The 41170-nt window shown below is 70.0% G+C and carries 31 protein-coding genes, 2 tRNA genes and 2 pseudogenes; 17 read left to right on the top strand and 18 right to left on the bottom strand.

Annotated elements, in window-relative coordinates:
* Positions 1-38: 38 nt before the first annotated feature.
* Positions 39-151 (bottom strand) — tRNA-Thr (locus tag GT045_RS12790).
* A gap of 1205 nt (positions 152-1356) precedes the next feature.
* On the opposite strand from GT045_RS12790, the gene GT045_RS12785 reads away from it, so the two are divergent.
* From GT045_RS12785 to GT045_RS12770, 4 genes are all read left to right on the top strand, one after another.
* Complete coding sequence (locus tag GT045_RS12785) at positions 1357-2208, top strand: hypothetical protein (protein WP_161334235.1); 852 nt, start codon at positions 1357-1359, stop codon at positions 2206-2208.
* Positions 2205-3281: a hypothetical protein gene (locus tag GT045_RS12780; protein ID WP_161334234.1), complete on the top strand. Its 1077-nt coding sequence runs from the start codon at positions 2205-2207 to the stop codon at positions 3279-3281. The genes GT045_RS12785 and GT045_RS12780 overlap by 4 nt, the downstream gene beginning before the upstream one ends.
* Before the next feature lie 191 nt (positions 3282-3472).
* Entirely contained in the window at positions 3473-4687 is a 1215-nt protein-coding gene (locus GT045_RS12775; protein ID WP_237538540.1) for an HNH endonuclease signature motif containing protein, read from the top strand.
* 577 nt (positions 4688-5264) lie between these two features.
* Positions 5265-6386 carry a hypothetical protein gene (locus tag GT045_RS12770; RefSeq protein WP_161334233.1) on the top strand — a complete coding sequence of 374 codons (1122 nt, stop codon included), beginning with the start codon at positions 5265-5267 and terminating at the stop codon, positions 6384-6386.
* A gap of 59 nt (positions 6387-6445) precedes the next feature.
* Here GT045_RS12770 and GT045_RS12765 read toward each other — a convergent pair whose 3' ends face one another.
* Entirely contained in the window at positions 6446-7123 is a 678-nt protein-coding gene (locus tag GT045_RS12765) for an AAA family ATPase (RefSeq protein ID WP_161334232.1), read from the bottom strand.
* Entirely contained in the window at positions 7120-7878 is a 759-nt protein-coding gene (locus GT045_RS12760; RefSeq protein WP_161334231.1) for a GntR family transcriptional regulator, read from the bottom strand. The genes GT045_RS12765 and GT045_RS12760 overlap by 4 nt, the downstream gene beginning before the upstream one ends.
* Before the next feature lie 679 nt (positions 7879-8557).
* Here GT045_RS12760 and GT045_RS12755 point away from each other — a divergent pair.
* From GT045_RS12755 to GT045_RS12700, 12 genes and pseudogenes are all read left to right on the top strand, one after another.
* A complete protein-coding gene (locus GT045_RS12755) occupies positions 8558-8827 on the top strand; it encodes a DUF6284 family protein (RefSeq protein ID WP_161334230.1) in 270 nt (89 codons plus the stop codon).
* Positions 8824-9042 (top strand): hypothetical protein, encoded by a 219-nt coding sequence (locus GT045_RS12750; protein WP_161334229.1) that lies wholly within the window; start codon positions 8824-8826, stop codon positions 9040-9042. Before GT045_RS12755 ends, GT045_RS12750 begins: the two co-directional genes overlap by 4 nt.
* Positions 9039-9647: pseudogene (locus tag GT045_RS39660) on the top strand (protein spdB); the annotation flags it as partial. The gene GT045_RS12750 and the pseudogene GT045_RS39660, both read left to right, overlap by 4 nt.
* A 515-nt stretch (positions 9648-10162) precedes the next feature.
* The gene (locus GT045_RS12740) at positions 10163-10510 is read left to right on the top strand and encodes an RRQRL motif-containing zinc-binding protein (RefSeq protein WP_161334227.1); all 348 of its coding nucleotides are present in this window, start codon (positions 10163-10165) and stop codon (positions 10508-10510) included.
* Between the two features lies 1 nt (position 10511).
* Complete coding sequence (locus GT045_RS12735) at positions 10512-10829, top strand: hypothetical protein (protein ID WP_161334226.1); 318 nt, start codon at positions 10512-10514, stop codon at positions 10827-10829.
* Positions 10830-10920: 91 nt separating this feature from the next.
* Positions 10921-13032 (top strand): FtsK/SpoIIIE domain-containing protein, encoded by a 2112-nt coding sequence (locus tag GT045_RS12730; protein ID WP_161334225.1) that lies wholly within the window; start codon positions 10921-10923, stop codon positions 13030-13032.
* 206 nt (positions 13033-13238) lie between these two features.
* Entirely contained in the window at positions 13239-13703 is a 465-nt protein-coding gene (locus GT045_RS12725) for a hypothetical protein (protein WP_161334224.1), read from the top strand.
* A gap of 89 nt (positions 13704-13792) precedes the next feature.
* Positions 13793-14695, top strand: a complete 903-nt coding sequence (locus GT045_RS12720; RefSeq protein ID WP_161334223.1) for a bifunctional DNA primase/polymerase — start codon at positions 13793-13795, stop codon at positions 14693-14695.
* 173 nt (positions 14696-14868) lie between these two features.
* A complete protein-coding gene (locus tag GT045_RS39655) occupies positions 14869-15123 on the top strand; it encodes a hypothetical protein (RefSeq protein WP_237538539.1) in 255 nt (84 codons plus the stop codon).
* Positions 15120-16271 (top strand): DUF3631 domain-containing protein, encoded by a 1152-nt coding sequence (locus GT045_RS12710; RefSeq protein ID WP_161334222.1) that lies wholly within the window; start codon positions 15120-15122, stop codon positions 16269-16271. The genes GT045_RS39655 and GT045_RS12710 overlap by 4 nt, the downstream gene beginning before the upstream one ends.
* A gap of 189 nt (positions 16272-16460) precedes the next feature.
* Entirely contained in the window at positions 16461-16664 is a 204-nt protein-coding gene (locus GT045_RS12705) for a helix-turn-helix domain-containing protein (RefSeq protein ID WP_161334221.1), read from the top strand.
* 63 nt (positions 16665-16727) lie between these two features.
* Positions 16728-18125 (top strand): tyrosine-type recombinase/integrase, encoded by a 1398-nt coding sequence (locus GT045_RS12700; protein WP_161334220.1) that lies wholly within the window; start codon positions 16728-16730, stop codon positions 18123-18125.
* Between the two features lie 44 nt (positions 18126-18169).
* On the opposite strand, the gene GT045_RS12695 is transcribed toward GT045_RS12700, so the two are convergent.
* The 11 genes from GT045_RS12695 to bldG form a co-directional block, all read right to left on the bottom strand.
* Positions 18170-18246, bottom strand: a tRNA-Thr gene (locus GT045_RS12695).
* 108 nt (positions 18247-18354) lie between these two features.
* A complete protein-coding gene (locus GT045_RS12690; protein WP_161289054.1) occupies positions 18355-19974 on the bottom strand; it encodes an alpha/beta hydrolase in 1620 nt (539 codons plus the stop codon).
* A gap of 368 nt (positions 19975-20342) precedes the next feature.
* Positions 20343-21548, bottom strand: a complete 1206-nt coding sequence (locus tag GT045_RS12685; protein ID WP_161289056.1) for a DNA polymerase III subunit delta' — start codon at positions 21546-21548, stop codon at positions 20343-20345.
* 425 nt (positions 21549-21973) lie between these two features.
* Positions 21974-25483 (bottom strand): dTMP kinase, encoded by a 3510-nt coding sequence (tmk, locus tag GT045_RS12680; protein ID WP_161334219.1) that lies wholly within the window; start codon positions 25481-25483, stop codon positions 21974-21976.
* A gap of 127 nt (positions 25484-25610) precedes the next feature.
* Complete coding sequence (gene topA, locus GT045_RS12675) at positions 25611-28463, bottom strand: type I DNA topoisomerase (protein ID WP_161334218.1); 2853 nt, start codon at positions 28461-28463, stop codon at positions 25611-25613.
* Positions 28464-28720: 257 nt separating this feature from the next.
* A complete protein-coding gene (locus GT045_RS12670; protein WP_161289109.1) occupies positions 28721-28918 on the bottom strand; it encodes a hypothetical protein in 198 nt (65 codons plus the stop codon).
* A 281-nt stretch (positions 28919-29199) separates the two neighbouring features.
* Positions 29200-30720, bottom strand: a complete 1521-nt coding sequence (locus GT045_RS12665; RefSeq protein WP_161289107.1) for a class I SAM-dependent methyltransferase — start codon at positions 30718-30720, stop codon at positions 29200-29202.
* A gap of 362 nt (positions 30721-31082) precedes the next feature.
* Positions 31083-31694, bottom strand: coding sequence for a small secreted protein (locus tag GT045_RS12660; RefSeq protein ID WP_161334217.1), 612 nt, complete (start codon positions 31692-31694; stop codon positions 31083-31085).
* Positions 31695-31907: 213 nt separating this feature from the next.
* Positions 31908-34313: a sodium-translocating pyrophosphatase gene (locus GT045_RS12655; RefSeq protein WP_161289103.1), complete on the bottom strand. Its 2406-nt coding sequence runs from the start codon at positions 34311-34313 to the stop codon at positions 31908-31910.
* 656 nt (positions 34314-34969) lie between these two features.
* The gene (locus tag GT045_RS12650; RefSeq protein ID WP_161289101.1) at positions 34970-35401 is read right to left on the bottom strand and encodes an ATP-binding protein; all 432 of its coding nucleotides are present in this window, start codon (positions 35399-35401) and stop codon (positions 34970-34972) included.
* A 268-nt stretch (positions 35402-35669) separates the two neighbouring features.
* A complete protein-coding gene (gene bldG, locus GT045_RS12645) occupies positions 35670-36011 on the bottom strand; it encodes an anti-sigma factor antagonist BldG (RefSeq protein ID WP_009189842.1) in 342 nt (113 codons plus the stop codon).
* A gap of 81 nt (positions 36012-36092) precedes the next feature.
* Here bldG and GT045_RS12640 point away from each other — a divergent pair, with 81 nt between their 5' ends.
* The gene (locus GT045_RS12640; protein WP_237538538.1) at positions 36093-38618 is read left to right on the top strand and encodes a DEAD/DEAH box helicase; all 2526 of its coding nucleotides are present in this window, start codon (positions 36093-36095) and stop codon (positions 38616-38618) included.
* A 145-nt stretch (positions 38619-38763) separates the two neighbouring features.
* Here the strand turns inward: GT045_RS12640 and GT045_RS12635 are convergent.
* From GT045_RS12635 to GT045_RS12620, 4 genes and pseudogenes are all read right to left on the bottom strand, one after another.
* Positions 38764-39135 (bottom strand): annotated as a pseudogene (locus GT045_RS12635) (Rv3654c family TadE-like protein); the annotation flags it as partial.
* A 281-nt stretch (positions 39136-39416) separates the two neighbouring features.
* Positions 39417-39767: a TadE family type IV pilus minor pilin gene (locus GT045_RS12630; protein WP_161289099.1), complete on the bottom strand. Its 351-nt coding sequence runs from the start codon at positions 39765-39767 to the stop codon at positions 39417-39419.
* A 34-nt stretch (positions 39768-39801) separates the two neighbouring features.
* Positions 39802-40002 (bottom strand): DUF4244 domain-containing protein, encoded by a 201-nt coding sequence (locus GT045_RS12625; protein ID WP_161289097.1) that lies wholly within the window; start codon positions 40000-40002, stop codon positions 39802-39804.
* Positions 40003-40089: 87 nt separating this feature from the next.
* Positions 40090-40869, bottom strand: a complete 780-nt coding sequence (locus GT045_RS12620) for a type II secretion system F family protein (protein WP_202527901.1) — start codon at positions 40867-40869, stop codon at positions 40090-40092.
* Positions 40870-41170 lie beyond the last annotated feature (301 nt).

Genomic DNA, 41170 nt, shown 5'->3' with positions numbered 1-41170 from the left:
GAAACCCATGCTAGGAACGTTCCTAGCATGGGTTTCCATGGAGCCGCTTTCGGGATTCGAACCCGAGACCTACGCATTACGAGTTGTCCGATCTTGGTCCGAGAGTGTCCGCGGTTGTTCGCCACTCTGCTGTCTCACCTGGTCAAGCGGCCTGCCGGACGCTAACGGACGGGGCCGGACCGCCTCGGAGTCAACAGCGAACGAGACCACCATTGAGACCACGTGGCAGATCAGTCGGCCGATCGCCCCTCGCGTCCTCCCGACGGCAGTAGGTAGCGGTAAGCAGAAGCAAGAAGCTCGCGCCGTCGTCGCCGGCACTGGCCGCGCTCGGACGGCCCACAGACGGCCCGACGCGAGGTCCGGTGGAGCCTCAAGCCTGAGAGGGGCTATTCCGGCAGGTGTGCTTGCCCGGAGCCCTTGACGCCCGCGCTCGCAGTTTCAAGTTTCGCCAGCTTTCGCCAGCTTTGCAGCCGGCTACCTGCACCTTTCTCATGTTAACGATGATTAACACGCCCGGAGATTTCCGGACAGATCGGTTGCCATGGCCACGTCCATAGGTACATTGGCGTTGGGTCACGTCACCGCAAGACAACCAGTGCTACGAGCCCCGGCTCGCAAACTCTGACTCCCGCATGAGCAGGGCCCGGCTCCGGCTGCATCCGGAGCCAGGCCCCCATGCGGGTAGTGGGCCCGGTCGATCATCAAGCGGCCGGGCCCACAATTGAGCCCATCCAACCGGACCACCGTTCACCTACACATCAGTGCACGAACGGCGTGACACAACCCGCGATCGTTCCAGCCACGGCCAGTAGTTCCAGCGTTAACTGGATCCACCACTGATGCCGCCGGAACCACGCAGGCTCCTCAGGCTGGCCCATGAACTCACCTCCCACCTCTCCTGGTACCTCCTGCTCGTGGGTGAGCAGAAGAGACTCACAGAGGCGAGGGCTGAGCCACGACGCGGACGCTACCGTGCACATCCGAGCACTGGGTGTGGCTGGCAGTATTCGCCAGCGTTCGCCAGGGCTTGAGCGACTGTGAGCATCTTCGAGTCACAGTCCCGGCCACCTCACCCCTCCGGCAGGTCCGTAATCCGTGCTGATAGGGGATGCCTGGAGGAGAGCAACGAGCTATACGACTGAGGCGCGGCCCGCCGTATGGGATAGCACTAGCCGTGTCAGGACTTGATCACCACAACTAGTCACGCGTGCCACACGGAGAGTAGGATCTTCCGAACTGTGCGATCCAGGAGGTCCGTTGACGGCACGCAGGCTGTTGCCCATCAATGCCTTGCTGGGTCTATGCACGCTCCACGACATCAACTCTGCGCCCCTCGCTGAAGGGGGATTCCGAGTGGTGGCACTCGAGGTCCCGCTCAGCACCGGAGCCAACAACAGTGTGGTACCCGACGTCGTGCTGTTCCACGACATGGCCGCGCACATCGTTCTATGCGAGGCCAAGTCTGGGGCGAACGTTGAGGTAGAGCAGGCACGACGCTACGGCGCGGTGACTCCAGAGAGAGTCGTCCAAGCCACCGCAGTCAACCTGCCCCATGCCGTGAAGCCGTCGATGGAAGTTCTGTACCTGGGGCTAGAGGAGCACGCTGAGCGTCTCGCCCTCAGCTTGGACAGCGCTGGAGTTGGGTATCCCCTGGTCGCGGTGTCCGACAAACTGATCCGGCTCGTTACCCCTGAACGCGCATCCGAGCACTTGAAGGCCGGCCTTCCGAGACGCGGCGTCGAGCTACTCGCCCCTCCCATCACGTACATCCCGTATGACCATGAGTCAGACGACAGCGAGTTCATCGCCCCTGTGCGTAGTCATCTAGTCAAGGCCGCGGCACTCGGCGAGAGCAGCGTGACAGTGCGCCGACTCGCCGAAGACTGTTGTCGGTACTACGCGTTCTATGGCAGAGCAGCCCGTGGGCAACTGCTACGTAAGGTGAGCGCCGCCGCACGGCAGATCGCCCGGGACTACCCAGACACTTTTCAGTGCAGTCTGAGCCCCGGCAGGGACGACACGATCGTACGCATCCTTCGAACACCCGAGGCGTTCGACGCCCGCGGAAGAACGCAGGCGTACCAAGCCTTGTCTCGACGGTCACGGTCACGACAACGTCTCCAACCCGACCCCAATCAGCTTGACCTTCTCCAAGAGCTGGGCGACGGTGACGATAGCGAAGACGACGAAGCAGAGGAGAGGCCATGACGACTCGGGCGACCATGGTCGAGCGCCTGCTTGAAGCGTCTGGGCCTACACGGACAGTGGTACTAGAGGCCCACTGCGAGGAGAACGACCCGGAAGCGAAGATTCGCGCTATTTTCGGGGCCAACAGTTACATCCCGACCGACGACGCCTTCCTTTTCCGTGTTTTCGTGAACGATGGCGAATTGTGGATCGACCAACTCGGAGGTCGATTTTGGTCCATCCACACAAGTATGCCAATGCGAAAAGTCAGTCCGTTTCTTCACGAAAAAGTGGAGCGCCGCAGGGATTTGGATTGGATGTGGCTCCCATCTGGGCACCTAGAAAACGTGTGGCCAGGAGCTATCTCCAATCGCGTCCGAACCAAATTCCATGGTCGCGATTTCCTCACAGACGATGACCCCGCTCAAGATTTGACCATCAATCTTTCTGGGCGCGGCGCCGAACGTCTACTTCGGCATATTTCCCATAATGAAAATTACAGATCCGCTGTATCTTTCGACAGCGTCCAAGTCACTATCAGCAACCCAGATCTTGGGCGGGTAAACGAGGGCGTAGACAGGATGGGGCGCTTTGCCGCATCTGGCGACCTGGAGTATCATTTTCAGTTCGTAGATACTGTAGTGCAGCGTTACCACGGATTTGTCAAGCTCTGCGAAAAGCGATCTCTTGACTGGGAATCAGTTGGGCAAGAGGGTGGCTCAAGATTTAACGGCTCGCCGATTGCCATCCGCTTTAGTCGCAGGATTCCCAACCTAGAAGACTTCGTAGCTAGTCTTTTTGCTTCAAGACAGCCATTCAGGCTATGGGGAATCCCCGAGGTTTCCGGCGATTTGGCGCGAGTGGAAGCCGTTGATTTGCATGTCGGACACACCCTTCGCCTAGAAATCGGCCCCCAATGGATGAGGGTCTACCTAGACAAGGGGACATGCGGGAATACAATTGCGCGGCTCGTCAGCAATTTGCAGCATCGGTTTGACAGTCGATTGCAATTTATCGACCCAGAGATCCAATCCGCTCTTGAAGTAAGAGATCCGGAAAACGTCGCATCGGAAAGTTTCACACCAGGGCGCTAATTTCACTGCCCGTTGTAAGCCGCAGATGGCCATGCGGCCATTTTGGCATTGCTAGGACCTACTGCTCTCTGCGTCGAGGACGTGGCATCCACCGAGCTACAGCCCCCTCCTAAAGACGACCTAATAGGGCATATCGACCAGGCCGCCGTTTTCGAGCCCACGTTGTCAGTGGCTCCTTCTAGGATTGCTCCATGACTAGGGCTGGGATTGATCGTGACGCTGTACTCCAGGCAATGAGGGAGTGCGACCAAGTAGGCCGCGAGGCTTTTCTCGCAGACAACCGCTTTGACCAGCCGCGTCAGTTCTACGTAGAACACCAGGGCCGGCTGTACGACGCTAAGGCCATAGCTAACGTGGCCTACCGCCACCAATACGGCAGCCTGCCTGAGCCTCGAATCAGTGGCGGGAAAGCGCATAGCAACAGGATTCTCAACAAGCTCGGCTTTGGCATTGTTGACGCCGCCCCTACGACCATCGAGGGAGAGCGCGCATGGCGTCACGCCGTCTGGGCGCATTTGCGAACAACCAACGAAGACATGAACAGAGTTGCCCCCAGGGCGCTTCGAGAGTTCGGCGCCTATGGAGGCGGCCAGGGCATCTGGGCGGATGTAGCGAGAACTGGCGCCATTCATAAGGGTGGCATTGCGGTCGGTGTCCTGCACACCGGGGCTCATTACCCAGACGACCTTGCCGAAGACGGTGCGCTCTACCGGTATCCCAAGACTGAGAGGGGTACAGGACGTGATACCGCGGAAATTGACGCGATGAAGGCGGCTGCACAACTGAGACTGCCAATTTTCGTGCTGGCGAAACCCACGCCCCGCTCAAAGTGGCGCATCGTTCGGTTCGCGTGGGTTGAGGGATGGGACGACCGAAGCAGCACTTTTCTGCTGTCGTACGAGAAGGAGCCACCCACGCTAATCCTCAGCGAGGATCATTCAGATAGCGAGCCCTTCGGTCTGACAGGAAACGGAAGCAGAAGGGAGCGACGAAACGTGCGTGTCAGGCCTGGGCAGCCTCGCTTCAAGCTGCGCGTCTTCCAGCGTTACACTCCCCGCTGCCCGCTCTCCGGAGTCAGCGTCCCAGAGATGCTGGAGGCGGCTCACTTGTGCCCCGTAGCAGAAGATGGCACGAACGATCCCCGCAACGGCATCCCTCTCAATGCCGCACTGCACCGTGCCTACGACGCGTATCTCTTCGCGTTCCACCCGGACACGCTCGACGTCGTCACCGTGCCCGGCGGTCCAACCCTTGACGACATGCGCATCACGAAGGGCCATCTGCGGGACCTGCCCAAGCGCCCGCACGCCGATGCCCTGCGCTGGCGATATGAAGAGTGGCTGAGGCGGTCCGGTTTGGCAGTTCTGCCGTCTCTACAGTCGGCAGAACCGATTCCAACCATCTGATCCGCAGGCGCGTGCGCCCCCGTAGCGGGGCCTTTGCGTCGGTGGGACGCTGGGAGGTTGGCGCATTGCCAGGAAGGATCAGTGCGTCGTTGTTCCCTGCTGTACGCCTCTGTTGATGTCACTCGCGGATGTCGGCCCCCTGTTGCGGCGCCCGAGGTGCCATCATCCCTTGAGAGCCGTGATCAGTGCGGCAGCCGCGGTAACAAGCGCAGCAACAGATCCGATGCCAGCAAGCCAAAGATCGATTCTTCGGCGCTGCACTTCGGCATTCTCCTCACACAGAGGCCCATCAGTCTTCGACACGGCGGTACTCCAATCTTTCCGTCAGGTAGCCCCAGGGCCTGACTGTCGCGAAACAGGCCGCCGGCCCTACCGAGTCAGCGGAGGGGCCGGGGGCATTGCGCTCTTGAGTCAAGCTGTCCGGCCAGCGGGGCACCAACTCCTCGGACTTTCCCGGCAATTGCCGGACAGCGTTCAGGCTGGTGCCTTAGGCTTCCTCCACAGCCTCCGGACGTTCCCGGACAGCTCCGGACGCTGCCGGACTGACTCGGACGCTCGGACCAGAGCGAGGGGGAGCATGACTAACGGTCTGGCCAAACAGCTTCGAGATCTGCGCCTTCGGGTCGGCAATCCCTCCGTGAGAGAACTTGAGCGTCTGATGCACGGAGCTGGACGCCATCGCCCCATGGCGCGGTCGACAATTCAAGACAAGCTCTCAGGAAAAAGTGCGGCGAGCCTCCATCAATTGCTTTCATTGGTGGCAGCAATAGCCGAGTTCGGAAGGAGGCATGGAACCCCCCTCTCCACTCAGGAAGTGGACGAAAATTCCTGGCGCGCTAAGTTCGTTGCCGCTAATGCGAAGCACTCACCTATTAGCGGAATCTCACCCGTCGCAGAAATCAAGCACGCAAGCATAAGGAAGCCGCTAAATTTGCTTCCATTCCAACGGGCTGGAATGTTCGATCTAGTTGACCTAATCGAGCAGTCCGAGGGCGCACCCGTCTCCACTTGGCTACCGCACGTAACTGGCGAAATGACCAAAGCTCGAATTCCATGTGATAGCCTCATGGAATGGGTTGCGGAGGGCACACCTCATGAGGTCATTCAATGCATCATCGCTTTGGATGAAGCCTTCCCCGTGGAAGATACTAATAACGAAGACCCGTGGTTTAACGGAAACACAGCAAAGAAGTCCGCCATCGTCGAGATGCTGCTTCGCTATGCCGCCAGGGTTCATGGAAGCTCTACACCTGTAATCACTGCAGGACTGCGCCGAGCAGATGCAGGTGAGTACGTCGAAACTTTCCTGACACTCATAGCTTGTTGGCATCTTCCGCCAAGCCTGCAAGGGGCAGTGCTAGATCTGAACCTTGCCCAGCTGGCCGAGGATGCCAAAAATCTCCTGCACCACGTCGGCGCCAGGCGTAGAAGTGACCGGATCATGGAAGTCGTGCGGCATTTTGACGAGTTCGGCACATCCGCGGAAAGAGACATCATCCTAGCGGGAATGGCATCCGACAAAGAGCGTTTCATGGTTGGCATGAAGCAGACAGTGCTGGAACCAGAATTGCAGGACGCCCTACTAGCTTCGGTACAGCCGCACATGCGGCAGATCCTGTCCGAAGCCCTCAATGTCGCGGGAATGGAGGAACAGGGGACACAACTTGCCGTTCCGGGAGATGATGAACTTCCCTTCTGATCACCATCGCAGTCAGCGGAATCATTCGGGACCCTGCAGTTCCATTTGATAAGGCGCCGTCAAGGGTTGGCGGCATCCATGGCCGCAATCACGGCCGCAGCGTCACCCCGGTAGAGGAGGTGTGGTTCGTCCGCCTCAGGAGGGAAGAACCGGTTTCGGTACCGCTGTAGGTCGCTCTCCGAGAAGTAGATGGAGTTCGGATCGTCCGCGTGAAACTCGTTGCGCTTACTGACCCTCTCCCACAGTTCGTCATGGCTGGCAGCGAGGTAGACCAGAACAGGGACGGCGCCAGCGTCGGTGGCGATACGGCGCCACTTGGCTCGGTCGGCCGGCGTCCAGAAGCCATGGTCGACCACGACGTTATGGCCGGCCTTGAGGTGCTCCGCGAGTTCAAGGGCCACGTCTTCGAGCACAGGCCGTTCAAGGGTGGGGAACGTGCCCCGCGGGAAGTCGACCCCATACACACCGTGCCGGCGGTACATCTCCTCATCTGGGCACAGGCGTATGAACCCACGATCCGTCAGGGCGCGGGAGAGGGTGGTCTTGCCGGAGCCCGGAAGCCCGGCCATGAGGACGCAGAACGGTGGACGTGATGGCATCGGTCTCGTCATGGTCTGGGAGATGAGGTCTATCTCCGCTTCGGCTTCAACGGTGCTTGCGCCAGCCCTGCGGGCCGTGAGGAGTGAACCTAGGCGCTCTTCGAGCACGCTCGCGAGCGTGTCGGCCAAGACCGTCATGGGGTCACCTCTGATTCTGTGCGCCACGTGCGACCGGGGCCCCCAAGGTCCACGCCGTATTCCACGACGTTTCCCTCACTGTCCACAAACTTAGCCGTCATCACGACCACCGGTTCGGCCGGTTGGCGTTCGGGATCCAGCTCCAAGAGGTGTGCGTACTCCGGCGTCAGTAGACGTGCCGTGGCAGTGTCGACGCGATGACTGATCGGGTTGCCGGTAGCCTGCGCGATGAGCTGGAGTGAGGTACCGCCCTTCAGCCGTGCGCTCTCAGCCAGTTGTGGGATCAGCTTCCCGTAACGAGCGGGAATCCATGACGTGCTGTGGGCCACGATGCCGTGCCGGTCGCGGTACACCCGGCTACGGCGGATCACCTCGGAGCCGGGCTGAATGTCCAGTGCCTGTGCCACGTCGGCGGGCGCCGCCACTACGGCCGCCTGGTGCGAGTCGGACCTTTCGCCGGCCCCCCAGCTAGATCCGGTGCGGCGCCCCCGGTCCTGGCGCTGAGATCCCGAAGACATGGGGGCGGGCTGGTCCAGAACCTCGGTGCCGATCCCGTGGATACCGCGCACAAGTCCCTCGTTGCGCAGCTTGCGCAGAGCCTTTTCCGCCGTGGCGGTGCTCACGGCCCACTCTTCCGACAGGTTCTTGATGCTCGGCAAGAGGGTGCCTGGCTCTAGCTGTCCAGACGTAATCAGCTCCGTGTAGTGGGCGGCAATCTTCGCGTACGGGGCCCGATTGTCGGCCTGGCCTGCCATGGCGCCTGCTCCCTTTAGTCACTTCCCTGAGGTTCCCTACCTTACCGCTTGACACCGCAGGGAACCCTAGGGAACCTTAGGGATGTGTCCGACGGATGGAAACAGCCGCCGGGTGCCGGACCCCGGCATGTCCGCAGCTCAAGAGGGGGCTTGCCGGCCCGGAAGCGCTTAGGCGTGCGGAGGAAAACCCGCGAGGGCGAGTACGAAGACAGCGATCGTTGGTTGAGAATTCAATAGGGATTCGATTTGGCGGGATTCTGCCCGCCCTCGCATCGGCCCGAGTGACGGCCGTCGGCGGCCACTTCGCGGCGGGCGAGCAGTCCCGTCCTGCGTGCCAGCCCTGGAGAACGTCCCTCGGGATCACCCCTTCCTTACGGAAGGCCAACCCGTGAGACGCCACCTGGTGCGCGCCGTCCTGCTGGCGTCAGAGCAGTGACCATGACGCACCCGATCCCCGGCTCGGGACCGGCGCTCCGTGGCAACGGCGCGTCGGCGAAGCCCGATCTCACTTCGTCCAGCCTCCGCAGCTCGTTCGCTGCGGCCGGTTGCCTCCGCTGCTCGTCTCGCACGAGCAGCGCTGAGGGGAGCCGGATCTACCGACTTCAACGGCGCGTGGCCCCGGTGCTGGAACACCGGGGCCACTGTTCGGGCCGTTCCTGTGTGAGAGGAACCAGACCCAATGAGCCACATCGTTACTGTTCAGGACGCTGTTACCGCGTTCGCCGACTTCATGGAGCCGACGACCGCGGAGCTGGACGCGATCGAGCAGGAGATGCCCGCGATCCTGGCGGCCGTCGACCTGCTCGACGCACAGATCATCACGCTGGGACGCACGCCGTCCGAGCTGGACGCGCAGCGCATCCGCCGGGCCCGCCGACGTTTGCTCGCCGCCCGCCGGGAGCTGGCCAACCGCACCGCCGCCGCGAGCCTGCCCGGCGGTGCGGCATGAGCGGCCGCCTGTACCTGGCGCTGATCCTGTGCGTGGTCGCCTTCGAGTGGTGGGCGAAGTTCATTGCCCACGACGGGTTGCTGACCGCGCTGGCCTGCGTCCTGGGGCTGGCCGTCATCGCGGTCCGGTACCTGACGCAGCCGCCGGCCGAGGCCGAGTGCCCGCCCGACTGCACGAAGTGCGCCGACTCGGAGTCGCGGGAGGGGGAGCGATGAGCAGCAAACGCAGCGCGTCGGCCGCCCCGGCCGTCGCCATGACGGCGGTGTCCATGGTCCTGACCCTGGCCGTGGTCGTGATGTGGCTGGGCGGCTCGATGCCGTGGGGCATCGCCCTGGTCGTCGGCCTCGGCCTGGACGGCGGCTGGCTCGCCACCCTCGCCTACGAACGACGCCTCGCCCGCCAGGGCGACCACAACAACGCCATGACTGCGGTCGGCTGGGGATTCGGCGTGGTCGCGACCGGTGTCCTGGTCGCTCACGCGCTCTCCGCCGACGGCAACACCGGCGCCTGGCTCGCGGTGTCCTGGCTGCCGCTCGGGGCAAAGGCCCTGTGGCTGGTCCACGGGCTGTGGGAGCAGACCGCGCTGACTCCGGGCGCGCTGGAGTCGATCCGCACGATCCAGCAGCAGGCCCGCGACGCGGCGGCGCTGGAACGGGCCCGGCTGCGGGCCGAAGCCGGCACCGAGCAGACCCGCCTCGCGGCGGTCACGGCGGCCGGGGCCCGGGTCGCCCGGGTCCGTGCCACGACCGCGACCAAGCTCGCCAAGGCGTGGTCGCAGCTCGAAGGCACCCAGCAGGGCGAGGGCGCCGCACGGGCCCTGGCAGGCACGGCCGACGGGTGGGCATTGCCCACCTGGACCACCCCGCCCGCCCTCACCGCCGCGATCACAGCAGGTGGAACGGATGCGGAGGAATCGACCGTAACCGCGGTGGAACGGTCTAGGGTTGGCCTGCCGGAATCGACCCCGGCCACGGTCACCCTGATCCGGCTCCCGCTGCCCGATCCGGTCCCGGCCGCCGTGGGCAAGTCGGGTCGCCTGCTCAAGCCGGTGGCCGCCCTTCCGTCCCCGGAGTCGATCCCGACCCGGCCGACTGCACGACAGTCGGTGGCGGCTGAGTCGACCCGCGCGGCGCGGGCCACGTACCGGGTCCCTGAGACGGCGAAGACCCCGCGGGTGCGCCGCACCCCGGAACAGCTCATGACCGAGGCCCGCGCCGTGACGGCCGACTGGACTAACGCGCAGATCACCGGTGAGGGCATCCGCCGGGAACTGCGCACCTCCCCGGCCAACGCGCGCAAGCTGCGTGACGCCCTGCTTGCCGAGCGGGCCGGCTGATGGGGGCGCTGCCGGTGTTCCGGTGGCGGCTGGCCCCGGACGGCTACGCCACCCGCCGACAGCTCCGCGCACGCGGCCTACGGCCGGGTGGCCAGGGCGTGGCCGCCGAGTTGCAACGGCCCCGCCGCCGCCGGCCACCGCTGGTCGCCTACCTGTACCGCGTCGACCTGGCCAAGCCGGTTAGGCCGATGACGCCCGGCCGGTGGGCGGCGCTGGCCAAGGCCAACCGCGCCCGCCGTCTCTGCCCTGCCTGCCGCCGTGATGCGGGCTACGTCATCCCCGCATCGCTCGGCATGTGCACCCCCTGCGCCTTCCCCGAACCCTCCCCAGCCCTGAGGAGTGCCTGACATGGGCAAGCCCGACACCCGCCGCCTGGACCGCGCGATCCGGGAGACGAACCGCAAGCTCGAAGCGGTCCGCAACCGCGAGATGTGGCCGCTGGACGGCCGCGAACGCCGCGCCGTCCTCGGGGCCCTCGCCGGCGGCTCGTACCGGATCGTCCGGGGCGACAGCCCCGCCCGCGCCGAACGCCAGTTGGACACCGCCTGGCAGTCCGCTGAGACACGGCTGGTCGCGGAGATCGCGGCGATGCACACCGAGCGGCAGCGGATCGTCAACGAGGCCGCCACCGCCCGCGCCGCGCAGAAGTCCTCCCGCTGGTGGTGACCAGCCCGGCCGGGCCCCCGCGGCCCGGCCCCCTCGCCGCACCCTCCCCCCTCGCTTCGCCCCGAACCGGGGCAGTCAGGAGCCTGCCGTTATGAGCGGCAACGTCGTCCACCTGCACAAGAACACCACGCCCACCGACCCGGCCGTGACCACGCTGACCGTGGTCCCCGACCTGCCGGCCGCGCCCCCCGTGCCGTTGTGGCTGCGGTCCGGCCGCGCCGTGCGGACGGCCGTCACCCACGAGGCGACGAAGACGACCGCCCGCACGGTCGCCCGGCACAGCCTGTACATCGTCGGGGGCGCGCGGATCATGGGCCGCCGGGCGTGGGACAGCCGGACCACCGCCCGCTACGAGCGGTACATGCGCACCGCCGAAGCCGCGGGGAACTTCGAGGCGGCGGCCGAGTGGGAGGAGCGAGGGCAGCGCTTCCGCGACGCCCGCCACCGCCGCCGCATGGACCTGCTGCACTCGCCGCTGGACGCGGCCAAGGGCGCGGCCGTCAGCGCCGGTATGGGCGTCGGCGGACTGGTCCTGCTCGGCATCGCGATGGCCATCGCCACGAAGGACGCCACCGAGGTCGTCACCCCCCTCATGGCGGTCATCAAGTTCATCAACCTGCTGATCACCATCGTGCAAGTGGTGTGGGGACCGGCCCTGACGATTGGCCCGTTCCTGGCCCTGCTCGCCCTGTGGTCGGTCGGGGCCCACCAGCAGGCCGCACCGCAGTGGGCGCTGCCGGCAGGCGTCCGCTCCGGTGAGGGCGAGCCGATTACCCCGTCGATTGTGGTTAAGGCCCTGCGTGACCTGGGGGTGCCCGCGCTGCGTAGGGCGATTCAGGAGATGGGCGACGCGGGGGCGTCGATGCTGTCCCCGATCGTCATCGCCGGATGCGGTGTCGAGGTCGACGTCACCCTGCCGTCGGGGGTGTCGACCAACGAGGTCCAGAACCGGCGCCGGAAGCTTGCCGAGAACCTGTCCCGGCACGAGCACGAGGTGTTCATCACCATCCCGCAGGCGGCCCGTACGGTGCGGCTGTGGGTGGCCGACTCCGGGGCGCTGGACGAACCGATCGGCCCGTCCCCGCTGGCCACCGACGACACGATGACCGCCGACTACGCCAAGGGGAAAGCGCCATGGGGGCAGGACCTGCGCGGCGACGCCGCCGCCCTGAGCCTCTATCAGCGGCACCTGCTCATCACCGGACTGTCGAACCAGGGCAAGACCGTGGCCCTGCGGTCCCTGGCGCTGTGGCTGTCGCTGGACAAGTCGGTGCAGTTCCTCATGGGGGACCTCAAGGGCGTGGGCGACTGGGCCATGTTCGACGGCCTCGCCCTCACCCTCATTCAGGGCCCCACCGATGAGCACGTGATCCAGGTGACCGAGATGGTCGAAGGCGCGGTCGAGGAGATGAACCGCCGTATCCAGGCCCCTCCCGGCACCACGTTCCCGCCGCTGATCGTGCTGGTCGATGAGGCACAGGTGGCGTTCATGTGCCCGGCCAAGGACGAGGACAAGCGCCCCTACGGCGGCGCCAAGGCCAACTCCCGGTACTTCATGGCCGTCCGCAAAATCCACAACCAGGGCCGCGCGGTCAACGTCCTGATGTGGCAGGGCACCCAGGACCCCACCAACGAAAACCTGCCCAAGCTCGTCCGCGAAGGCGCCCACACCCGCGCCAGCCTCGCCCTGGGCACCGAATCGCAGGCCCGCATGGCGCTGGGCGACAAAGCCGTCGATGGTGGCGCCGCCCCGAACCTGCTGCGCCCGGGGCTGGACCGCGGGACGCTGGTCGTCGCCTCCGACGGCATCACCATCCCGGCCGGCCAGTCCTCCATCACCGTGCGCACGCACTACATCGACGACGACACCGCCGAAGCCATCACCGACCGGGCAAAGGCCCTGCGCGACGGCGTCACCACCCTGCACGCCATCGAACGCGACGACGAGGAACGCGACCCGCTCGCCGACATCGCTCACGTCATCGGGGACGCCCCGCGGCTGCGCACCCAGGACGTGCTCAAGCGGCTCTCCGTGCTGAACCCCGAGGCGTACGGCACCTGGTCGCCCGTCGACCTCACCCGCGTCCTGGACGGCACCGGCGCCGAGCCGTACAAGTCCGACGGCCGCATGGTCGTCGGCCGCGACCACATCACCCGCGCCCTCGCCCACCGCGACGCCGATGGTTCCGCTTCCGACGCCTGACGGCAGGGAGCCGAGCCCGCCCGGGTCAGGGAGGCAGGGAGAACTCCCTCACTCCCTCCCTGACCTGCCTCCCTGGCCCTGACCAGCACAAATGATCGCCCAGGGAGGAAGGGAGGCACCCCAGCTCAGCAGCCTGAGACCCCCTCCACACGGCACCCCAAGGGGGTGCCTCCGCCTCCCTGACTGAGCCCCGGAAGGGATTCCACATGCACCCCGAACCCACCCGCAGCGCACCCGCCGGCCGGGTCGTCAACCTCCACCAGCCCGCGCCCCTCACCCCGGCCGCCATCATCCCGGCCCCGGTCGTCCCCGTGCAGCCGCAGGCCGTTCCGACCGTGGCGAGCATCGTCCTGCCGGACGGGCGGATCGTCACCGGCTACGCCGTCAGCACCCTGCAGCCCGAACCGGTCGCGGCCAAGCCGCCCGTCTCCCGCGCGGCGGTGAACGTCGCCCTGGGAGGCGTCGGATTCCTCGCCGTGTGCGGCGGACTGCTCCTGCTCACCACGTTCATCACCGCACTCACGGCGCTGATCACCCAGCTCATCATCCTGGCCGCCGTCATCTTCGGCGGATGGATCGCCATCCAGGTCTTCAGCACCAACGGCCGACGGCAGGGCACCACGGTCCACATCCGCCGCGCGGTCTTCAAACGCAACCACTTCCACAGCTAGCTACGCCAAGGGCGGCCCCCATCGTCTCGCCAAAGCCGCGGGGCCGCCCTTGTCACCCAGCACCATCTAGAGCACTGGAGACATCCAGCATGACCCATGACGCCCAAACCGCGCTGCTCCATGCAGCCTTAGCCGCCGCCGAGCGCGGCTGGCACGTCTTCCCGTGCAGGCCCGGCAGCAAGCCGCCCGCCCTGCACGGAGAGAAGACCTGCACCCGTACCGACCCGTGCACGACCGGGCACGTGAAGTGGGAGCAGCGCGCCACCACCGACCCCGCCCGCATCCGCGCCGCATGGTCGCGGGCGCCGTTCAACGTCGGCATCGCCACCGGCCCGTCCGGGCTGGTCGTCATCGACCTGGACGTGCCCAAGGACAAGAACAGTTCGGACGCGCCTAGCGGCGCGACCACCTTTGCAGCGCTCTGCGAGCGCGCCGGACACGCCGTCCCCGACACCTACCGGGTGCGGACCGCGAGCGGTGGAGCGCACCTGTACTTCACCTGCCCGCCCGGTCTGAGGTTGGGCAACACGGCGAGCACCGTGGCGGTTTCGGTCGACACTCGGGCGTGGGGCGGGTACGTCGTCGCGACCGGCAGCATCACCCCGGTCGGACGGTACGAGGCACTGTGCGCCTCTGTGGCCGCTCCTCTGCCGTCGTGGCTGCTGAGCATCCTGAATCCCGCTCCCGCGCGTCCTGTGGGGACTCTGAGGCTGCCAGCGGTGGACGGCAGCCGCGCCGCCCTCGCCGCGCTGGAAGCCGAATGCGCGACGGTGGCCGCCGCCCCGGAAGGCTTGCGCAACACCGTCCTGAACCGATGCGCCTTCAAGGTGGGGCGGTTCGTCGCATGGCGCGACCTCCCCCGGCACGTGGCCGAGGACGCCTTCCAAGGGGCGGGCGAGGCGGTGGGACTCACCGCGGCCGAGTGCCGCACCACCATCCGCAGCGCCCTGGACAGCTCCATCCGCAAAGCCCGCCCCAGGCAGGCGGCATGAGCGCCCCCGCCGCATCCCCCTTGGAAGGCCAACCGTCGACGCCCACCGGTCGACGCGTCGCCGAGCAACCCGTGCCCGGGCCGGTCGTGGGCGAGCCGACAGGCGCCGCCCGCAAGGGCGTCGTCACTGCACTTAGCTCTCAGCGGTTCAAATCCGACGAGGCCCGCCACGGCATGGCAGACCCGACACCGGGGCGGCCTGGTCTTCGGATCTACGCCCCGCCGGTTTACCGCCACCACTGGGACGGCGCCCGCTGGTCCACCCGCACCGGCGACACCCCCACCGCCGCCTACGCCTGCCCCTGCGGACAGACCAGCACCGCCAGTGGCCCCCGCGCCGTGGCCGCACTGGTCGCCGAGTACGACGCCCACAAGTCCGCTTGCACCGGAAAGCCCGCCGCACCCACGGAAGAGAGGGCCGCCGCATGACCCCTACGCCCATCGACGGGGCCGCGCTGCTGGACGAGGTGGAAGCCTTCCACCGTCGCTTCAACGTCTTCCCCCACGAGGCCGGCTACGTGGCCGTCGCACTGTGGGACGCGCACGCCCACCTGCTCGACTCCTTCGACTCCACCCCGCGCCTGGCGTTCCTGTCCCCCGAGCCGGGGTCGGGGAAGTCTCGGGCGCTGGAGGTAGTGGAAACGCTCGTGCCCAACTCCATGGCGGCCGTGGACGCGTCGGCCGCCGCCCTGTTCCGGTCCGTCTCCGGGATCAACGGCGGACGGCCCACGATCTTGTTCGATGAGATCGACACCGTCTTCGGGCCCAAGGCAGGGGAGAACGAACAGCTCCGAGGGTTCCTCAACGCCGGCCACGCACGAGGACGCCCCATGTTCCGATGCGTCGGTGACGGAGCCAACCAGCAAGTACAGGAGTTCCCCTCGTTCTGCGCGGTGGCCGTCGCCGGACTCGGGCACCTTCCCGACACGATCATGACCCGGTCGGTCGTCGTCCGCATGCGCCGCCGGGCCCGCAACGAGAAAGTCGAACCCTTCCGCACCCGCATCCACGTCCGACAGGGGCACGCACTCCGGGACCGGCTCGCCAAGTGGGCCGAGATCGTACAGGAACAGGTCACCGACGTGTTCCCGGAGATGCCGGACGGGGTGACCGACCGGCCGGCCGACGTGTGGGAACCGTTGATCGCCGTCGCCGACGCCGCCGGCGGACACTGGCCCGAGCGCGCCCGTCAAGCCTGCCTCACGTTCGTCAACGCCGCCCGCGCCAACGACAAAGGCAGCATCGGCGTCCGACTCCTGACCGACCTGCGCGACCACGTCCTGTCCGGCATCGACCGCCTGCCCACCGTCGCCGTCCTCGACCGGCTCAACGCCCTGGACGACGCCCCATGGGCCGACATGGGCGGCCGGCCGCTCGACTCGCGACGCCTGTCCAAGATGCTCAGCGAGTACGCCGCCACCGATGGCGACCCCATCACCTCCCGCAACATCAAGACCGGCGGCGGTGTCCTCAAGGGCTACTACGCCTCCGATCTCTGGGACGCGTGGCAGCGCTACTGCCCCCCTCCCCCGGAAAGTCCGCTACCTCCGCTACCGGGCACCGAAAACCTGACCTGACCAGCGTTAACGCGGTAGCGGCAAGCGGGCGTGCGTGCCGCTACCCATCCGCTACCTGACCTGCTCTATCCGCTACCGCTACCCCGTCCGCTACCTCAGACAGGGCCCCTGACCTGCGAGGTAGCGGAGGTAGCGGAAGTAGCGGACCTCAGAAAGGCCCCGAGACGCCTGCCGAGGAGGCACCCCCGGATGAGCACCGCGATCGCCGCCCCCGTCGACCGACTTCTGTACAAGCCCGAGGAGGCTGCCGAAGCGCTCGCCATCGGTCGCTCCACCGTCTACGAGCTGATGGCCGATGGCGCCTTGAAGTACATCAAGTTGGGTCGCACGCGCCGGATTCGGCGGGCGGACCTCGAAGCGTACGTGGCGAACCTTGCCCCGCTCCCCAACTGAACTGAGCACGAGCCGAGGTGCCCCGCGCACGATGCGCGGGGCACCTCCCTCACGGAGGAACACATGAGCCCCCGCAAGCCCAACATGGAGTCATCCATCTACTTCGGCGCCGACGGTTGGTGGCACGGCCGCGTCACCATGGGCGTGAAGAGCGACGGCAGCCCCGACCGGCGTCACCGCCGGGCCAGGACGGAACCCGAGATCAAGCGCAAGGTCAAGGAACTGGAGCGCCTCCGCGACCAGGGGGGAGCGCCCGCCGCAGGGCGGAAGCCGACCGTTGCCGCGTGGGTGGAGACCTACCTCACCGACATCGCGAGCCTGAAGCTGAAGCCGCGCTCCCTGGACGACTACTGGTCGAAGACCCGCAACGACATCATCCCGGGCGTCGGCAGGCACCGAATCGACAAGTTGCAGCCCGAGCACTTGGAGCGGATGTACCGGGGTCTGCTCGACGCCGGCCACGCGCCGTCGCACGTCGTGAAGGTGCACCGCATCCTGTCTCGCGCGCTGAAGATCGCCCACCGCCGCCGCATCGTCGGCGAGAACGTCGCCACGCTTGTGGACCCGCCGAGCATCGATGAGACGGAGGCCAACCCCTTCACCAAGGAGGAGGCCAAGGCGTTCCTTGAGGCCGCTTCGAAGCGCCCCACCTTCATGCGGTGGATCGTCGGTGTCGGCATGGGGTTCCGGCAGGGCGAAACGCTCGGCCTGCGGTGGACGTACGTCGACCTGGAGGCGGAACTGTTCCGCCCCGAGTGGCAGCTACAGCGCCTCACGTGGCGGCACGGGTGCGACAACCCGCACGCCTGCGGCGCGCGCCTGCACCGCTTCGAGGCGTGCCCCGCGGACTGCGCCACGCACAAGAACTACAAGCGGGGCTGCCCCAAGCCGTGCACCAAGACGTGCACGAAGCACGCGAGCGCCTGCCCGGACCGCCGGGAGGGCGGTCTCGTCTTCACCCGCCCCAAGACCAAGAAGAGTCGAAACGCCGTCCCGATCCCGCCCGTCTTCGTGCCGTTCCTGCACGACCACAAGGCCCAGCAGGAAGCCATGCGAGCCGCCGCCGGGGAACTGTGGCAGGAACACGAGGTCGTGTTCTCACGGCCGGACGGACGCCCGCTCGACCCCCGCGCCGACTACGAGGAATTCAAGGATCTACTCAAGGAGGCCGGGATCGATGACCGGCGACTGTACGACGGGAGCCGCCACACGGCCGGCACGATCCTGAACGAGCTGGGCGTTGACATGCCCACGATCATGGAGATCCTGCGGCACACGCAGATCAGTCAGACCCGGCGGTACGTCAAGGGCCGGTCCCATCTGTCGAAGGACGCCATGCGGCGCATGGGCGAGTTCTTCGTGCCCCCGTCGGCGCCTCCGATTCCGGGCCCTACTGAGACCAAGACTGAGACCACCGACACCCGCGCGGCCCGTTCCCAGCGTCGTCGTCGCATCCGCTGAACAACAAAACCCCAGGCCAGTTGGAGCCTGGCCTGGGGTTTCGGTGGAGCCGCTTTCGGGATTCGAACCCGAGACCTACGCATTACGAGTGCGTTGCTCTGGCCATCTGAGCTAAAGCGGCGCGCTGCCCGCACCATGGTGCGATCAGCAACGTCGGTAAGTCTACACAGTTTCCCGGAGTGCTTCGTACCCGCCCCGGGGAGGGTGGCTCCGGGGCGGGCGGCAGGGGCTATGAGCAGCGCTTTCCGGCGGGTGGCGGGGTTCCCCGCAGGAGGTAGGTGTCGATCGCGGAGTCGATGCAGGCGCTGCCCCGGCCGTACGCCGTGTGGCCGTCGCCGTCGTAGGTCAGCAGGCGGCCGGAGGAGAGCTGGCCGGCCAGGGACCGGGCCCAGCGGTACGGTGTCGCCGGGTCGCGGACCGTGCCGACCACCACGATCGGCGCCGCCCCCTTCGCCTCGATGCGGTGCGCCTCACCCGTGGCCCGCACCGGCCAGTACGCGCAGTTCAGCGCGGCCCAGGCCAGCCCGGGGCCGAAGACCGGGGACGCCTTCTCGAACGCGGGCAGGGCCTTCTCGACGTCGGCGGGCCCGCTGAAGGCCGGCGGCAGGTCCAGGCAGTTCACGGCGGCGTTGGCCATCATCAGGTTGCTGAAGTGACCGCCCGCGTCCCGCTCGTAGTAGCTGTCGGAGAGGGCCAGCAGGCCGGCACCGTCCTTTTCCTTCATCGCCGAGGTCAGCGCCCCGCGCAGCGCCCCCCAGCTCCCCTCGTCGTACATCGAGGCGATCACCCCGTTGGTGGCCAGCGCCTCCCCGAGTTCCCGGCTGTCCGTGTCGCCGGCCGGGATGGGGTGGGCGTCCAGGCGGCGGAAGAACGCCTGCAGGTGGTCGCCGACCTGTCCGGGCGTCGTGCCCTTCCCGCCGAGCGGGCAGTCGGCGTGCCGTACGCAGTCCTTCGCGAACGCCTGGAAGGCCGTCTCGAACCCCGCCGTCTGATCCAGGTTCAGTGTGCGGGCGTCCACGGACGGGTCCATCGCGCCGTCCAGCACCACCCGGCCGACCCGCCCGGGGAACAGGCCGGCGTACGTCGACCCGATGAAGGTGCCGTACGACGCCCCGACGTAGTTCAGCTTCCGGTCCCCGAGCACCTCACGCAGGATGTCCATGTCCCGTGCCGCCTCCACGGTGGAGACGTGCCGCAGCAGTCGTGCCGAGTGGGTGCCGCAGTTCTCCGCGAACTTCCGGTACGCCGTCACCAGCGCGTCCCGCTCCCGCTGGTCGTCGGGTGTCTGGTCCGTCTGCGCGTACGCGTCCATCTGCCGTCCGTCGAGGCATTCGACGGGCTCGCTCCGGGCGACGCCCCGCGGGTCCATGGCCACCATGTCGTAGCGGGCGCGGACCTCTTCCGGGTAGCCCAGGCCCGCGTACTGCTGGAGGTAGTCGATCGCCGAACCGCCCGGGCCACCGGGGTTGACCAGCAGCGAGCCGAGCGGTCTGCCGCTTCCGGTCGCCTTCTTGCGGGCGACGGCCAGCCGGACGGTGCCCCCGTCGGGGTCGGCGTAGTCCAGCGGGGCCCGCATCGTCGTGCACTGGAATCCGGGGACACCGCAGTCGCGCCAGCGCAGCCGCTGCTCGTAGTACGGCGTCAGCGCCGACGGCGTCGAACGCGGCAGCGCCGCGAGCGCCGCCTGCACCGTGCCGTCGGCCGAGGTGGTCGAGGTGGTCGAGTTCCCCGCGGAGCACGCGGAGACGAGCAGTGCGGCGGAGGTGAGGAGGGTGGCCGTGACGCGGGCCGTCGTCCGGGTGCGGGGGCCCCGGGTCCGGCGGGAACGGGGGGATCGCCTGATGTGCATCTGGCGAGAGTAACGCTGTGCGATCGATCGGGTGCGATCAGTGGACATGGGTGCCTCCTACGAGGGACACGGCCACATCCTCGTCGCACGTCCAGCACCGCGCCACACGGGCCGGCCGGACTCCGGCGGGCCCGGAGGGGTGCTGGGACGGGTGCTGGGTCGGCCGGGCTCGGCGCGCCGGACGGGTGCTGGGACGGGTGCTGGAGACGGCCGTACTCGGCGCGGCCCCGACGGGTGCCGGGACGGCCGGGCTCGGCACCGCCCGGACAGGTGCCGGGACGGGTGCTGGAGACGACGGGCTCGGCGCGGCCCGGACGGGTGCCGGGACGACCGGGATCGCCCGCGGCCCGGACGGGTGCCGGGCGGTCTCAGCCCGCTCGCAGCGCCATCGTCATCGCCTCCACCGCCAGGAGCGGCGCGACATTGCGGTCCAGCGCCTCGCGGCACGCGGAGATCGCCTCGATCCGGCGGAGCGTGGACTCGGGGGTGCTGCCGCGGGCCAGCCGGTCCAGGGCGTCCCCCGCGTCGGCGTTGGCGATCGCCACGCGCGTGCCGAGCTGCAGAGCGAGCACGTCGCGGTAGAAGGCGGTGAGGTCACCGAGGGCGACGTCCAGGCTGTCGCGCTGCGTGCGGGTCCTGCGGCGCTTCTGCATGTCCTCCAGGTCCTTCATCACCCCCGCCGTGCCACGCGGCAGCCGGCCGCCCTGGGCCGCGCCCAGCGCCGTCTTCAGCTCCTCGGTCTCCCTGCCGTCCATCTCCTCCGCGAGCTGCTTGGCGTCCTCCGCGGCCGCGTCGACCAGTTCCTGCGCGGCCTTGAGGCAGGCGCCGACCTCGTCCAGCCGCAGCGGCAGTTTCAGCACGGCGGCACGGCGGGCGCGGGCCGCCGGGTCGGTGGCCAGCCGACGCGCCCGGTCGACATGGCCCTGGGTGGCGGCGGCGACGGACGCGGCGACCTCGGGCTCGATGCCGTCCCGCCGCACGAGCATGTCGGCCACCGCTTCGACGGAGGGTGTGCGCAGGTTCAGATGGCGGCAGCGGGAGCGGATGGTCGGCAGGACGTCCTCGACGGAGGGGGCGCACAGCAGCCACACCGTGCGGGGGGCGGGCTCCTCCACGGCCTTGAGGACCGCGTTGGCCGACTTCTCGTTCAGCCGCTCGGCGTCCTCGACCAGGATGACCTGCCAGCGGCCGGTCGCCGGGGCGGTGTACGACTTGCGGACGGTGTCGCGCATGTCCTTCACCAGGATCTCGGCGCCGACGGCGGCGACCGTCGTGACGTCCGCGTGGGTGCCGAGCAGCGCGGTGTGGCAGCCGTCGCAGAAGCCGCAGCCGGGGGTGCCGCCGAGCGCGCGGTCGGGGCTCACGCACTGCAGGGCCGCGGCGAAGGCCCGCGCCGCCTGGTTCCGGCCCGCGCCGGGCGGGCCCGTGAACAGCCAGGCGTGGGTCATCTTCGACGCCTCGGGCAGCGGTTCGTCCGCCCTGGCGGCCGTGACGAGGGCGTCGGCGTCCCGCGCGGCCGCGTCGAGCACCGCGCTCACCTTCTCCTGCCCGACGAGGTCGTCCCACACGGTCATGGGTCACGCCGCCCTTCCGTCACACTCCGCTTGCCGTCCTCCATTGTGCGGGTGGGCACTGACAACGAGACCCACCGGTGACCGGCGCGGACTACGGCGCGGGTCCGCAGGTCCCTCACACCTGACGGCCGGCCCGCACGCCGGGACGCGCAAGCGGCGGGCACGCACCAGACGGCGGGCGCCGGGTAAGCGGCGGACACGCACAAGCGAAGGACGCGCCGGGTGAGCGGGGGAACGCGCGCAAGCGGAGGACGCCTCAGCACGCGGCGGGCGCACATCAAACTGGGGCACGCACCGAGCGGCAGGCGCACACCGAGCTCAGGCGCACACCAAGCGGCAGGTGCGTGCGGACGGCAGGAGGCGCCCGCCGCACCGGTTCTGCCGGTGTCCGCGGGCGCCTCCCCGTTTTGGGAGAAAGCTGCCGGTCAGCCGCGTCGGCCGCGGCCCCTGCGGCCCTGCTGCTCCCCGCCGCCCTGGTCGCCGTACTCCGACTCGTCGTACGAGCCCAGCAGTTCGTCGGCCAGCGACGGCAGGTCGTCCAGCGGGGTCTCCTCGGCCCAGTCGGAGCGCGGCCGGCGGCGGGGTGTGCCGTCGGCGTCGACCTGGGGCATCTCGCGGGTGCGCGGCTCGGAGCCGTCGGGGCCCGTGGCGGGCCGCTCGTCCCGGAAGTAGCCGGGCGGCACCCGGTCCGCCGGGCCGCCGTCCCGTACCGGCGGGAGAACGGCGGTCTCGTCGGCGGCGCCCGGAGGCACCTGCGGGGCCGCGGGCGTACCGCCGTCCCGTACCGGCGGGAGCACGGCCGTCTCGTCCGCCGCGCCCGGAGGCACCTGCGGCAGCACCGCCGTCTCGTCGGCCGGCCCGGAGGTCGCCGGCGGCTGCGGCAGCTCGGTGGTCACCTCGGAGTCCGGGTGGAAGCCCCGCCGGCCGGAGGGTGAGCCTGCGCGCTCGTCGCGCACCGGCCGCAGCACCGCCGTGTCGTCCGTGCCCCGCGCGTCCCGGACGTCCGTCGTCCGGCCGTCCGTGCCCCGCGCGTCCGTCGTCGGGTCGTCCGTGCGACGCTCCGCCGCACCAGGCGCCTGCCCGCCTGCGGCCTGCCGGCTCGCGGCCTGCGCGTCCGGCGACACCACCGGCGTCGTGACGGTCTCCTCGGCGCCCCCGGCCGCGTCCGCGGACACCACCGGCGTGGGGACCGTGACGGCGTCGGGGAACACACCAGGTGCCGAGGGCCGGGGCGTGCTGGGCCTGCGGGCCGCCGCGTCGGCCGCCGCTGCGGCCTCGGCCGCCTGCCGACGGGCCTCCTCGGCGCGCAGCAGCGCTTCTTCCGCCTTGCGCTGCGCCTCCAGGCGACGGGCCTCCTCCTCGGCGCGGAGCCGGGCCTGCCGGGCCTCCTCCTCCGCGCGGAGCCGGGCCTGGCGGGCGTCTTCCTCGGCGCGCAGCCGGGCCTCCTCCTCGGCCTGCCGGCGGCGCCGCTCCTCCTCGGCCTTGCGGCGGGCCTCCTCCTCGGCGCGCGCCTTCTCCTCGGCGAGCAGCCGCTGACGCTCCTCCTCCGCGCGCCGGGCCGCTTCCTCGGCCCGCTGCCGGGCCTCCTCCGCCTGCCGTTCGGCCTCGCGGCGCTGTGCCTCCTCCAGCTCGCGCCGCTTACGCTCCTCCTCCTCGGCGCGCAGCTTGGCGAGCTGCTCCTGGCGTTCCCGCTCCAGGCGCTCCTCCTCGGCCTTGCGGGCGGCCTCTTCCTCGGCCTTGCGCCGGGCCTCCTCCTCGGCCTTGCGCCGGGCCTCCTCCTGGGCCTTGATCTCGGCCTCGGACAGCGGCAGCACGGTGTCCAGGCGGTGCCGGATCACGGTGGTGACGGCCTCGGCCTCCTGCCCGGCGTCCACCACCAGGTAGCGGCCGGGGTCGGAGGCGGCCAGCGTCAGGAAACCGGAGCGCACGCGCGCGTGGAACTCCGCCGGCTCCGACTCCAGCCGGTCCGGCGCCTCGGTGAAGCGCTCGCGGGCGGTCTCCGGGGGGACGTCCAGCAGGACGGTGAGGTGCGGGACCAGCCCGTCGGTGGCCCAGCGGTTGATACGGGCGATCTCGGTCGGCGACAGGTCGCGGCCGGCGCCCTGGTAGGCGACGGAGGAGTCGATGTAGCGGTCGGAGATGACCACCGCGCCGCGCTCCAGGGCGGGGCGTACGACCGTGTCGACGTGCTCCGCACGGTCGGCGGCGTACAGCAGTGCCTCCGCGCGGTGCGACAGGCCCGCCGAGGACACGTCCAGCAGGATCGAACGCAGCCGCTTGCCGACCGGGGTGGCCCCCGGCTCACGGGTGAGCACGACCTCGTGGCCCTTGGCGCGGATCCACTCGGCGAGGGCTTCGGCCTGGGTGGACTTGCCGGCGCCGTCACCGCCCTCCAGGGCGATGAAGAAGCCGTTCGTGGCCGGGGTCGTGACCGGGTCGTCGCCGCCGAGCAGCGCGTCCTTGAGGTCCTGGCGCAGCGGCACACCGGAGCGGTCGTCGACCTTGGCGAGCACCAGCGCGGCCACCGGCAGCAGCAGCGCGCCGACCAGCATCAGCGTGAAGGCCGCGCCGCCGTGCGCGAAGACGAACTTGCCGTTCTCCAGCCGGTGCGGGCCGATCAGCGCCGCCACCACGGGCGCGACCAGGGCGCCGAGCGCCACGAAGACGCGGACCACGGCGTGCAGGTGCTCGGTGGTGCGCGCCCGGCGGTACTCCTCGGTCTCCTGGTCGAGCAGGGTGTGTCCGGTGTTGGCGGCCACACCCGCGGCGGCACCGGCCAGCGTGACGATCAGCAGGACCGTGGTGACGTCCGGGACCAGGCCGGCGGCCAGCAGCGCGATACCGGCGACGGCGATCGCGAGGGCCAGCAGCCGTCGGCGGGAGAGCGAGGGCAGCAGACCGGGGGCGGTGCGGATGCCGACGGCGACGCCGCCGGTCAGGCCCAGCACCAGCAGCCCGTAGAGCACCGGGCCGCCGCCCAGGTCCTTGGCGTGCAGCACGCACACCGCGACGGCCGCGGCGATCGCCCCGGCGACCCCGGCGCAGGCCGGAACCAGCAGCGGGATGGCGCCCGTGCGGCCCTTGTCGACGCCTGCGCCGGTGCGCGGGCGGCGCAGGCCCTCCAGCGGGGAGCGCGGGCGCGGGGTGCGGGTGTCGGGCAGTTCCAGGAACGTCAGCACCGACAGCGCGGCGGCGAACAGGCCCGCCGCCACGTACGACGCGAGGGCCGCCTGGTGCTGGTCGAACCAGGCCATGCCGGTGCCCAGCAGGTTGTTCAGCAGGCCGGCGACGACCAGGGCGGCGGCGGCCAGCGGAACCGCGAGGAAGCTCGTGCGCAGCGTGAGGCGGCGCAGGGCGTCGAGGTGGTCCGGCAGGGGCCGCACGGTCGCGCCCTCGGGCGGCGGGCCCGGCAGCAGGGCGGGGGCGGCGCTCTCCCGGCACACGCTCCACAGCCGCTCGGCGACGCCGGTGACGAAGGCGGTGACGAGCAGGACGGCGAGGGCGTCGCCCGGGGTCCAGTCGATCCACAGGGGGGCGACGATCAGCAGCGCGGCGCGCAGACCGTCGGCTCCGACCATGGTCCAGCGGCGGTCGAGCGGACCCTCCTGGGCGGTGAGCGAGGTCAGCGGGCCGAGCAGGACGGCGCCGAAGAGCAGGGTGGCGAGGACGCGCGCACCGAAGACCGTCGCCACTGCGAACGCCACGCCGCGGTAGCCGCCTCCGAAAGCCCCTTCGGCTATCGCCGCCTGGAGGACCAGGACGACCAGCACGAGGAGGGACAGGGCGTCGCCGACACCACTCACCAGCTGGGCGCTCCACAAGCGCCTCAGTTGCGGTCGGCGCAGCAGAGAACGCACGGCGCGCTCGCGGGAGTCCGCCACCAGGGCGTCGTCCGGTGCTGTGGGGTGGGCCGTTGGCTGCTCGGCTCGCGTCATGCGTTCAGCCTATCCGCAGCCGCTGACACCACACCTCGCCCTCCTGGCATGCGCACGCCCCGGCACCGAAGTGATGCCGGGGCGTCCGTTCCGCGAAGCCGGGGAGCCGCGGGCCGACCTGGTCGGGTCAGTCCTCCGAGGTGGAAGCCGCCGTCTTCGAAGCCGTCGCCTTCTTCGCGGTGGTCTTCTTGGCGGTCGTCTTCTTCGCGGCCGTGGTCTTCTTGGCCGCCGTCTTCTTGGCGGCGGTCTTCTTGGCCGGGGCGGTCTTCTTGGCCGCCGCCTTCTTCACGGTCTTCTTCGCCGGGCCCTTGGCGCGCTTCTCCGCGAGCAGCTCGAAACCACGCTCAGGGGTGATCTCCTCGACGCTGTCACCGGAGCGGAGGGTGGCATTGGTCTCGCCGTCGGTGACGTACGGGCCGAAGCGGCCGTCCTTGACCACGACCGGCTTGCCGGAGACGGGGTCCTCGCCCAGCTCCTTCAGCGGCGGCTTGGCGGCGGCCCGGCCGCGCTGCTTGGGCTGGGCGTAGATCGCCAGCGCCTCTTCCAGCGTGATCGTGAAGAGCTGGTCCTCGGCCTGCAGCGACCGCGAGTCCGTGCCCTTCTTCAGGTACGGGCCGTAGCGGCCGTTCTGCGCGGTGATCTCCTGGCCCTCGGCGTCGGTGCCGACGACGCGCGGAAGCGACATCAGCTTCAGCGCCTCGTCGAGCGTCACCGTGTCGAGGGACATCGACTTGAAGAGGGAGGCCGTGCGCGGCTTGACGGCGTTCTTGCCGGTCTTCGGCGTGCCCTCGGGGAGCACCTCGGTGACGTACGGGCCGTAGCGGCCGTCCTTGGCGACGATCGTGTGACCGGTGGCCGGGTCGGCGCCCAGCTCGAAGTCGCCGCTGGGCTTGGCCAGCAGTTCCTCGGCCAGTTCGACGCTCAGCTCGTCCGGCGCCAGGTCGTCGGGGATGTCGGCGCGCTGGTGCTGCTCGGTGTCCTTCTCGCCGCGCTCGATGTACGGGCCGTAGCGGCCGACCCGGAGCACGATGTCGTTGCCCACCGGGAAGGAGGACACCTCGCGCGCGTCGATCGCGCCCAGGTCGGTCACCAGCTCCTTGAGGCCGCCGAGGTGGTCGCCGTCACCGTTGCCGGCGTCGGCCGCGCCGCCCGTGGCACCGGCGGCGAAGCCGCTGTTCGGCACCGACTCGCCGAAGTAGAAGCGCTTCAGCCACGGCACGGCCTGGGCCTCACCCGCGGCGATGCGGTCGAGGTCGTCCTCCATCTTGGCGGTGAAGTCGTAGTCGACGAGCCGCCCGAAGTGCTTCTCCAGGAGGTTCACCACGGCGAAGGACAGGAAGGACGGCACCAGGGCCGTGCCCTTCTTGAACACGTAGCCGCGGTCGAGGATCGTGCCGATGATCGACGCGTACGTCGACGGGCGGCCGATCTCGCGCTCCTCCAGCTCCTTGACCAGGGACGCCTCGGTGTACCTGGCCGGCGGCTTGGTGGCGTGGCCGTCGACCGTGATCTCCTCGGCGGACAGCGCGTCACCCTCGGCGACCTGCGGCAGCCGGCGCTCGCGGTCGTCCAGTTCGGCGTTCGGGTCGTCGGCGCCCTCGACGTACGCCTTGAGGAAGCCGTGGAAGGTGATCGTCTTGCCGGAGGCGCTGAATTCGACGTCCCGGCCGTCGGCGGCGGTGCCGCCGATCTTCACGGTGACGCTGTTGCCGGTCGCGTCCTTCATCTGGGAGGCGACGGTCCGCTTCCAGATCAGCTCGTAGAGCTTGAACTGGTCACCGGTCAGGCCGGTCTCGGCGGGGGTGCGGAAACGATCACCCGAGGGGCGGATCGCCTCGTGCGCCTCCTGCGCGTTCTTCACCTTGCCGGCGTACGTACGCGGCTGCGGCGGCAGGTAGTCGGCGCCGTACAGCTGCGTGACCTGGGCGCGGGCCGCGTTGATCGCGGTGTCGCTCAGCGTCGTGGAGTCCGTACGCATGTACGTGATGTAGCCGTTCTCGTACAGCTTCTGCGCGACCTGCATGGTCGCCTTCGCGCCGAAACCGAGCTTGCGGCTGGCCTCCTGCTGGAGCGTCGTCGTACGGAACGGGGCGTACGGCGAGCGGCGGTACGGCTTGGACTCGACGGAGCGCACGGAGAAGCGGGTGTTCTCCAGGCCGGCGGCGAGGGCGCGGGCGGTCGCCTCGTCGAGGTGGAGGGTGTTCGCGCTCTTGATCTGTCCCAGGGAGTCGAAGTCGCGGCCCTGCGCGACACGCCTGCCGTCGACGGTCTGGAGGCGGGCGACCAGCGACGACGGGTCCGACGCGTCCCCCGCGCGGCCGGTCGCGAAAGTGCCCGTCAGGTCCCAGTACTCGGCGGAACGGAAGGCGATGCGCTCGCGCTCCCGCTCCACCACGAGTCGCGTGGCGACGGACTGCACGCGGCCGGCCGACAGCCGGGGCATGACCTTCTTCCACAGCACCGGGGAGACCTCGTAGCCGTAGAGGCGGTCGAGGATACGGCGGGTCTCCTGGGCGTCGACCAGCTTCTGGTTGAGCTGGCGCGGGTTGGCGACGGCCTCGCGGATCGCGTCCTTGGTGATCTCGTGGAACACCATGCGCTTGACCGGGATCTTCGGCTTCAGGACCTCCTGGAGGTGCCAGGCGATCGCCTCGCCCTCCCGGTCCTCATCGGTGGCGAGGAACAGCTCGTCGGAGTCCTTCAGCAGGTCCTTGAGCTTCTTGACCTGAGCCTTCTTGTCCGCGTTGACCACATAGATCGGCTGGAAGTCGTGTTCGACGTCCACACCGAGGCGGCGGACCTCGCCGGTGTACTTCTCCGGCACCTCCGCCGCGCCGTTGGGAAGGTCGCGGATGTGCCCGACGCTCGCCTCGACGGTGTAACCGGGGCCGAGATAGCCCTTGATCGTCTTCGCCTTGGCAGGCGACTCGACGATGACGAGTCGGCGACCGCCGTGTGCGGTCTCGCTGGTCGGGGACAACTTCGCTCTTCTCTCCGGTCGACGCTGGGGGCCTCCCCAGGCCTTGGTCCCGGGGTCGCGGCGTACTGCTGGCACGTGTGACGCTGCGGAGTGTGACGCTACATCCCGCCCCCGTGTCAAACGGGAAAAGCCCACAACGGCCACTCGAACGGTAACCCGACTACCGGCATTCCTGCCGCCCGGACCGGCCGTCTCGTCCCCGCCCCTGTCCGGAGCGTGGCGCTCCCCTTACTCCCCGGACACGGCGCCGCCCGGCCTCAGAGCCGGGTCAGGCAGTACACGCCGAGGGCCAGCGCGACCGTTCCGGCGACACTCGCGGCGGTGGCCGATGCGACCCGACTCACACCGAGGGCGACCGGTTCCCGGCGCCTCACACGCGTCCCCGTCCAGGCCAGCAGACCGGCCCCGAACAGGGCGAACACCACTCCAGCGAAGATCGCCGGCCCACTCTCCACCGCCCGCACGCCCCTTTCCCGCCGTCGGCCCCGCCCGGCGCCCGGAGGGTGGCACGCGCGGGAGACGGACGGGCGACATCAGGATGAACGGAGGGTGCCCTCGTAATCGAACTTGCGCACGAACGAGCGTCCCGCTGATGCGTAGGCCATATTTTTCCGGCCGTTTTCCGGAACCGGGCCCGCGACAGCCACGACAGCCCCGGACGACCGTCCAGCCCGGCGCGCGGACGCCGCCGTACGGCGGCGTCCGCTGGACACCCGGGCCGGCCCCGGGCGTGCCGTCAGCGCACCGGCTCCAGGAAGCCCTGTTCCACGAGCAGCCGGATCTGGGCGGGGGTGCGGTCACGGAGCAGCACCGGGTCCTCGCCGACGAGCTGCGCGATGGCGTCCAGGATGCGGCCCGCGCTCAGCGTCCCGTCGCACACTCCGGCGAACCCGGCACCGACCGTGTCCACCTTCGTCGCCCGGCGCATCCCGCGGTGCTGGCGCAGCACCACGTGCTCCGGGTCCTCGGCGCCGGGCAGCCCGACCTGCTCCTGGACCACTTCCACGACGAGCTTGAAGTGGCTGTCCAGCAGCGCCGCGTCGTCGTGCTCCCGCAGGTAGTCGAGACGGTCGAAGTGCGCCCGGATCGTCTCCCCGAGCGGCTGCTCGACCGGGTGCGGCCACTCCTCCACGGTGATCACGGGTTCGGCCGACCCGGTCCTGCGCAGGGTGATCCAGCCGAAGCCGACCGACTTGACCTTGCGCGCCTCGAACTCGTCGAGCCACGCGTCGTACCGCGCCTGGTACTCCGCCGGGTCGCCGCGGTGGTCGCCGGCGTCCCTCAGCCACAGCTCGGCGTACTGCGTGACGTCCTGCACCTCACGCTGCACGATCCAGGCATCGCACCCGCGCGGCACCCATGACCTGAGCCTGTCCTGCCAGTCCTCCCCCGCCACGTGCTGCCAGTTCCCGAGGAACTGCGCGAACCCGCCCTCGTTCAGCCGTTCCCCCGCCTGCTGGACGAGCGAGCGGCACAGATCGTCCCCGCCCATGCCGCCGTCCCGGTACGTCAGCCGGGCGCGCGGGGAGATCACGAACGGCGGGTTGGACACGATCAGGTCGAAGGTTTCGCCGTCCCGGACCGGCTCGAACAGCGATCCCTCGCGCAGCTCGGCCGCGGGCGCCCCGGAGAGCGCCAGGGTGAGCGCCGTGATGTGCAGGGCGCGCGGGTTGAGATCGGTCGCCGTCACGCGCGTGGCGTGCTGAGCGGCGTGCAGCGCCTGGATGCCGGAGCCGGTGCCGAGGTCCAGGGCGGAGGTGACGGGGGTGCGGACGGTGATGCCGGCGAGGGTCGTGGAGGCGCCGCCGACGCCCAGGACGACCCCCTCGTCGTGCTGTCCGATGCCGCCCGCACCGCCGACCGCGCAGCCGAGGTCGGAGACGATGAACCAGTCCTCGCCGCCGGGACCGCCGTACGGCCGCACGTCCACGGTCGCGGCCACCTCGTCGCCGCCCACGCGCGCCAGCCAGCCGGCCGCCAGCGCCTCCTCGACCGGCAGGACGGAGGCCACGCGCGCGTGGGGCACCGGTTGCTGGAGCAGGAACAGCCGTACGAGTGTCTCCAGCGGCGTGTCGCCACGGGTGGCCCGCAGGGCGGGCACGGTCTCGCTGCGGGCCAGCGCCGCGTAGGCGGCGGCTCCGAGCAGATCGAGCAGTCCGTCGGCGGTGAAGGAGGCGGCCAGCAGCGCGTCCCTCAGGCGCGCGGCGGTGTCGGGCCGGTCGGAAGCGGGCAGGGGAGCGAGTCCGGAGTCAGTCACGCCCCCATTGTGGCCCGGGGCGGCCACCCGGAACCGACTCCGCGCCAGCCCTCCGCCGACGTCGGCCGAACGACCGCGGAGACGACCACCGAGACGCCCGCCGCCGCCAGCCGATGCCGGCGGAGGCCCGCCGCCGTCAGCCGATGTCGGCGCAGGCCCGCCGCGTCAGCTCGCAGCCGTCAGGCCGCAGTCATCAGCCCCCGGTCCACGGTCCTCAGGGACGCGGTCGTCAGGGCGCGTCGTCAGGGCGCGTCGTCAGGGCGCGTCGTCAGGGCGCGTCGTCAGGGCGCGATCGTCGGGACGCGGTCCTCAGCCCGCGGTCGTCAGCCCACGGGCAGCCCGAGGTCGTCAGCCCGCGGTCGTCAGCCGCCGGTCGTCTGTCCCGTCGGCTGGGCCGTCGCGGACGCGGCGACCTTGCAGCTGGTCGCCTCGGCCATCGCTTCCTTGACCTTGCCCTGCTCGAGCCGCTTCAGCGCCTGCGTGCCGTTGTCGCCCTGCTTGCCGACTTCCTTCGTCTGGATGGCGACCTCCTTGAGACCCTTGGCGAACTTGCCCTGGTCCTTGGTGTCGAGCCCCTCGACCTTCTTCTTCAGCTCGGCGTACGACGTGGAGAGACCGGCGAGGTTCTTGGCGGCGTCCTGCTGCAGCTTGGCGCCGCCGTCCACGCCGGGGGGCGCTCCGGCGCCGTTGAGGGCGCCCGCGAGCGACTTGTAGCCATCGGCCAGGTCCTGGAACGCCGCCACGTACGTCGCCTGGGCGCTCTTGGGCGGGAGGTTGCTGTCCGTGGCGATGGCCGCGATCGACGCGTTGGCCTTCTTGATCTTCGTGTTCTGCGCGGGTACCGCGTCGCACACCGTCTTGGCCCAGGACACCAGCTTGGGGTCGGGTCCCTCGTCCCCGCTGCTGCTGCATCCCGTCAGCGCCACCACCAGTACCGCGCCGCCGGACAGTGCGGCCGCGAGCTTCTTGTTCACCGGATCGGTCCCTTCCATGGCTCTCGGCCCCCGGAATCTACACGGGAACGGGACCGCCTCCCCGTGCCGACCGAGGCATGAGTAGGCTTTTGTGACTTTTTGCACCATGAGAGAGAAGGGTCACGACGTGGGTGATCGCACAGACGCGGGCGGGCGGCCGGCGCGTCAGCACGCGCCGTCCGCCCGCCCGTCGGCCAGGCCCTTCGGCCTGATCTACGAAACCACCGCGGCGTCGGGCGAGTTGGCCACCCGCTCGGCGTTCTCCTCGTCCCCGACGGCGATGCCGCGCCGCTTGGAGACGTACACCGAGACGACGATCACCAGAAGCGCGAGGATCGCGATACCGATCCGCACCCCGAGGTTCTTGTCGTCACCGTAGGAGAACTTGATCACCGCGGGCGCGATGAGCAGCGAGACCAGGTTCATGACCTTCAGCAGCGGGTTGATCGCGGGGCCTGCGGTGTCCTTGAAGGGGTCACCGACCGTGTCTCCGATCACCGTGGCGGCGTGGGCCTCACTGCCCTTGCCTCCGTGGTGACCGTCCTCCACCAGCTTCTTGGCGTTGTCCCAGGCACCGCCCGAGTTGGCCAGGAACACCGCCATCAGCGTGCCCGCGCCGATGGCTCCGGCGAGGTAGGAGCCGAGCGCGCCCACGCCGAGCGTGAACCCGATGAAGATCGGCGCCATGACCGCGAGCAGACCGGGCGTGGCCAGCTCCCGCAGGGCGTCCTTGGTGCAGATGTCGACGACCCGGCCGTACTCGGGCTTCTCGGTGTAGTCCATGATCCCGGGGTGCTCGCGGAACTGCCGCCGCACCTCGAACACCACCGAACCCGCCGACCGCGACACCGCGTTGATGGCCAGCCCGGAGAACAGGAAGACGACCGCGGCGCCCGCGATGAGGCCGACGAGGTTGTTCGGCTGCGAGATGTCCAGGGACAGGCCGAGCGGTGCTCCCGGCCCGGACAGCTTCTCCCCGACCTCCTGCACGTTGGTGGTGATGGCGTCGCGGTACGACCCGAACAGCGCCGCCGCGGCCAGCACGGCGGTGGCGATGGCGATGCCCTTGGTGATGGCCTTGGTGGTGTTGCCGACCGCGTCCAGGTTGGTGAGCACCTGCGCGCCCGCTCCTTCGACGTCACCGGACATCTCGGCGATGCCCTGCGCGTTGTCGGAGACCGGCCCGAAGGTGTCCATGGCGACGATCACGCCGACCGTGGTGAGCAGGCCGGTGCCGGCCAGGGCGACCGCGAAGAGCGCCAGCATGATCGAGGTACCACCGAGCAGGAACGCGCCGTACACACCGAGCCCGATGAGCAGGGCCGTGTACACGGCCGATTCCAGGCCGACCGAGATGCCGGACAGGACGACGGTGGCCGGACCCGTGAGGGAGGTCTTGCCGATGTCCCGCACCGGGCGGCGGGTGGTCTCGGTGAAGTAGCCGGTCAGCTGCTGGATGACGGCGGCGAGCAGGATGCCGATGGCCACCGCGACGAGCGCGAGGATCCGCGGGTCGCCGTTCTTGCCCTTGATCGCGGCGTCGGTGACGCCGTCGAGGCCGGCGTACGTCGAGGGCAGGTAGACGAAGACCGCGACCGCGACCAGCGCCAGCGAGATCACCGCGGAGATGAAGAAGCCGCGGTTGATCGCGCTCATGCCACTGCGGTCGCTACGGCGTGGAGCGACCGCGAAGATGCCGATCATCGCCGTGATGACGCCGATGGCGGGCACCAGCAGCGGGAAGGCCAGTCCGGAGTCGCCGAACGCGGCCTTGCCGAGGATCAGCGCGGCCACCAGGGTCACGGCGTACGACTCGAAGAGGTCGGCCGCCATCCCCGCGCAGTCCCCGACGTTGTCGCCCACGTTGTCGGCGATGGTCGCGGCATTGCGCGGGTCGTCCTCCGGAATGCCCTGCTCGACCTTGCCGACCAGGTCGGCGCCGACGTCGGCGGCCTTGGTGAAGATGCCGCCGCCCACTCGCATGAACATCGCGATGAGGGCCGCGCCGAGGCCGAAGCCCTCCAGCACCTTCGGCGCGTCGGCCGCGTACACGAGCACCACACAGGAGGCGCCCAGCAGGCCGAGCCCCACCGTGAACATGCCGACGACGCCGCCCGTGCGAAATGCGATCTTCATCGCGGTGTGCGAGACGGTGGTGAGATCTTTCTGAGGTTCGCCCGGGGCCGGAGTGGCTTCCCGGGCCGCCGCGGCGACCCGCACGTTGCTGCGAACGGCGAGCCACATGCCGATATAGCCGGTGGCCGCCGAGAACACCGCTCCGATCAGGAAGAACACCGAGCGGCCGGCTCGCTGATTCCAGTCGTCCGCGGGGAGCAGGAAGAGCAGGAAGAACACGACCACGGCGAATACCGCGAGCGTGCGCAACTGCCGGGCGAGATAGGCCTTCGCGCCTTCCTGGACCGCCTCGGCGATCCGTTTCATGCTGTCGGTGCCCTCGCCCGCCGCGAGTACCTGACGCACCAGGATCCCCGCGACCACCAGCGCGGCCAAGGCGACCGCCGCGATGACGGCCACGATGATCCGGTTGTCGTCGGTCAGGACCGCGGCTGCGAGGGATGTGGGGTGACCCAACTGCTGAGGGGTAGAAAGCCCCGCCATTCGTCCTCCTTGACGCTTGGGCTGAGCTCAAGATGTGGACGGATTGTAGGTACCCGTGAGTGATCTAAACAGGGGACGGTAAACGGAATCAGCCTTCTCATGCTCTTCAGCAAATGATCGAGGTGGCGGCACGTAGCTCGAAAGAGGTAATGCCTTAAAAGCATTGACGGCCGCATTGGCTCTTGATCCAATTATCGGGCTATTGATCGTGAATTTGTTCACGAATTCCGGGGGTTCATCGGAAAACAGGAAAAGAGCCCCGCTGGGCAGGGCTCTTGGAGTGTCCACGGAGGCTCGGGCTCCGGCCCGGGGAAGGCTCGGGGGCGGACGGGGGCCACGCCTGAGGGGGCTCCGGAGGGGCGGGGCGGCCCACACATGGAGGAAGCTCCGGAGGGGCGTAGGGCGTAGGGGCGTAGGGGCGGAGGGGCCACACCGGAGCAGCACGGCGGGCGGCCAGAAGCCGGAACGGAAACGGCCCCCGGGGGCGGAGAGGTGGTCGGCCGAAGGCGGCTCGGGCGGGGCCGACCGAAGGTGGCTCTGGTGGGCCGACCGAAGGCGGCTCTGGTGGGCCGACCGAAGGCGGCTCTGGTGGGCCGACCGAAGGTGGCTCGGGCGGGCCGACCGAAGGTGGCTCGGGCGGGGCCGGCCGGAGATGATCAGACGAGCGCTGTGGTCGGCGGCGTGGTCGGCCACGTCATACGGATCAGACCGCCGTTCTGCCCTGTGGTGACCTCCACGTCGTCGACGAGGCCGCTGATGACCGCGAGGCCCATCTCGTCCTCCTCGATCTCCGCTTCACCCTCCACCGCGCCGGGCGTGTCGCCGCCTGGCGTAGCGTGCGGCGCCTCGTCGCCGACCTCGATGGAGAACTGCTTCTCCTCTTCGATCAGCGCCACCTTCACCGGTGCCGTGACGCCACTGCTCTGGTGCAGTCCGACGGCGCGGGAGCATGCCTCGCCCACGGCGAGCCGGACCTCGTCCAGGACGGCCTCGTCCACTCCGGCCCTGCGCGCCACCGCTGCCGCCACCAGTCGGGCGGTCCGGACGTGCTCGGGCAGCGCGCTGAAGCGGAGTTCGACGGTGGCCATGCATCCCCCTCGCGACTACGGGCGTGCGGTCGGGAGCGAGGCCGCCGAGCGCCCGCATCCCTGGTGTACTTCTGTGCCCCGGGCCGCCACGCGACCCGAAACGGATCATCCGGAGTCGCCGACCCGGCCCGGCATGGTCACCGGACCGGCATGCCTGCCCGTCCGGACGCGCCGGCCGGGTACCCGGTCGGGACCGGCCGCCAACTTGGCCGGGACCGGCCGACGTCACGACCCCCGAAAGGGCGGGACGCCGGCGACCGGTCCAAGGTCAGTCGGTCGCCGCCACCGCTTCGTCGACCGAGGTGTGGATGGGGAACACCTTGGTGAGACCGGTGATGCGGAAGATCTTGAGAATGCGCTCCTGGTTGCAGACCAGGCGCAACGAGCCCTCGTGGGCACGCACACGCTTCAGGCCGCCGACCAGCACGCCGAGCCCGGTGGAGTCGAGGAAGTCCACGCCCTCCATGTCGACGACGAGGTGGAAATTCCCGTCGTTCACCAGCTCGACCAGCTGCTCGCGCAGCTTGGGCGCGGTATATACGTCGATTTCGCCACCGACCTCGACGACCGTACGATCGCCGACGGTACGGGTCGACAGGGACAGGTCCACGGATCCTCCAGCACCTTGCTATCGAGCGGTCGCCCCTCGGGCATCTCGGCTTACGGCCCTCGGGACGCTTCGCCAGCCGCGATGGCATTCAATCACTTACCGGCAGGCGTGCACGACGCCTTGACTCCATTGTCCGTCACGCCAGTGACACACTCGGTGCCAATGGCCAAGAATCACCGATCCGATCGAACCCCGGCGGACCCGGCGTCCCGCCCGTCTCCGGGCGTGGTCCTGGACCGGCTCGCCTCCGGGCCGAGCCGGGCTGCGCGCATCACTCATACGGAGCACTTGCCCCCGCGCACGGGCCGGCATGCCGTCTGGCCTGACCGTATTCGGTCCGAGGTGATCTCCGCCGTGCAGGCGTGCGGCATCGAGCACCCCTGGGCGCACCAGGCGCTGGCCGCCGAGCACGCCCTGGACGGCGACTCGGTGGTCGTCGCCACCGGCACCGCCTCCGGCAAGTCCCTGGCGTACCTCGTGCCCGTCCTGTCCACCCTCCTGGACGGCTCCGATGCGCCGAACGGCCGTGGCGCCACCGCCCTCTACCTGGCCCCCACCAAGGCGCTCGCGGCGGACCAGTGCCGCTCGGTGAAGGAACTCTCACAACCCCTCGGCAGTGCCGTACGCCCTGCCGTGTACGACGGTGACACCCCCTTCGAGGAACGCGAGTGGATCCGCCAGTACGGCAACTACGTCCTCACCAATCCCGACATGCTGCACCGCGGGATACTCCCCTCCCACCCGCGCTGGTCCTCCTTCCTGAAGTCGCTGCGGTACGTCGTCATCGACGAGTGCCACACCTACCGTGGCGTCTTCGGCTCGCACGTCGCCCAGGTGCTCCGCCGGCTGCGCCGCCTGTGCGCCCGTTACGGCTCCTCCCCCGTGTTCCTGCTGGCCTCGGCCACCGCCGCCGAGCCTTCGGTCGCCGCCCGCCGGCTGACCGGTCTGCCGGTCGTGGAGGTCGCCGACGACGCCTCCCCCCGCGGTGAGCTGGTGTTCGCCCTCTGGGAGCCCCCGCTCACCGATCTGCAGGGCGAGCGGGGCGCACCCGTACGGCGCACCGCCACCGCCGAGACAGCCGACCTGCTGACCGACCTCACCGTGCAGGGCGTGCGCTCGGTCGCCTTCGTACGCTCCCGGCGCGGCGCCGAGCTGATCTCGGTCATCGCCCAGGAGAGACTCTCCGAGGTCGACCGCTCTCTGGCCCGGCGTGTCGCGGCCTACCGCGGCGGCTACCTCCCCGAGGAGCGCCGCGCCCTGGAACGCGCCCTGCACTCCGGCGAACTCCTCGGCCTCGCCGCCACGACCGCCCTGGAGCTGGGCGTGGACGTCTCCGGCCTGGACGCGGTGGTGATCGCCGGCTATCCGGGCACGCGCGCGTCCCTGTGGCAGCAGGCGGGCCGGGCGGGCCGCTCCGGCCAGGGCGCCCTCGCGGTCCTCGTGGCCCGCGACGACCCGCTGGACACCTTCCTCGTCCATCATCCCGAGGCCCTCTTCGACCAACCGGTGGAGTCGACGGTCCTCGACCCCGACAACCCCTACGTCCTCGCCCCGCACCTGTGCGCCGCCGCCGCGGAGCTGCCGCTGACCGAGGAGGACCTGGAGCTCTTCGGCCCCGCCTGCGCCGACGTGCTGCCGCAGCTGGAGGCCGCGAAGCTGCTCCGCCGCCGCGCGACGGCCTGGCACTGGACCCGCCGGGAGCGGGCCGCCGACCTGACCGACATCCGGGGCGCGGGCGGCCGTCCCGTACAGGTCGTCGAAGAGGGCACCGGCCGCCTGCTCGGCACGGTCGACGCGGCCTCCGCGCACTCCGCTGTCCACGAGGGCGCCGTTCACCTGCACCAGGGCCGCACCTACCTGGTGCGCTCCCTCGACCTGGAGGACTCCGTCGCCCTGGTCGAGCAGGCCGACCCGCCGTACTCGACCGTCGCCCGCGACACCACGGCGATCTCCATCCTGGAGACGGACACCGAGATCCCGTGGGGCACCGGCCGCCTCTGCTACGGCTCGGTCGAGGTCACCAACCAGGTGGTCTCGTACCTGCGCAGACGCCTGATCACCGGCGAAGTCCTCGGTGAGACCAAACTCGACCTCCCTCCTCGTACGCTGCGCACCCGCGCGGTGTGGTGGACGGTCACCGAGGACCAGCTGGACGAGGCCCGCGTCATCCCGGAGATCCTCGGCGGTTCCCTGCACGCCGCCGAGCACGCCTCCATCGGGATGCTGCCCCTCTTCGCGACCTGCGACCGCTGGGACATCGGCGGCGTGTCCGTCCCCCTCCACCCCGACACCCTCCTTCCCACGGTCTTCGTCTACGACGGCCACCCCGGCGGGGCGGGCTTCGCCGAGCGCGCGTTCCACACAGCCCGCGCCTGGCTCTCCGCCACCCGTGAGGCCATCGCGTCCTGCGAGTGCGAGGCCGGCTGCCCCTCCTGCATCCAGTCCCCCAAGTGCGGCAACGGCAACGACCCGCTGCACAAGAGGGGCGCCGTACGGCTGCTCACGGTGCTGCTGCGAGGCGCACCGGAGGAGAAGCCGACGGAGGCGGCCCCGGAGACGCCGACGGAGGGGGCGGAGTGGCCCATCCGCCGGGATGGGTGCGGGTGAGCCGGCGGGTCGGGCGCGTGCCGGTGAGCCTACGGGCCCTGGAAGCCGGTGGACGGTGAACGGCCGGCCAGAGGGCGTTCAGAGGATGTCGGGATGTTCAGATCCCCGGGGACGCCCGTGCGAGGAGCCGATGGAGCCCAGGTCGTCACGGCGCGACCGGCGGCTCGCCCGGCGGTGGCGCGCTGGGCGGTACCGGACCCGCCGGACCCGCTCTCGCCCTGACCTCCGCCGTGAACGGCCCGCTCCCGGCTGCCGCCGTCACGTCCGAGGTGTCACCCACGATCGCGCACCGCACCAGCCGCACCCCTTGGTCCGCGGCAAGCCGTTCCGCCCGGGCGCAGGCGGCGGTGCCGCCCTCGGCCCAGTGGTCCGCCGCCGCGAGCGCCGCGAGATCGGCGCCCCCGGCCGCCCGGTGCCGGATGACGACGGCGTGCCCGAGTGCGAGTACGCCGCCGAACACCACGCACAGCACGGTGATCACTCCGAGACTCCACACGGTGGCCGACCCCCGGTCGGCCTCCTCCCGCCGTCCCCACCCGCCGGCCGCCCTGCACCCTGCCTTTACCCGGTCCCACCGGCCGCCCGACCACCCCCGAAGGACCCGCCTCCCTCGCAGGGCCCGCCACGCCCGGCTCGGCGGCCGCTCCCTTCCGATCAGCCGCCGCGAACCGGTCCGCTGCCTCCAGCCGGCCCACCTCCCCAGGCGACCCCGGCACCCGGAGTCGTTTCGTCTCCCCCGCTCGTCCCACCTCCAGCCACCCTGCCCTCGCCGCCCGGTGTCCGGGCCGCCCACGCGCTTCACCGCCCCTCCTCCCCCGCTCGTGCCACGGTCCCCACGGTTTCCTCCGTGAGCGCCACGGCCTCCTCCCGTACCTCCAGCGGCAGTCCGCTGAGGAGCGGCGGCCCGGCCACCACCGTCACCCGGACCCGGTCCCCCTCGCGCGCGACCGTCACCCGCGCTCCGCGTGGCGCCGCTTCCCTGGTCACCGTCACCACCGCCTCGGCCGGGTCCTGACGGGCGGCGGCCCGGGCGCCCGCGCGGGCCGCGTCCACGCACTCGATCTGCGCCGCCACCATGAGCAGGGCCCAGACCAGCGCCATCGTGAACGCCACCAGCACGGACAGCACCACGGCCGCCTCCGCGGTCACGAACCCGCGGTCCCCGCCCCGCTCACATCCGCGCTCACATCCGCGCACTGAGGGCCTTCTTCACGATGGCCGCCAGCTCCGCCCGGACCTGGCCGCTGCTGACGACCTCGTAGAGCAGCACCGCGAAACCGACGGCCGCGACGATCCCCATGGCGTACTCGGACGTCACCATTCCGGCGTCCCGACGGCTCGTCCCGCACAACCGGACCGCCGCTTTCCTGATCTTTCCGAACATCTCGACCCCCGTAAGGTTCTGGTCCTGTTTTCCAGTCATTCGTCCGCGCTCATCCCGTGTCCACGTGCCCGTCCGTGCCCCTACGCCTCACCCCCCTCCCATCGCGCCGCCGGCCAGCCCGATCACGACGGGCAGCACCCCGACCGCGATGAAGGCGGGCAGGAAGCACAGGCCGACCGGCGCGGAGATCAGTACGGCCGCCCGGCGCGCCCGGACCGTCGCCGTGCGGGCCCACTCCGCGCGCGCGTCCGACGCGAGCCGGGCCACCGGGCCGGCCGCGGGAAGCCCGGACTCGTCGGCCCGCTCCAGCAACCGCGCCAGGGCACCGGCACCGGGCAGCAGGGCCAGGCCCCGCCAGGCGTCCGCCGGTGCACCGCCGAGCCGGACCTCCGCCGAGCCGCGCGCGAGCGCCTGCCCGACGGGCCCGCCCAGTGCCTCACCCACCGCCTGGGCGGCGATGACCGGACCGGCGCCTGCGGCGATGCAGGCCGCCAGAAGGTCGGCGGCGAGCGGGAGTTGGCGTGCCGCCCCGGCCGTGTCGGTCACCTCCGGCCGGCCGGGCGCCGTCTGCCCGGCCCGCCACCGCCAGAGCGCGACGCCGACGCCCAGCCCCAGCGCCGCCCCACCGGTCCCGCCGACCAGCACCCACACCCCGCACGCGGCACCGGCCGGCGGCAGCCAGCGCCGCACGGTGTCCGGGACAGTGAAGGACGCTTTCGCGACGGGCACTTCGAGCCGCAGCAACGCGATCACCCGGCGCCGGGCCCGGCGCCGCCGACGCAGCAGTTCCAGCCGCCACGCGCCCCAGCACAGGACCAGCGCCGCGAACCCGGCCGTCCCCAACCTGTGGACAACTTCCTCGCTCATCCCGCCCACCTTTCCCTCACCCCTCGGCCCCCTCGCTCCGCCCGCCTGGGACGCCCTTCACTCATCGGTCCCCCCGCCGCACAACCCGCGCGCCCTCACTCCTCGGCCCCCTCCCACCGCACAACTCGGACACCCCGCACCCCCGTCCGCCCCCCACCGCGCGTCCCGGACCACTCCTCACCCCACGGCCGCCCTCCCACCGCACAACCCGGACACCCCGCGCCCCCGTCCGCCCTCCGACCGCACGTCCCGGACCACTCCTCACCCCACGGCCCCCTCCCACCCCACCCCCCCCGGGGGC

Source organism: Streptomyces sp. SID486 (genome assembly GCF_009865385.1).
GTDB lineage: Bacteria > Actinomycetota > Actinomycetes > Streptomycetales > Streptomycetaceae > Streptomyces.
Note: the sequence above shows the minus strand (reverse complement) of the source record. Positions and strands in the feature narration are given on the sequence as shown.

Bases quoted from the DNA above. Each gene is read 5' to 3' on its own strand.
- tmk (WP_161334219.1), bottom strand. From the start codon at position 25,483: ATGACGCGAGCCGAGCAGCCAACGGCCCACCCCACAGCACCGGACGAC.
- GT045_RS12700 (WP_161334220.1), top strand. From the start codon at position 16,728: ATGAGCCCCCGCAAGCCCAACATGGAGTCATCCATCTACTTCGGCGCC.
- GT045_RS39655 (WP_237538539.1), top strand. From the start codon at position 14,869: ATGGCAGACCCGACACCGGGGCGGCCTGGTCTTCGGATCTACGCCCCG.
- GT045_RS12705 (WP_161334221.1), top strand. From the start codon at position 16,461: ATGAGCACCGCGATCGCCGCCCCCGTCGACCGACTTCTGTACAAGCCC.
- GT045_RS12755 (WP_161334230.1), top strand. From the start codon at position 8,558: ATGAGCCACATCGTTACTGTTCAGGACGCTGTTACCGCGTTCGCCGAC.
- GT045_RS12690 (WP_161289054.1), bottom strand. From the start codon at position 19,974: ATGCACATCAGGCGATCCCCCCGTTCCCGCCGGACCCGGGGCCCCCGC.
- GT045_RS12625 (WP_161289097.1), bottom strand. From the start codon at position 40,002: ATGTTCGGAAAGATCAGGAAAGCGGCGGTCCGGTTGTGCGGGACGAGC.
- GT045_RS12765 (WP_161334232.1), bottom strand. From the start codon at position 7,123: ATGACGGTCTTGGCCGACACGCTCGCGAGCGTGCTCGAAGAGCGCCTA.
- GT045_RS12770 (WP_161334233.1), top strand. From the start codon at position 5,265: ATGACTAACGGTCTGGCCAAACAGCTTCGAGATCTGCGCCTTCGGGTC.
- GT045_RS12710 (WP_161334222.1), top strand. From the start codon at position 15,120: ATGACCCCTACGCCCATCGACGGGGCCGCGCTGCTGGACGAGGTGGAA.
- GT045_RS12740 (WP_161334227.1), top strand. From the start codon at position 10,163: ATGGGGGCGCTGCCGGTGTTCCGGTGGCGGCTGGCCCCGGACGGCTAC.
- GT045_RS12735 (WP_161334226.1), top strand. From the start codon at position 10,512: ATGGGCAAGCCCGACACCCGCCGCCTGGACCGCGCGATCCGGGAGACG.
- GT045_RS12720 (WP_161334223.1), top strand. From the start codon at position 13,793: ATGACCCATGACGCCCAAACCGCGCTGCTCCATGCAGCCTTAGCCGCC.
- GT045_RS12655 (WP_161289103.1), bottom strand. From the start codon at position 34,313: ATGGCGGGGCTTTCTACCCCTCAGCAGTTGGGTCACCCCACATCCCTC.
- GT045_RS12780 (WP_161334234.1), top strand. From the start codon at position 2,205: ATGACGACTCGGGCGACCATGGTCGAGCGCCTGCTTGAAGCGTCTGGG.
- GT045_RS12750 (WP_161334229.1), top strand. From the start codon at position 8,824: ATGAGCGGCCGCCTGTACCTGGCGCTGATCCTGTGCGTGGTCGCCTTC.
- GT045_RS12725 (WP_161334224.1), top strand. From the start codon at position 13,239: ATGCACCCCGAACCCACCCGCAGCGCACCCGCCGGCCGGGTCGTCAAC.
- GT045_RS12775 (WP_237538540.1), top strand. From the start codon at position 3,473: ATGACTAGGGCTGGGATTGATCGTGACGCTGTACTCCAGGCAATGAGG.
- GT045_RS12730 (WP_161334225.1), top strand. From the start codon at position 10,921: ATGAGCGGCAACGTCGTCCACCTGCACAAGAACACCACGCCCACCGAC.
- GT045_RS12685 (WP_161289056.1), bottom strand. From the start codon at position 21,548: ATGACCGTGTGGGACGACCTCGTCGGGCAGGAGAAGGTGAGCGCGGTG.
- GT045_RS12620 (WP_202527901.1), bottom strand. From the start codon at position 40,869: ATGAGCGAGGAAGTTGTCCACAGGTTGGGGACGGCCGGGTTCGCGGCG.
- GT045_RS12650 (WP_161289101.1), bottom strand. From the start codon at position 35,401: ATGGCCACCGTCGAACTCCGCTTCAGCGCGCTGCCCGAGCACGTCCGG.
- GT045_RS12640 (WP_237538538.1), top strand. From the start codon at position 36,093: ATGGCATTCAATCACTTACCGGCAGGCGTGCACGACGCCTTGACTCCA.
- GT045_RS12760 (WP_161334231.1), bottom strand. From the start codon at position 7,878: ATGGCAGGCCAGGCCGACAATCGGGCCCCGTACGCGAAGATTGCCGCC.